Source organism: Ruegeria sp. YTSA072, assembly GCF_059610285.1.
Map to the genome: position 1 here is coordinate 1 of NZ_JBXWNI010000021.1, position 49,155 is coordinate 49,155.

The 49,155-nt window shown below is 54.2% G+C and carries 47 protein-coding genes, 1 tRNA gene and 2 pseudogenes; 22 read left to right on the forward strand and 28 right to left on the reverse strand.

Going from position 1 to position 49,155, the window contains the following annotated elements:
- The first annotated feature begins 425 nt into the window (after positions 1–425).
- The 4 genes from AC2FIB_RS21155 to AC2FIB_RS21170 all read left to right on the forward strand — a co-directional run bounded on the left by AC2FIB_RS21155 (position 426) and on the right by AC2FIB_RS21170 (position 4,343).
- Positions 426–1,181, forward strand: a complete 756-nt coding sequence (locus AC2FIB_RS21155) for a 5-oxoprolinase subunit B family protein (RefSeq protein WP_496737621.1) — start codon at positions 426–428, stop codon at positions 1,179–1,181.
- Positions 1,178–2,176: a 5-oxoprolinase subunit C family protein gene (locus tag AC2FIB_RS21160; protein ID WP_496737616.1), complete on the forward strand. Its 999-nt coding sequence runs from the start codon at positions 1,178–1,180 to the stop codon at positions 2,174–2,176. The genes AC2FIB_RS21155 and AC2FIB_RS21160 overlap by 4 nt, the downstream gene beginning before the upstream one ends.
- Positions 2,177–2,188: 12 nt before the next feature.
- A complete protein-coding gene (locus tag AC2FIB_RS21165; protein WP_496842687.1) occupies positions 2,189–2,950 on the forward strand; it encodes a LamB/YcsF family protein in 762 nt (253 codons plus the stop codon).
- A 145-nt stretch (positions 2,951–3,095) separates the two neighbouring features.
- On the forward strand, positions 3,096–4,343 hold the full coding sequence (locus AC2FIB_RS21170) for a hypothetical protein (RefSeq protein ID WP_496737613.1): 1,248 nt from the start codon (positions 3,096–3,098) through the stop codon (positions 4,341–4,343).
- Positions 4,344–4,402: 59 nt separating this feature from the next.
- Here AC2FIB_RS21170 and AC2FIB_RS21175 read toward each other — a convergent pair whose 3' ends face one another.
- A complete protein-coding gene (locus tag AC2FIB_RS21175; protein ID WP_496737611.1) occupies positions 4,403–5,788 on the reverse strand; it encodes a D-alanyl-D-alanine carboxypeptidase family protein in 1,386 nt (461 codons plus the stop codon).
- 281 nt (positions 5,789–6,069) lie between these two features.
- Entirely contained in the window at positions 6,070–6,771 is a 702-nt protein-coding gene (locus tag AC2FIB_RS21180; RefSeq protein ID WP_496737633.1) for an HAD family hydrolase, read from the reverse strand.
- A 91-nt stretch (positions 6,772–6,862) separates the two neighbouring features.
- Here AC2FIB_RS21180 and clpS point away from each other — a divergent pair, with 91 nt between their 5' ends.
- Genes clpS through hemF form a run of 4 tightly spaced genes read left to right on the forward strand, consistent with a single transcriptional unit; the run spans position 6,863 to position 9,930 of the window.
- Positions 6,863–7,204 (forward strand): ATP-dependent Clp protease adapter ClpS, encoded by a 342-nt coding sequence (gene clpS / locus AC2FIB_RS21185; RefSeq protein WP_058271961.1) that lies wholly within the window; start codon positions 6,863–6,865, stop codon positions 7,202–7,204.
- Between the two features lie 32 nt (positions 7,205–7,236).
- Positions 7,237–8,202 carry a class I SAM-dependent methyltransferase gene (locus AC2FIB_RS21190; protein ID WP_496737610.1) on the forward strand — a complete coding sequence of 322 codons (966 nt, stop codon included), beginning with the start codon at positions 7,237–7,239 and terminating at the stop codon, positions 8,200–8,202.
- A gap of 37 nt (positions 8,203–8,239) precedes the next feature.
- Positions 8,240–9,040, forward strand: coding sequence for an SDR family NAD(P)-dependent oxidoreductase (locus AC2FIB_RS21195; RefSeq protein ID WP_496725961.1), 801 nt, complete (start codon positions 8,240–8,242; stop codon positions 9,038–9,040).
- 5 nt (positions 9,041–9,045) lie between these two features.
- Positions 9,046–9,930, forward strand: coding sequence for an oxygen-dependent coproporphyrinogen oxidase (gene hemF / locus AC2FIB_RS21200; protein WP_496737609.1), 885 nt, complete (start codon positions 9,046–9,048; stop codon positions 9,928–9,930).
- A gap of 4 nt (positions 9,931–9,934) precedes the next feature.
- Here the strand turns inward: hemF and AC2FIB_RS21205 are convergent, their stop codons facing one another.
- Positions 9,935–10,345 (reverse strand): hypothetical protein, encoded by a 411-nt coding sequence (locus AC2FIB_RS21205; protein ID WP_058272063.1) that lies wholly within the window; start codon positions 10,343–10,345, stop codon positions 9,935–9,937.
- 299 nt (positions 10,346–10,644) lie between these two features.
- Here AC2FIB_RS21205 and AC2FIB_RS21210 point away from each other — a divergent pair, with 299 nt between their 5' ends.
- On the forward strand, positions 10,645–11,037 hold the full coding sequence (locus AC2FIB_RS21210) for a toxin-activating lysine-acyltransferase (protein WP_496737608.1): 393 nt from the start codon (positions 10,645–10,647) through the stop codon (positions 11,035–11,037).
- Between the two features lies 1 nt (position 11,038).
- Positions 11,039–11,920: a Hint domain-containing protein gene (locus AC2FIB_RS21215; protein WP_496842688.1), complete on the forward strand. Its 882-nt coding sequence runs from the start codon at positions 11,039–11,041 to the stop codon at positions 11,918–11,920.
- 20 nt (positions 11,921–11,940) lie between these two features.
- Here the strand turns inward: AC2FIB_RS21215 and modC are convergent, their stop codons facing one another.
- From modC to modA, 3 genes are read right to left on the reverse strand one after another with little or no spacing between them, the layout of a single operon-like run.
- Positions 11,941–13,038 (reverse strand): molybdenum ABC transporter ATP-binding protein, encoded by a 1,098-nt coding sequence (gene modC / locus AC2FIB_RS21220; protein WP_496737604.1) that lies wholly within the window; start codon positions 13,036–13,038, stop codon positions 11,941–11,943.
- Complete coding sequence (modB, locus tag AC2FIB_RS21225) at positions 13,035–13,727, reverse strand: molybdate ABC transporter permease subunit (RefSeq protein ID WP_058278495.1); 693 nt, start codon at positions 13,725–13,727, stop codon at positions 13,035–13,037. The genes modC and modB overlap by 4 nt, the downstream gene beginning before the upstream one ends.
- A 4-nt stretch (positions 13,728–13,731) precedes the next feature.
- Complete coding sequence (gene modA / locus AC2FIB_RS21230) at positions 13,732–14,505, reverse strand: molybdate ABC transporter substrate-binding protein (protein ID WP_496737631.1); 774 nt, start codon at positions 14,503–14,505, stop codon at positions 13,732–13,734.
- Between the two features lie 262 nt (positions 14,506–14,767).
- Here modA and AC2FIB_RS21235 point away from each other — a divergent pair.
- Positions 14,768–14,843, forward strand: a tRNA-Val gene (locus AC2FIB_RS21235).
- 134 nt (positions 14,844–14,977) lie between these two features.
- Here the strand turns inward: AC2FIB_RS21235 and AC2FIB_RS21240 are convergent.
- The 4 genes from AC2FIB_RS21240 to AC2FIB_RS21255 form a co-directional block, all read right to left on the reverse strand.
- The gene (locus tag AC2FIB_RS21240; protein ID WP_496737603.1) at positions 14,978–16,828 is read right to left on the reverse strand and encodes an amidohydrolase family protein; all 1,851 of its coding nucleotides are present in this window, start codon (positions 16,826–16,828) and stop codon (positions 14,978–14,980) included.
- 69 nt (positions 16,829–16,897) lie between these two features.
- Entirely contained in the window at positions 16,898–18,076 is a 1,179-nt protein-coding gene (locus tag AC2FIB_RS21245) for a carbohydrate porin (RefSeq protein ID WP_496737601.1), read from the reverse strand.
- Positions 18,073–18,837, reverse strand: coding sequence for a DUF3299 domain-containing protein (locus tag AC2FIB_RS21250; RefSeq protein ID WP_496705957.1), 765 nt, complete (start codon positions 18,835–18,837; stop codon positions 18,073–18,075). The genes AC2FIB_RS21245 and AC2FIB_RS21250 overlap by 4 nt, the downstream gene beginning before the upstream one ends.
- Positions 18,838–18,863: 26 nt before the next feature.
- Positions 18,864–20,261, reverse strand: coding sequence for an amidohydrolase family protein (locus tag AC2FIB_RS21255; RefSeq protein ID WP_496737599.1), 1,398 nt, complete (start codon positions 20,259–20,261; stop codon positions 18,864–18,866).
- 141 nt (positions 20,262–20,402) lie between these two features.
- Between AC2FIB_RS21255 and AC2FIB_RS21260 the strand changes: the two genes are divergently transcribed.
- Positions 20,403–21,407 (forward strand): helix-turn-helix domain-containing protein, encoded by a 1,005-nt coding sequence (locus AC2FIB_RS21260; RefSeq protein WP_496737597.1) that lies wholly within the window; start codon positions 20,403–20,405, stop codon positions 21,405–21,407.
- 389 nt (positions 21,408–21,796) lie between these two features.
- Here AC2FIB_RS21260 and AC2FIB_RS21265 read toward each other — a convergent pair whose 3' ends face one another.
- From AC2FIB_RS21265 to AC2FIB_RS21285, 5 genes and pseudogenes are all read right to left on the reverse strand, one after another.
- Complete coding sequence (locus AC2FIB_RS21265) at positions 21,797–23,236, reverse strand: CAP domain-containing protein (RefSeq protein ID WP_496737596.1); 1,440 nt, start codon at positions 23,234–23,236, stop codon at positions 21,797–21,799.
- Between the two features lie 545 nt (positions 23,237–23,781).
- Positions 23,782–23,928: a hypothetical protein gene (locus AC2FIB_RS21270; RefSeq protein ID WP_496737635.1), complete on the reverse strand. Its 147-nt coding sequence runs from the start codon at positions 23,926–23,928 to the stop codon at positions 23,782–23,784.
- Between the two features lie 114 nt (positions 23,929–24,042).
- A pseudogene (locus AC2FIB_RS21275) lies at positions 24,043–24,411 on the reverse strand (MOSC domain-containing protein); the annotation flags it as partial.
- Positions 24,412–25,024: 613 nt separating this feature from the next.
- Complete coding sequence (locus AC2FIB_RS21280; RefSeq protein ID WP_496737594.1) at positions 25,025–26,275, reverse strand: M24 family metallopeptidase; 1,251 nt, start codon at positions 26,273–26,275, stop codon at positions 25,025–25,027.
- Positions 26,272–27,057 carry a 2OG-Fe(II) oxygenase gene (locus tag AC2FIB_RS21285; protein ID WP_496737593.1) on the reverse strand — a complete coding sequence of 262 codons (786 nt, stop codon included), beginning with the start codon at positions 27,055–27,057 and terminating at the stop codon, positions 26,272–26,274. The genes AC2FIB_RS21280 and AC2FIB_RS21285 overlap by 4 nt, the downstream gene beginning before the upstream one ends.
- Before the next feature lie 101 nt (positions 27,058–27,158).
- On the opposite strand from AC2FIB_RS21285, the gene AC2FIB_RS21290 reads away from it, so the two are divergent.
- The gene (locus tag AC2FIB_RS21290) at positions 27,159–28,040 is read left to right on the forward strand and encodes a LysR substrate-binding domain-containing protein (protein WP_496737592.1); all 882 of its coding nucleotides are present in this window, start codon (positions 27,159–27,161) and stop codon (positions 28,038–28,040) included.
- Between the two features lie 277 nt (positions 28,041–28,317).
- Here the strand turns inward: AC2FIB_RS21290 and AC2FIB_RS21295 are convergent.
- Together AC2FIB_RS21295 and hutC are read right to left on the reverse strand one after the other, a co-directional pair.
- Positions 28,318–28,431, reverse strand: a pseudogene (locus tag AC2FIB_RS21295) (IS6 family transposase); the annotation flags it as partial.
- Between the two features lie 122 nt (positions 28,432–28,553).
- Positions 28,554–29,237, reverse strand: a complete 684-nt coding sequence (hutC, locus tag AC2FIB_RS21300) for a histidine utilization transcriptional repressor HutC (RefSeq protein WP_496737590.1) — start codon at positions 29,235–29,237, stop codon at positions 28,554–28,556.
- Positions 29,238–29,387: 150 nt separating this feature from the next.
- Here hutC and AC2FIB_RS21305 point away from each other — a divergent pair, with 150 nt between their 5' ends.
- Positions 29,388–29,936, forward strand: a complete 549-nt coding sequence (locus AC2FIB_RS21305) for a HutD/Ves family protein (protein ID WP_496737588.1) — start codon at positions 29,388–29,390, stop codon at positions 29,934–29,936.
- Between the two features lie 56 nt (positions 29,937–29,992).
- Here AC2FIB_RS21305 and AC2FIB_RS21310 read toward each other — a convergent pair whose 3' ends face one another.
- The gene (locus AC2FIB_RS21310; protein WP_496737586.1) at positions 29,993–31,006 is read right to left on the reverse strand and encodes an amidohydrolase family protein; all 1,014 of its coding nucleotides are present in this window, start codon (positions 31,004–31,006) and stop codon (positions 29,993–29,995) included.
- A gap of 99 nt (positions 31,007–31,105) precedes the next feature.
- Positions 31,106–31,882 carry a transporter substrate-binding domain-containing protein gene (locus tag AC2FIB_RS21315; RefSeq protein ID WP_496737584.1) on the reverse strand — a complete coding sequence of 259 codons (777 nt, stop codon included), beginning with the start codon at positions 31,880–31,882 and terminating at the stop codon, positions 31,106–31,108.
- 123 nt (positions 31,883–32,005) lie between these two features.
- Here AC2FIB_RS21315 and AC2FIB_RS21320 point away from each other — a divergent pair, with 123 nt between their 5' ends.
- A complete protein-coding gene (locus AC2FIB_RS21320; protein WP_496725760.1) occupies positions 32,006–32,749 on the forward strand; it encodes an amino acid ABC transporter ATP-binding protein in 744 nt (247 codons plus the stop codon).
- Between the two features lie 10 nt (positions 32,750–32,759).
- Complete coding sequence (locus AC2FIB_RS21325; RefSeq protein ID WP_496737582.1) at positions 32,760–33,524, forward strand: amino acid ABC transporter permease; 765 nt, start codon at positions 32,760–32,762, stop codon at positions 33,522–33,524.
- Here AC2FIB_RS21325 and AC2FIB_RS21330 read toward each other — a convergent pair whose 3' ends face one another.
- On the reverse strand, positions 33,525–34,250 hold the full coding sequence (locus tag AC2FIB_RS21330; protein WP_496737581.1) for a creatininase family protein: 726 nt from the start codon (positions 34,248–34,250) through the stop codon (positions 33,525–33,527).
- A gap of 41 nt (positions 34,251–34,291) precedes the next feature.
- Between AC2FIB_RS21330 and AC2FIB_RS21335 the strand changes: the two genes are divergently transcribed.
- Complete coding sequence (locus tag AC2FIB_RS21335) at positions 34,292–34,645, forward strand: carboxymuconolactone decarboxylase family protein (protein WP_496737580.1); 354 nt, start codon at positions 34,292–34,294, stop codon at positions 34,643–34,645.
- Between the two features lie 538 nt (positions 34,646–35,183).
- On the opposite strand, the gene mgrA is transcribed toward AC2FIB_RS21335, so the two are convergent.
- The 4 genes from mgrA to AC2FIB_RS21355 form a co-directional block, all read right to left on the reverse strand.
- Positions 35,184–36,251: an L-glyceraldehyde 3-phosphate reductase gene (gene mgrA, locus AC2FIB_RS21340; protein ID WP_083445396.1), complete on the reverse strand. Its 1,068-nt coding sequence runs from the start codon at positions 36,249–36,251 to the stop codon at positions 35,184–35,186.
- 125 nt (positions 36,252–36,376) lie between these two features.
- Positions 36,377–36,901: a cysteine dioxygenase family protein gene (locus tag AC2FIB_RS21345; RefSeq protein ID WP_246097323.1), complete on the reverse strand. Its 525-nt coding sequence runs from the start codon at positions 36,899–36,901 to the stop codon at positions 36,377–36,379.
- A 225-nt stretch (positions 36,902–37,126) separates the two neighbouring features.
- Complete coding sequence (locus AC2FIB_RS21350; RefSeq protein WP_496842689.1) at positions 37,127–37,396, reverse strand: HlyU family transcriptional regulator; 270 nt, start codon at positions 37,394–37,396, stop codon at positions 37,127–37,129.
- A gap of 327 nt (positions 37,397–37,723) precedes the next feature.
- Positions 37,724–38,521, reverse strand: coding sequence for a GNAT family N-acetyltransferase (locus AC2FIB_RS21355; protein WP_496842690.1), 798 nt, complete (start codon positions 38,519–38,521; stop codon positions 37,724–37,726).
- Positions 38,522–38,913: 392 nt separating this feature from the next.
- Between AC2FIB_RS21355 and AC2FIB_RS21360 the strand changes: the two genes are divergently transcribed.
- Complete coding sequence (locus AC2FIB_RS21360) at positions 38,914–40,383, forward strand: tetratricopeptide repeat protein (RefSeq protein WP_496737574.1); 1,470 nt, start codon at positions 38,914–38,916, stop codon at positions 40,381–40,383.
- Between the two features lie 476 nt (positions 40,384–40,859).
- On the forward strand, positions 40,860–42,377 hold the full coding sequence (locus tag AC2FIB_RS21365) for an adenylate/guanylate cyclase domain-containing protein (RefSeq protein WP_496737629.1): 1,518 nt from the start codon (positions 40,860–40,862) through the stop codon (positions 42,375–42,377).
- A gap of 556 nt (positions 42,378–42,933) precedes the next feature.
- On the opposite strand, the gene AC2FIB_RS21370 is transcribed toward AC2FIB_RS21365, so the two are convergent.
- The 4 genes from AC2FIB_RS21370 to AC2FIB_RS21385 form a co-directional block, all read right to left on the reverse strand.
- Complete coding sequence (locus AC2FIB_RS21370) at positions 42,934–43,746, reverse strand: hypothetical protein (protein ID WP_496737572.1); 813 nt, start codon at positions 43,744–43,746, stop codon at positions 42,934–42,936.
- A 221-nt stretch (positions 43,747–43,967) separates the two neighbouring features.
- The gene (locus AC2FIB_RS21375; protein ID WP_496737571.1) at positions 43,968–44,522 is read right to left on the reverse strand and encodes a TadE/TadG family type IV pilus assembly protein; all 555 of its coding nucleotides are present in this window, start codon (positions 44,520–44,522) and stop codon (positions 43,968–43,970) included.
- Positions 44,523–44,526: 4 nt separating this feature from the next.
- Entirely contained in the window at positions 44,527–45,060 is a 534-nt protein-coding gene (locus tag AC2FIB_RS21380) for a TadE/TadG family type IV pilus assembly protein (protein ID WP_496737569.1), read from the reverse strand.
- Entirely contained in the window at positions 45,057–46,715 is a 1,659-nt protein-coding gene (locus AC2FIB_RS21385) for a TadE/TadG family type IV pilus assembly protein (protein ID WP_496842691.1), read from the reverse strand. Before AC2FIB_RS21385 ends, AC2FIB_RS21380 begins: the two co-directional genes overlap by 4 nt.
- A gap of 367 nt (positions 46,716–47,082) precedes the next feature.
- Between AC2FIB_RS21385 and AC2FIB_RS21390 the strand changes: the two genes are divergently transcribed.
- The 3 genes from AC2FIB_RS21390 (at position 47,083) to AC2FIB_RS21400 (ending at position 49,081) form a co-directional block, all read left to right on the forward strand.
- Complete coding sequence (locus AC2FIB_RS21390) at positions 47,083–47,217, forward strand: hypothetical protein (RefSeq protein WP_255415467.1); 135 nt, start codon at positions 47,083–47,085, stop codon at positions 47,215–47,217.
- Between the two features lie 552 nt (positions 47,218–47,769).
- On the forward strand, positions 47,770–47,994 hold the full coding sequence (locus AC2FIB_RS21395) for a hypothetical protein (protein WP_496737566.1): 225 nt from the start codon (positions 47,770–47,772) through the stop codon (positions 47,992–47,994).
- The gene (locus AC2FIB_RS21400) at positions 47,978–49,081 is read left to right on the forward strand and encodes a hypothetical protein (protein WP_496737564.1); all 1,104 of its coding nucleotides are present in this window, start codon (positions 47,978–47,980) and stop codon (positions 49,079–49,081) included. Before AC2FIB_RS21395 ends, AC2FIB_RS21400 begins: the two co-directional genes overlap by 17 nt.
- The last annotated feature ends 74 nt before the right edge of the window (positions 49,082–49,155 follow it).

The window sequence follows — 49,155 nt, forward strand, 5'->3', positions numbered from 1 at the left end:
CGACCCGTCAGCGCCGCCTCAGCAGCGCCGGTGAAGGGGGTTCTAAGTATAACCGCATAAGTCCGCAAGCAGAAAATGACCTCCTGGGCGAATTTTTTCCATTTTTCTACTTATTTGTTTTTTATCAATAACTTAAGCTGTATCATACACCCCTTCGAACGGCGGTCTCATCAGTTGAAATACAAGTCGGACCTACACCTGCCTGCGCCTCCAGTAATCGTACCCCTATATATAGACAGGGCGCCCCATCACACCACAAGACTCAATCGAGTCGGAAGCGATTCAATGAGTCGGAACCGGCCTAAAAAACGGTGCTCGTACTCAATTCAGGTATGGAATCCGCGCGTGTCTACCCACGCCGGGCTTGCGCATTGGCCCCGGATGCTGTGTGGTCGCCTCTGTAAGATGCCTGGGTTAGCCGTGAAATGACCACCAATACAGCCGACATGTTTCCACGCATAAGTACCGTAGGCTACGACGGCCTTCTTGTTTCCTTTGCCGATGCCATGGCCGAACCCTCGAACCGGGCGGCGCTGGCCTTTAGGGGCGCAATCGACGCGGCATCCTGGGACGGTGTTGTCGAAACCTCTGCATCCCTTGCATCGGCCTATCTTAGGTTCGATCCCGACCAACTGCCCCGAGCCGAAATTCAGAATAAAGTGCGACACCTTCTTGCCCAGCAAAATTGGTTTGAGGCACCACTGCCTGCCGGTCGCAGGTTGTGGCGGGTCCCAACAGTTTATGGGGGCGAGCTTGCTCCGCAACTGGACGAGGCAGCGGCGGCGGCGGGATTGGATTCCATGGAAGCCGTTCGGCGGCTGAGCGACACAAAGGTACGTGTATTAACCATTGGCTTTGCACCGGGGCAGCCGTACCTTGGTCCGCTTGGTCCTGAGTTCAATATTCCACGCTTGAAGGAACTGACGCCTATGGTCCCAGAGGGGGCCTTGGTATTGGCAATTTCCCAATTCGTACTGTTCTCGGGCCCCACTCCGACCGGTTGGCGACACGTAGGTCAAACGGCATTTCATTGCTTTCGCCCTGACGCACCGCAGTGCTTTGCGTTAAAGCCAGGGGATGAAATGCAGTTCCTGTCCGTTTCGCGCGACGAACTGGAAAGCATCCGTGCCAACAACTCGGACGGCTCAGGCGGGGCCACCTGCGAGGAGATCGCGGGATGAGTCTGATTGTTCATCGCATTGGCCCTGCCTGCACCATACAAGACCAGGGCCGTATCGGGTATCTGGATCAAGGGCTGTCACGATCCGGCGCCGCCGACCAACTGGCCCTGCACGAGGGCGCAGCGTTGCTGAGTCAAAGCCCGGAGCTTGCGGCCTTGGAAATGGCTGGAATGGGTGGCGAGTTCGAGGCAACGCAATCTCTCGGCATCGCTCTGACAGGTGCTCCGATGCAAGCCAGCATTGATGGCGCACCTGTGGTCTGGAATGCGTCGCACCAGATGGACGCCGGGCAGCGGCTGGAGATTGGTGCTGCGACGCGCGGGACCTATGGCTACCTGCATGTCAGCGGTGGGATCGCGTCCGAAGCCTTTCTGGGATCACGCTCGGCGCATTTGACCGCCAAGATCGGAAGCACCATTCAGACCGGAGATACATTGCCAGTCGCCGACGGATCAGGCGTGACGGGCATGAAACTCAACCCGGATGATCGCTTCTCGGGTGGCGTTCTACGCGTGATCGCCAGCTTTCAGACCCCCCTGTTTGATCAGGAAACGTTGGACCGCTTTGTGCAAACCGAGTTTCGGCGTGGCAGTCGGGCCAACCGAATGGGGATGCAGTTGGATAGCGATGGCGAAGGTTTCGCGGCTCAGGGTCAGCTGAACATTCTGTCCGAGGTCATTACCCCCGGGGACATACAGATGACCGGAACAGGCAGCCCATTTATCCTGTTGCCTGAATGTCAGACCACCGGAGGTTATCCCCGTATCGCGACGGTTCTACCCTGTGACCTACCGCGCGCGTCACAAACCTCGGCGGACGGGCAGATCAAGTTCGAATTCTTGTCACTGGACGAGGCCACAGCCCTGCAAACCGCCCACAAAGCCGAACTTGCCCGCCTACCTGCGCAAGTCGAACCGCTGGTTCGCGATCCGCATGACATCCCGGACCTCTTGTCCTACCAATTGATCGGCGGAATGATCTCTGCCACCGACTAGGGAGTACCACCTATGCCAAGCGTCGATCTGAATGCCGATATGGGCGAAAGCTATGGCCCATGGAATATGGGCGATGATGAAAGTCTTCTGAAAATCATCACATCCGCCAATATCGCCTGCGGTTTTCACGCCGGTGACCCGGATGTGATGGCCAAGACGATGACCTTGTCCGCCGAAAACGGCGTTGGGATCGGCGCGCATCCCGGCTTCCCCGATCTCCAAGGATTTGGCCGCCGCAACATGAAAGTGCCCCATGCCAGCCTGCGCAATCTGGTTCGGTATCAACTGGGGGCGGCAATTGGAATGGCCAAGGCCGTTGGCACCGAAGTGCGGCACCTGAAACTGCACGGGGCGCTGGCCAACATGTGCTCGGTCGATATCGACATGGCCCGAGCCTGTTATCAGGGCGCGCTGGATGTCGATCCGGACATCATCATCATGGTTTTGGCCGTTACCAAACAAGAAGAAGCCGTGCGCGAACTGGGGTGCAAATGGGTCGGCGAGATCTTTGCGGACCGGGCCTATAACGACGACGGAACTCTTGTCGACCGCGGCCTGCCCGGCGCGGTTATTCATGACCCCGAAATTGCCGGGCCGCGCATCCTGAGCATGGTGCGCGAAGGTGCCATCATCACCGAAAGCGGCCAACGGCTTGAGACATCCATCGACACGATCTGCCTGCATGGCGACGGCCCAACCGCGGTACAAATCGCCCGTTCGGTTCGCACATCCCTGATCGACGGCGGGGTCGATGTGACAAAATTCATACGGTAGAAAGAAGGGCGCAATCCTGACGATCTATCCTCTGACTGTTGCCTGTATGGAATACAGACCCTAGCATGCCCGACAAGTGCATGTTCTGAATACCACAATTCCAAGCAACGCCATGCCAAACCGGTATAGGCAAGGAGGTTGGCCAATGTCTTTTGATCTGATGAATTACGAACCACGCGGCGACAAAAAGAACTCTGAGTTCTTCCACCAATATCTGCCGATGATCTACGAACGCCGCCAAAGCTCGGGCGTGGCGGATCAGGTCGGGGCGATGCAGGCGATCGTCATTCAGGTCGAACCGGACGCGATGTTCGACACGCTGATCGAGCTTTATGTCATGACACCCTACCGACATACGGCCAGCTATCTGGGTCAGACGCACAAATTTGCGGTCATGCACTCACACACCGATTATCCTGCGATTATCGTCATGGCGCCACTAAGCCCGACATTCGAAGACTTTATCCCGCGCATCAACCGTATGTACCCGCTGGCCCGCAACACCCCCCAGACCCGCTATGTCGGAGAGATTTATGGCGCCACGAACCTCAAGAACCTGACCAAAACACTTGAAGATCAGAACATCAGGTTTGAGTACATGGGAGACACCGAAAACCCGTTCTACACTTCGGACGGGTTCAGATTTACGTCGCCGTCTGATTTCACCTGTAACAGGGTTGGCTACTCATCCCTGGATTTCAACGACACCGACAGCCTCGGTTTGGGTGACCGGATATTGCTGAGCAATGACGAACAGGCGCGACTGGATCAGGCAGTGGCGTTCGGGGCAGACAGCAAAATCGCGCCTTTGATGCTGGGGGTCGACCACCTTGCAACACGCATTCTGGCCGGCGAGCGTGAGGACGCGATCCTCGAGTTTCTGACCATGGTGCCCTATTACTTTTGGGGCGCGTACAACATCTTTGAGATGAACTCGTCTACCAATGTGAACCGAAACGCGAATGTGGACGATGACAAGAAATCCCCCGCCAAGGTCTTCACCGCGAACAACACGCCCTCCTTCGTCAATTCCTTTGAACAGCTGCCGATGCCAACCGAGGATTTCGTTCGGAACTTTGGCCGTCGCCTGCACCACATGGCAATCGAGATCCAGGACGGCGACCACGGCGCGGGTGAAAAGAACGTCGATTTTGTGGTCAACACACTCAAGGATGAGGGGGTGCCGTTCCTGGCCCATGTGGTGGGCGAGTGTAAGGATGATCCGAACCTCAAACAGATCTTCTCAAAGCACTCGAAGTATACGCTGTTGATCACTGAATATATCGAACGCTGCCACCACTATGACGGGTTCTTTACCAAGGATAACGTTGCCGCACTGACCGCTGCGGCGGGTCAGGATGAACAATACGAACACGGCCACGTCTTCGACTGACAAAAAAAGGCTGCGAGTTTCATCGCAGCCCAGATCCATTCAGGAGAGTATGTCGGGCCTTATGACGGCCCGATCATGAAACAAGTCACATTCCGGGCCTGCAACCGGCGGCAGGCCAGATCGGCCTGTTCGCGGGTCATGCCCTGGAATGTCGCGTCGAAGCCGCGCGAGCTTTGGTTTATCTTGCGCAGCGTGCCTTCCAGAGTGGTCATTTCCGACAGGGCCGTTTTCAGCAAAATCTTTTCCGCCTCATATCGGGTGGTATAGCGGCCAACGTTCACGCCCCATAGCCGTCCGCCCGATGTTGACAGTCGGGTAACGATCTCTTGCTCGGGTTCGGGCTGCGCTGCTGGATCGGTCGAGGCCAGAACCAGGTCAGCCGGGCGCGCAGCGGGACGGGGTGCATCACCGTCACCAGAGGGCTGAATGTCGGCAGCTGCAATCGCCGCAGCGATCCCGTCTTTTATGCGCGTGCCATTTTTGGCAGCCGTCTCAGCCACGGCGCCAGCAACCTGAACTGCAGCACCCGGTCCGGGGCGCAGAACGGGGCGCAGACTGGATTTTGGCGCGATAGTCAGGGCCGCGACGGTTGCGCCCAATCCCGCGTTCCCGGCATAGGTGGGGCGGGCCGGCTTGCGGATCGGGGCACGCGAAGGGGCACGGCGGAAGCCCATATCCAACAACTCAGCGACTTTTGCATTCCGCGATGCGCCGGATTTGCCGCCAAAGACAGTCGCGATAATGCGTTCGTCCTTGCGTTTGGCCGATGCAACCAGGTTAAAGCCAGCGGCCCGCGTGTATCCGGTCTTGATACCGTCCGCACCTTTATAGGCCGCCAATAGGCGACGGTTCGTGTTTGGAACCGTCTTGATCCCGGCATGCGTGGATTGGCGCGAGAACAGGTTGTAATACTGCGGATAGTCATAAAGCAGGTGGCGACCCAACGTGGTCATATCCCGCGCGGTCGACAAGTGACCTGATTCCGTCAGGCCATGTGCGTTCTTGAACGTTGTGCGGCTCATACCCATGGCCTTGGCCGTGCGCGTCATGCGACGGGCGAATGCTGCTTCGGATCCACTGATCGCGATGCCAATCGCCGTGGCCGCATCATTGGCGGACTTCACGGCAGCTGCCCTGATCAGATATCGGAACGCAATGGTTTGCCCGGTGCGAAGGCCTAGTTTCGAGGGGGGTTCAGAAGAGGCCTTTTTTGTAATCCGAACGGGCGTGTCCAAGGTGATCTCACCATTCCGCACCGCTTCGAATGCAATATAGAGTGTCATCATCTTGGTCAGAGAGGCCGGATGCAGTCGGGTGTCAGCATTGCGCGAATGCAGAACCTCCCCTGTCCGGGCGTCGATGACCATCGCCGCATATGGTGCCGCAAATCCCTGCAACGGCGCGAAGGAGAGCAGCCACAAGAATGCTATAAGAAATAAGCCCATCCGGGCCGGAACTGTCCGCCGAACCTGCACGATCTTTGCCTCTGTCTACCTCAGGCCGCCGGGTTTTCCCGGTCAGCGTTAATTATTTTTTATTGCCTACAAGGCTAACACAGAGACCCAATGAAATAAACCGAAAGCGTGCAAATTCGCTGTTTTGTTAAGCGTCCAAACCGGCACTACATGTAGACGCGCGCAGCCCGCAACCTACCACATCCACGCAAATTGAACCCCTTAACGTAATTCCCACCTCGTTTTTTGAAAACTGAGACCAATTGGCAACATCAACTTAGGCGCTGAACCAGATCAGCAAGTTCGCCCAAATCCGGCATCTCGCGATAGCGCGGATTGTCCGCAGGGGTTTCTGCCTTTTCAATCTCCCAGACCAACCCATGGGGCACGTAGACGCCCCAACACCCGGCCTGAATTGGGGCAACGACATCGGACCGCATCGAATTGCCTACCATCATTGCAGATTCGGGCCCGTCACCATGCCGCGCAAAGATATCGCGGTAGGTTTGTGCTGACTTTTCGGACACGATTTCGACCTCGTCGAACAACTCTCCCAGACCGGACTGCGCCAGCTTTCTCTCTTGATCGATCAGGTCGCCCTTGGTGATCAGAATCACCTTATGCGTATCAGTCACCGCTTCGATGGCCTCGCGCGCGTGGGGCAAAAGCTCGATCGGGTGGGCCAGCATGTCCTGCCCCGCTTCGACCAACTGGCGGATAACCGAGGCTGGAACACGGTCGTCGGTCACTTCGATTGCGGTTTCGATCATCGACAGGGTGAAGCCTTTGATTCCGTAGCCGTAGTGCCGGACATTGCGTTTTTCCGCAGCAAGCAGCCGATCCAACAGGTGATCGCGATCAGCGTGATCGGCCAGCAATTCCGTGAAATGGGTCTGCGTCAGTTTAAAAAACCGCTCGTTGTGCCAAAGCGTGTCGTCGGCGTCGAACCCAATTGTGGTCAGCGCTTTTTCCATTTCGATTACGTCCTGCTGGCTCTTTTCTCTGGCCCCATGCACGTTATATAACCGATCAGACAAACCGAAGCCTGAATTGGACAAAGGCGCAATGACTGAACACAAATGGATGATGTCTGACCAACCGGACAACGACGATGATCCGTCGCTGTTGGTGCAGACGCGCCCAAAGACCAAGCGCCCGCCGTTGTACAAGGTACTGCTGCTGAACGACGACTACACCCCGATGGAATTCGTGGTGCATGTGCTGGAGCGTTTCTTTGGCATGACCCATGCCGAGGCGTTCGAAATCATGTTGATCGTCCACAAGAAAGGCGTCGCCGTGGTTGGCGTGTTCAGCCATGAGATCGCCGAAACCAAAGTGGGCCAGGTCATGGACTTTGCCCGCAGGCACCAGCACCCCCTGCAATGCACAATGGAACGGGAAGAGTAAGGCCGCCTTAGCCTTCTCTCTCATATTTGCCGATGTCCCCTCGTCTTGATCTTGCCCTGCAAAGCGGCCTTGAGCTGTCGCAACCACTCAGTGTGCTTGGACCGACATCCGACAGCGATCTGTCGGCCTTGCCGCGTGAAACGCAGGTGGTGCAGCCATTCAAACCGTTTCACGACCACTTTGCCGGCCAAGGCTTTGCCGCCGTGCCGGAAACCCACGACCCTTGTCAGGATGCCATCGTGATCCTGCCCCGCGCCAAGGCGCTGGCGCGCAGCATGGTGCATCAGGCCTGTCAGCGTGCTAGCGGACTGATTGTCATAGACGGTGCCAAAACCGGCGGTGTCGACAGCCTGCTGAAAGACATCCGCAAACGCGTCGACGTCGAGGGGCCCATCGCCAAGGCACATGGCAAGATATTCTGGTTCCAATCCGCGCCCGAGGCTTTTGCCGACTGGGCCGCCCCGGACAACCAGACAGTCGATGGCTTTCAGACCGCGCCCGGCGTGTTCTCTGCTGATGGGATAGATCCTGCCTCGGCCCTGCTGCTGAATGCATTGCCCGAAAAGCTAGGCGCAAGGATCGCTGATTTGGGCGCTGGCTGGGGGTATCTGTCGGCCGGTGTGCTAAAGGCCGCCAATCCGCGCGCGTTACATCTTGTCGAGGCAGACCAGATCGCCCTTACCTGCGCACGCGTCAATTTGGCCAAGACCTGCGCGCAGTTCCACTGGGCCGACGCCGTCACGTGGAACGCGCCGGAACCGTTGGACACGGTGATCATGAACCCTCCGTTCCACACATCGCGCGCCGCCGACCCTGAGCTGGGTCAGGGCTTTATCAAATCCGCAGCTCGAAACCTGACCCGGAGCGGCAATCTGTGGATGGTCGCAAATCGCCACCTGCCCTACGAGGTCACGCTGGCCGAGAATTTCGTACAGGTTCAACAGGTGTCCGGCGACAATCGGTTCAAGGTGTTTCACGCCTCTCGCCCTCGACGGTGATCCCGGTTAACCTCTGCCGCAAATCAGGAGTCAACGCATGTCCTTTTCCATAGCCGGCAAGACCGCCATTGTCACAGGCAGCGCCAATGGCGTCGGGCTGGCCATCGGCCGCCACTTTGCGGATGCCGGGGCCAATGTCATGTTTGCCGACATGGACGAAAAACGGCTGTCCGACGAACTTGGCGAACAGGCCGATGACAGCAACATCCGTTTTTTCGCCGGCGACCTGCGGGAAAAGCTGACCATCGCGAACCTGCTGTCTGCCACGCTTGATGCGTTTGATCAGGTGGACATTCTGATTAATGGCGCGCGGCAGGTAATCCCGTCTGATCCGCTGGATGCGGACGACGATTCCGTGCGCATGCTGCTCAATCAGAACCTGATGCCTGCGCTGCGCCTAAGCCAGTCGGTCGCCAAACGCATGATAAAACAGGCAGGCGACACTGACGAAGGCCCCGCCGGGTCGATCATCAACCTGTCGTCAATCGCCGCTCGGCGCACCCACCCCGATCTGATGGCCTATTCTGTATCCACCGCCGCGCTGGATCAGATGACACGTTCGCTGGCCGTTGCCCTGGCCCCGAAACGGATCCGCGTTAATTCCATCGCCCTGGGGTCGGTCATGAGCGCCTCGCTCCAGTCCACGCTCAAGGAAAACCGGGATTTTCGCAACGATATCGAGAAACATACGCCCCTGGCCCGGATCGCGGCCCCGAATGAACTGACCGAGACGGCACAGTTCCTGGCCTCGGACGCGGCCGGTTTCATCACCGGACAAATTCTGACAATTGATGGCGGTCGCACCTTGCTGGACCCCGTCGCAGCCCCGGCCCATTAATCCTTATGTTAGATATAGAAAAATCAACCGCCGCTGCGTGGTTTCGTCAATTGCGCGATGACATCGTCGCCGCGTTTGAGGCACTTGAAGACACCCACAGCTCTGGCCCTTTTGCAGACGAAGCACCAGGCCGGTTCGAGGTCAAGGAAACCAAACGCCAATCCGAGGACGGCAGCGATGCGGGCGGCGGGTTGATGTCCGTGATGCGTGGCGGGCGGGTCTTTGAAAAGGTCGGTGTCAATGTCTCGACCGTATACGGCACTTTGGGTGCGCGGGCGCAACAGGCCATGGCAGCGCGCAAGGGAATTCCGGGCATGACCGAAGATCCGCGTTTCTGGGCGTCGGGCATCTCTCTGGTCGCGCATATGCAAAACCCGCATGTACCGGCCGTACATATGAACACCCGCATGTTCTGGACCCCACACGCATGGTGGTTCGGCGGCGGTTCAGACTTGAATCCCTGCATCGAATACGATGAGGACACAGCGCATTTTCACGCCACCCAAAAAGCGCATCTGGATCCGCATAGCCCCAGCCATTACCCCCGCCTGAAAGACTGGGCGGATGAGTATTTCTATATCCCTCACCGCAAGCGCGCCCGCGGCGTGGGTGGGATATTCATGGATGACTATTGCACCGGAGACTGGGCCGCCGATTTCGCGTTGACCCAGGATATCGGTCGCGCGTTCCTGCCAGCTTTCCTGCCGTTGGTGGAAAAGCGCCGAGTCCAGGGGTTTGATGAGACAGCCAAAGACACGCAACTGGTGCATCGGGGCCTTTATGCCGAATACAACCTCGTCTACGACCGGGGCACAAAATTCGGGCTGGAAACCGGCCATGACCCGGATGCGGTGCTGATGAGCCTTCCGCCAATGGCAAAATGGACCTGATAGATTAGCGGAACCCAAAATCCAGGAAGTTGTCAAAGCAATAGCCCTGCGCGGACCCCGCCGACATGTTCTCACCCACACGTTTTACGGTAATCGAATATCCCGGCGTGGTATCGACCCCATCGGGTGGGGTAAGTGAAAACTGCACCGTGCGCACGCCCTTTTCGTAGGCGCGGACAATGTAGATACGCTGAGTTGCTTTGGTTCTCAGGCTGCGAATAGCAAAGTCGCCTATCCCGCACCAATACGCGACCGGGGCGGAAGACCCGCTGACGGCGACCTCATATACACCGTTGTTCATAGGCGTGACTGTGGTTTTGAAACCTGGGTAAGCGCCGATTCCGATCCCAATTCCCTGTGCAAATAAAGGCGACACCGCAAATGTTGCCAGCGCCGCTATTTTCAAAACTCGCATAATGGCAATTCCTGTTTCGAAACACTTATTCAAGATCATACCGGACACGTGGTCCGAGTAAAGCGGCACCATTTTCGGGAATTTGGCCGACCGGACCCCGACACAAGAATACAGGCAAAACAGTATCATTTCGGGTCATAAGCAATTAGCATCAAGGCTTATATTGGCTGGGGTTTGTTTTGAGCAAAGCGTTTCCAAATGACTGGTTTGATATCCCGTCCGAAAAATACGCGGATTTCGGCGCCATGTTCTAAGTTGCATCGCTGACCAATACACACAGGCCGCGCACCCTCGGGCAGGTGCTCTATGCTTTCGAAACGCCTTTTCGGCTGAACCAGTACCACATTTTCCGGCAGAACGGCTTCCCACGCGGGTTTGTGACCTTCGCCGGCCTCAGCCCCGAAGCCGAGCGTCGGTACGCCATTCAGGAAAAACCGCTGAAAGATACGGACTTTGCCAGCGGCACGTCCTTCTGGATCGTCGACCTTGTGGCCCCGTTTGGACAGACCAACCAGATCGTCGAAATACTGAAAAAAGAAATCCCCCACCCTCGGGTCCGAACCAATCGGATGGACAGCGACCTGACCCGAAATCGCATCGTAGAGTGGACCCGCGACGACGCGGGGGACGTACACATGAAGCTTCACCGGAAGAAAGAATTTCGCGAGGTCCTGAAAATGGAGGGGTCTTGAAATGGTATCGATCGTAGGGACAACAACTGGCTTTGTAACCGGAGACCCTCCAAATGTGGCAACCGGAGATTTGGGTCTGGACGGCTTTCCGCTGTCGCAAAACTGGACCATATCTCAACAACCGGTGCTGGGTGTCGCATCCATTGATCCCAATACCGGCGAGTGGACCTATACGGTCAACCAAAGCGATTTTGACGATATCCCGTTTGGAGATATCGTCACCGATACCTTCACCGTGCAAGTCACCGGGCTTGAAATTGACTGTTCCCTCAATATCGCTCCCTACAACCTGACCCAGGTTATCACCATCACTCTTGAAGGCGTGTGCTTTACAGCAGGCACCTTGATCCAGGCCGAAAGTGGCAGTCGAGTGATAGAAACCCTGAACGTTGGCGACAAGGTGATGACCGTAGATCGCGGGCTGCAACCGATCCGGTGGGTGGAAAGCAGCGCCTTATCGCCGGACCGATTACGTGACAATCCGGCCATGCGCCCGGTTCGGATCAAAGCTGGCAGCCTTGGCGCAGGACGGCCCGAACGCGATCTGCTGGTATCACAGCAACACCGCATTCTGGTCAGCGGATCAAAGGTCGAGCTTTTGTTCGGCGCGCCCGAAGCGCTGGTTGCGGCCAAGCACCTTTGTTCCTGGCCAGGTATCGCGATTGACACCTCGGATGACCCGGTCGAATATTTTCACATCCTGCTGGATAACCACGAAATACTGACAGCCGAGGGCGCACTGGCTGAAAGCCTCTATCTCGGGGAAGAATCCCTGTACACTCTGTCCTCGGACGCATTGCAGGAGCTCGCCGCCATTTTCCCGGACACAGCTATGCCGAATGGGCTAGGATTCGGCCAGGCAGCCCGCCTGATCCTGCGATAATTCGAAGCCCGCGCGCTTGCTTAGACCCCGCGCAGGTGCCCGCCCACGTCCTGCGGTGCCAGCGCGACCGTTTTGATAACTGCAAAACAGGGTTTGCCCGGTTCCAATCCCAACGCTTCGACGGAACGGCGAGTAACCCGGGCCAAAACAGAACCCGCGGGTGTTCTTACGGACACAATTGCACCCGGCCCCTCGCCCGCCCGGATCGTGTCGACCGTACCTTCCAGAACATTTAAGGCCGAAAGACCCTCGGGGCGTTTGCTGGACAGAATAACCTCTTGCGCGGGAATGCGGATTCGCAGTTCTTCCGCAATTTGCAGGGGTATCCGGGGCAGAAACAAAGACGACCCGCCTGCGTCCAACTCGGTCAGCCCGTCCGAATGATGTTTGACGACCCGAACCTGCAACACTGCACCGACAGCCCGCACACCAGCCGGTGCGACCGACGGATCGGCCAGTACATCGGAGGCCGGGCCATGCCGCACGACCTTGCCCTCTTGCAACGCGACAACCGATGTCGCCAAACGCGCAACTTCCGCGGCCGAGTGTGTGACATACAAAATCGGCACCGAAACCTCGTCCCGCAGCCGTTCAAAATAAGGCAATATCTCAGCCTTTCGCGCGTCGTCCAATGCGGCCAGAGGCTCATCCGCAAGGATCAACCGTGGACTGGCCAGAAGAGCGCGGCCAATGGCAACGCGCTGCTTTTCCCCACCGGACAACCCCGAGGGGCGCCTGTTCAATAGGTGCCCAATCCCCAGCATTTCGATCACTTTGTCTGGGTTTTCGCGACGCGCACCCTTGGGCGCGAACCATTTTCCGTAGAACAGGTTCTGGCGCACAGTGAGATGTGGGAAAAGACGACCTTCCTGAAAAATATAGCCCAGCCGCCTTTTGTGCGGCGGCAACCAGAGGCCTTGCGCGGTGTCAAAAAGCTCCCACTCGTCTACAGCAACCCGACCGGCCATGGGTTTCACCAAACCGGCGACGGCATTTACGATGGTTGTCTTTCCAGACCCGGACCGCCCAAACAGAACCGTCACGCCGGGTGGCGCATCAAAACTCAGATCCAGCTTGAGGTCGGGCAAATCGTGCTGCAAACGAACGGACAGGCTCATGATCCGGCCACCCGCGCTGCAACGCGTCGCCCAATGAACTCGGACAACAGCAGCGCGCTCATAGCAACCACGATCGAGATGACCACTAAACGGGTGGCCGCGGCTTCGCCGCCCGGAACTTGCAGGAAGGCATAGACTGCTGACGGCAGGGTTTGCGTCTGACCGGGGATGTTCGACACAAAGGTAATCGTTGCCCCGAACTCTCCCATCGCTTTGGCAAAAGCCAGTATTGCCCCGGCTATAACGCCGGGAAGGATCATCGGAAGGGTCACCGTGGCAAACACAAACAGGCGTGATGCACCCAGTGTGGCTCCGGCCTGTTCCAGTTTGGGGTCCACAGCTTCGATCGACAGGCGTATGGCCCGCACCATCAGCGGAAATGCCATTATACCCGCGGCAAGGGCGGCGCCAGTCCAACGAAACGCCACGACAATTCCAATCTCTGCCAGTAACTTGCCCAGCGGCCCCTGAATTCCAAAAGTCAAAAGAAGCAGATAGCCGGTCACCACCGGCGGCAGGATCAACGGCAGATGCACCAGACCATTCAAGACCTGCCGACCCGGAAACCGCCAACGTGCCAGCGCGTAGGCAACGAATATGCCCAACGGCAATGTCACCAGTGTTGCCCAAAACGACACACGTAGCGACAACTTCAGCGCCTCAAGCTCTGCAGGTCCCAACCACCCCATGCCGCTATCCGTTCGGCAGGGTGAAACCCTGCTTTTCAAACACAGCCCGCGCCGCCTGAGATTGCAGGTGGTTCAGAAACTCCCGCGCGGATTCAGCACCGGCAGCCGTCAGAGCCGCCGGGTATATGATGGGCGGATGCAGGACGGGCGAAAACTCTGCGATGACACGAACCCGCCCCTCGACCTGCGCATCGGATCGGTAGACGATCCCCATTGGGGCCGCACCCGTGGCAACCAGTGCAAGGGCTGCGCGCACGTTATCCGTCTGAGCGATCTGACCCTGAATGCCCTGCCACAGCCCCAGGCTTTCCAACGCCGCCTTTCCGTAGATCCCTGCCGGCACGGCATCAACCAGCGCCATGGCCAGATATCCACCGTCCAGCGCCGAGGTCAGATCGACCCCGGACCGCATTTCGCCAATGTCAACCCCTTCGCCCCCAGCGACCAGAACCAGGCCATTGCTCAGCAAATCTATACGAGTTGTGGGGTCAATCAGGCCCTGATCTTGCAGCACATTCATCCAATCCACGTTGGCGGAAATGAACAGGTCTGCCGGGGCACCCAACTGAATCTGGCGCGCCAGAACGGACGAGGCCGCGTAAGATACAGTTATGCCCTGCCCAGTTTCCTGCTCAAATTCAGATGCCACCTCATCAAGCGCAGTCTTGAGGCTGGCCGCAGCAAACACCAAAGTCCCCTCGGCCCCCGCGCGAAGCGGGGCCAGCGTCAAAGCGCCCAGAACCAGGGCCGCTATCAGAACTCGGCGCGCGTGGGACAGGATCGGTTTTCTCCCGCCTGGAAAGTTGCAGTTCCTTTGGGGATATCTGAGGCGGCAGGTGACACGCAAGCGCCTTTGCAATCACCCACGACGTAGAACGCAAAACGACAGGCCCCTCACAATCGAAACGACCCCGCAACACAAGGCACGGCGAATTTCCCGCCCGATTGAATTGTCAGTGGTCAACAAATCGGATTCTGGGAAAGAAATTCTACCAGACCCTCTTGCACCCGGGCGCAGGCTTAGCTAAATGCACCGTCACGGGTGATTAGCTCAGTTGGTAGAGCGCTTCGTTTACACCGAAGATGTCGGGAGTTCGAGTCTCTCATCACCCACCAATTCATCTCCGCAATGTATCAAGGGCTTATGCAACTATAGCCTATTGTTGTGCCGCCCGTGGAACTGTGTCCGCTGCGCATCATCTCTGCATTCTGGTAGGTAGTTTGCTCTGTGTTTCTCTATTAGCTCGAGTTTATTGCCCCCCAGCTTTAGACAACATAGCCTTCGCATAATCACGTTTTGCTGTTGCGCTGTCCTCGAAGCGAGCATGCACGACGCAATAGAATAGAGTACTGTCATCTAGACCGTTGCGAGGTGTAAACCAATCAAAGGGGTCGGTGGGCTCTATCGATGCAATCTGATTGGTTGGTGTAGCAACAGGTGCGACATTGGCTTCACTATTTGTGATATCATCGAGCAGCGTTGGACGGGCCGTGCCGGTATCCGGTGTGAGAATACCCATGATCTGCTCGCGACCAGCCGGAACGAAACGCCCGCTCTCCTCGACTGGAAACCGGACCGGCTGTCCGGCATAAACATCTCGCTGCACTTCACTGTTCTTAACAACAAGGGATCCGTTAACGAGCACATACGGAATGCCATCTGAGGGAAGACCTTGCTGACCGAGAGTATAGTTCGCCTTTTCGGTCACAGTCTCCGGATCAAAAATCGTGATGTCCGCGACCATGCCTTCTTGCATTCGCCCACGCACCTGCATCGCTCGCAAACCTGTGTCACCCAATCGCTTCGCATGGATGTAACTTAGCTGAGTGAGTGTGAGCATAAGCGGCACATTCGCTTCGCGCGCCAGTCTCAAGACAAGCGCGTGGCTGCCTGCTGACCGAGGATGCCCAGCATAGTCTTCGTAGGGGGCATCCCAACTCATCAAATTGCCCTCGATGTCTAGCCCGGCCATACCGTCGCCCGAGATGCCATAGCCTGCGATGGTGATCCAATCATTCAGCCATTGCTCCCTTGGCGGGCTAAAAACAATTGCCGTCCGTCCCGGTTCATTCTCAGCGAAGCTCAAAAACTCGTCTTTTGTCACGAAGCGATCGAGCTGGGGGTCAAAGATGGTGTCTTCGTATTTGTACCCCATCGAACCTTCCCAGTTTTCAGGGGCGATGATCGAGGCTCCGTAGTTTCCCGATCCGGCAGTCCAAGGATAATAGCTGGACCAGACGTTGTAGCCTTGGTCGCGGGCCATCTGGAGCTTTTCCTGATTTTCCCACCAGCCATAGTCATTGTCATGGTGTATGTGGAGCGGAGCGCTAAGCACCATCGCATTTACTAAGATTTCATTTACACCCGTCTGTGTTTCTGTCGGTGTAGAAGCACTGGGATGAAATCGGTGATGGACGGAAGTCAGTCTACCGTAACGTGCCGCAGCCCGCTGCGCTTCGAACATCTCATAGGTGGTAATACCTTCGCGGGCGTAGCCGATGGTCGATCCCACACCGAGTGCTCCAAGACGTAGTCCCTCATCCAACTGGGCAGTGATTTCGTTCGTCTGCTCGCGGTTGCTTGGAACAGAAGACCACCCCTCGACGCCATCTTCCACGGATTGTGCCCGCAGTGCGAAGAAGTTCCGGAAGTCTATATCCCCACCTTCAAGCACGAGGCCGTCATGAACCCGCATCCGTGCGAATTCTTGCCCAACGACCGTGCCATAGTTTGCCTGTGTTGCGCCTTCGCGCGCACTATACCATTCGTCGATGTTCGCTGCCCCAACCTCAAAATCCATTTGAGTCGTAACGCCATCACGAAGGTTTACCTTGATACCCCAAGGGTCCAGCCCGTGCTGCTCGAGATCGATAAACCCGGGGGCAACAACGTGCCCTGTTGCGTCGATGGACTCGCTACCATTAATTTCTTGGTCAGTAATTGCAGTGATCCAGCCGTTGCTTATTCCCACGTTAGCGATCTGATCGAACCCGGTTTCCGGGTCCATTACCCGACCGTTGAGAATGACAACGTCGTAAGTCTGCGCGAAACACAAAGTCGAACACACAGACAACGTGCATGCCAGAAACAAGATACGCATGGATAGACCCTCTCTTTTGTCGACAAAACTAAATGTTTTGTTGTTTTTGGCGTCTGCTTTCGACTCACATTAGAAAACGATCCGCGTTCTTAGGCCGAACAGCGTAATGCTGTCCTGAGTGGGGTCCTGCAGCGGGTCAGAAATGAACTGCAGTGACGGCGTGATCTGCAGTCCGGGTGAGATTGAAAAACGGTAGAATGCTTCGAGCGTGAACTGGTCACCGTCTATGCCCCTTGCCTCGGCCCAGTTCAGGCCCAGCCCGGCCAAATCGGTGTTGCGACCGTAGTAGCCAAGACCTGCAGAAACGGACCGATCATAAAGCGCCGCTGTCCCTTTTGAGGCCCCTGCCCTGAAGAATGGCATCCATTTATTGCCAACAAACCAAGCCGCTGAAAACGCAGCCCCATAATCTTCAGGGCGGCTGCCATCGTCGGCTGCATCCGCATGCCAAAGGGTCAGGTGGATATTGTCGAAGTAAATGCGATCAAAGCCGGAGGTGTAACCAAGCTCGAGTGACTTGAAGAGATTGCCATCGCTAAACACATCAAAGTTTGGATCAGACGGGTCGGCGTTTGCGTCTGAGACGCTCGCAACAGCGTAGAAGTTTTCGCTCAGCTTTACCCCACCGGCAATGCCAAGACCTTGGTTGGGCGTGTTAATTGTCGGATTGGTATTAAAAGACAGGTTTTGGAAACCACTGTAAGGGCTGACCAACCCATAGATATCCACAAAGTCTGTTACATCAATCTGCCCGACTTGCAGCGTCCACGCGCCGTTCTCGGCCCTTTGGGTCCAGAACAGGTTGGTCAGCAGTAAACCATTATCGTTGAAGGCCGTCCCTGTGATCGAAAGGGCTCCACCATCTAGCCCAAGGAATTGCGGGGCAACATTGGTATAACTGTGCCGGTCTTCGATCTTGAATGTCAGAGACCCCCGTTCAGTCGCCTGCCAACTGCCATAGAACCGCGCAATTCCACTGGAAGCTTCGCCCTCCCCCAGATTCGCGTTCGTGGTTTGGCCCAACGCCAAATAGTCCACGTTGAACCGAAACCCTCCCTCAGCCAGTCGATCTTTCCACTGAAACCAACCCGGAGCGATATTGCGTGGAAAATCGGAACGGTATTGCGGATCGGTTAGCCCATCTCCGGGCTTTAGATCAGCTTCAACCGAAGATGGCCCGGATAGTCCCTGAGCCGACGCTGCGCCAGCAAAGACAATACTCAGTGCGACAACGAGAAATCTTATCATTCAGACGCCTTTGCCCCGCCGGTCTTGCGATGGCCCGCCGCTCGGATGCGATCAGCAGCACGTTGCTTCCATTCCAGCCCGTGTGCTTCAGTTTCCAGAGTTTCGACACGTTCCGTCTCTAACTGGAAAGTCGCTTTCATAGGCACGAGGCCGTCCACAACCATCATATTCTGAACAGAAGGATCGATAGTCAGCGTGCCCGTCAGCCGAACGGGTTCGTGGTAATAGCTGGGCGCCCAGTCGCCATTCAGCCGCACACGTATCATCTGGTTGGGCGGAGGTGGCGGCATGTGACTGCACATCCCTCGTTCTGGCACCAAATATGCCACAGACTGACCGTCCGGATCACCCGGAGCAGGAATGGCAAAGCCCGCGAGTGTGATTGTTTGACCGTCGAATTTTGGATTTCCGTTTGTTCCTGCCTTTCTTCGCCGTTCTTTCACAATCTCTCTTTGATCGAGCAACCAATCGACATCAACGTCAACTCCCGCCAAGGCATCCTCGGTTTCGGTCAGAAGCTCCTGCCATTTCAGTCTTTCTTCCGCGCTGCCAGCGTCTTGCTGCAGTCTGCCACGCATCCGCACAACGAAAAGGACGTCGTCGAACTGTTCGGGGCTTAGGTCCCGATAGGGATCTTCATATACCTGCACAGATGGGTCTGGAAGATCGACCCAGTCCAGCGCTGTTCCTGGCGTTGCCATGGCGGAATGACCGTAACAGACCAAACCCGCGAGCAAGATGGAGCGAAACCAAAAGAACATGAATACTCTCCGGTCGAGTTTTGGAGTCAATTCAGTGTATTTTTGTATATCACACCGTCCTTCATTATCAGCCGGATCGTTTCAGGGCTTTCCGGTCTCGGATCGGCACCAAACCACTGATCACCAGTTCCCACAACTGAGAAGTCTTCTAGTGGGTTACCGTCGATCAGCAGGATGTCCGCATAGGCTCCTTCCTCAATCACACCCAGATTGCCCTCGGGATAGGGGTTCATGAATGGTCCGGACAAAGCGGCGATTTCACCGCCAGTAGATGTCATTGCGACCAACGAGGCGTGAGAGCCAAAGAACTCATTATTGAGATGTTTTTCATAGGCAATTTGAATATTGCAGGCGGCTACAGAACCTACGCAATCCGTGTGAAACCCTCTTTTAGCTGGGCACTCATTCATGTTTTTTATGTAGTCGCCAAAAGCCTGCGTAGCTGACTGTGCCTTTCGTAAGCTGGCTGGGACATCTCGAATGGCAGGAATATCGAAGAGATTTGGATCAAATGCGGTGAGATTGGTCGTGATGTAGGCTCCTTTCTCTTCCATCAGCGCTGATATTTCACAATCAAACATGAACCCGTGTTCAATTGATCGCACACCAGCATTCAGTGCCGCCATGATCGTTTCCTTGCGGTAGGAATGGGCCATGACGTAGCTTTCGTATTCGTTGGCAACCTGCACGGCCGCTTCTAACTCTGCCGTCGATCCTGCCAATAACTGCCACGGGTCAAACACTGAAACTACACCGCCTGATTGCATGTACTTCAGTTGTGTTGCTCCCATCCGGAAGTTGTTACGAGCAAACTTGTACATGTCAGAGACGCTGTCGACTTCTTGGGCCATATTCAGACGGCTGAAGTTCGAAGACTGGCCAACAGGCGCCGTAAAGTTGGCGAAATCAGCATGGCCACCACGCGTACTTAGAAAAGCAGCCGCAGGGTAGAAACGCGGCCCGGCAATGGTCCCGGTGTCGATTGCGCGGCGAAGACCTCCATTAGCACCACCTGCATCTCTTACGGTGGTAAAGCCTTGCATTAAGTACATCTCAGCCATTTGAGTGCCGTGAATCGCGAGGTCTTCCCAAGTGCTGTTGGCTTCCATTGCGGGCAACGTGGGTCCTGGCAGCATCAGGTGTGCGTGATTTTCGATGAAGCCGGGGGTCAGTGTCCTCCCTTCTCCGTCAATGACCGTAGCGTCGGGGGCAACGATTGCGTCGGTTGATACGGCCTTAATCAGATTGCCCTCGACCAATACGCTGGCATTCTCGATACGCTGTTCATTCACGCCATCGAAGATGTGCACGTTGGTAAACAACGTTTGGGGTTCTTCTTGATCCTGAGCCTGCGCGGACGCTGAAAAAGAAAGACCTGCAGCGACAATTACCGTCGAGCAAAGCGACATTCGTAGACCGGACATAAGTACTCCCTTCATATTCACGTTTTACAAACAGTAACCCGGAAAATCTTAGTTCAGTTGCCACTTTTGCAATAATATGTTTGAATGTGACCGTAAAAATGGCCACTGAGAAAAAAATTAATCATAAAATGGGTGACGAGCTTGCCTTTCAACCCCACCTCGCAAGAAACTAGCGAAGGCTTTGTTCGCCTCGCTTTGGCCGCCCCGTTTCTGCAGTATCTCATCGACCGAGAGATCGACCCGCAACCTGCCTTGGATCATGTCGGCTTGAAGGCCGAACTGTTGTCTGACCCCTTCGTCTACGTCCACTCAGAATTGGTCTACGGCTTGGTGAATGCCTTCTCAGAATTGTCAGGGGATCGATACCTTGGACTGAACGTAGGAGAAACGTTTGACCTGCAAGGTTGGCCTCCGTTTGCTCAGGCCCTGCAATCCTCAATCACGCTGTTCGAGTTTTTTGCCCATTTCGTCGGGCTTGTCCCGCAGGAGTCCAATTCTGTGCGTCATAGCCTTGTCATTGAGGCAGACAAAGCGACATATCGCATTGGGAGGCAACAGGAGCCAACCATTCCGCCTATTCAGGTTACCGGTTTTGGAGCCGCGATCTATGTGCGCCTGTTGCAGGTCGTAGTTGGAAACTCCTGGGATTCATCCCGTGTGCGATGGGAGAGCAGATACATCAATGGCCTACCACTCGACTACAAAGGGATTGACGTCGGTCTTGGACGCGATCCCGGAATGCAAATTTGTTTTCCTGTGGAGTGGTTGTTTTTAAACCATGCCTCAGAGGCCTCCACCACTCCCTTAGCCTCAACTCGGCAAAACGAAGAAGTAACCGTAGTGGCTGCGTTGAGATCTGTCTTGCGCGATAAGTTGGATGAAACAGATTTGGGGCCGGAGGTGGTAGCTGGATTGCTGGGTATACAGCCGGAGCGGTTTCTGAGAGCCCTTCAGCAACAAAGGACAACGCTGCCCCGGGAAATAAAACGGCTTCGTGTCGATGTCGCAAAAGAACACCTTAGAGAGGACAAGATGACAATTGCGGAGATCGGTCTCTTGCTTGGTTATTCCGATAAGAGCCACTTCACTCGGTTTTTTCGAGGCCAGACAGGCATGGCACCGACAAAATTCCGCCTTGGATCGTGACTACGGTGCGGGTTCTCGGAATGGCTGCCCACAGTTTTCCAATGCGTGTCCAAACAGGGCAGACAAAAATTTGGAACGCATTTTTGGAGTCCGTATTTAAGGATTGAAAGGGGGAAATTGCCCCCTCAGCCCCAGTGACATAACATGCAGCGCTGTGCCATCGCTGCAGCAATTCTTTGATTTTGTGCGGTCGGCCACATACTAGATCGCAGCAAGCTGCCATATTCTAAAGAACCGTCACGCAGATTTTGCTACTTTCAAACCACCGACAATAATTTCGGCTTTCGCTCCCCCTTGAATCTATCAATAGGCTCATTTGAACATCTAAATCGCTTTGACAGGCGTGCGATGGTTTTCAAGCTGTTTAGCGTTATTCGCTCTGCATGCTGCTACACGACCGTAAGTGAGTCATCTTCATCCCTGGTGACGTTAAACACCACATCCTCAAAGTCATAGTCGCCCCCGCCCGTCAAGTCCTCGAAACCGATGGTCATTGACTGGCCACCCGATACGACACCCGAAAGCGTGTGTTGTTGATCGTCACTATTCAAAGCCGCCTTTTCGGCGTGAAACGTGGTGACGCCGGCAGAATTCCCATTCACCGTCAAAACAAAATCAAATTCGTCGTCCACGTCTGCCATGCCACCGTTGCTGGCAACAAAATTCAAATCATCGCTGTCTGAAAGGGAATTAGCCCAATCTGCACCATCCTGAACGATGAAGAACCCAAGGCGGTTTCCGTCCGCCAAATTACTTAGCTCTACCGCGCCATTCGCTTCATTGGTGTTTTCAAACAGCAGGCGCACATTCGCGATTTCGCCGTTACTTAGAATATCATAAACGCCAAGGACATTGTTGAAGTCAGCGGTTCCGAGGTCGACCATCTGTATCCGGAAATCCGTCGCGCCATCGCCTTCGAGAAAGGACTTGTTCACGATGCCGTTGATCACGCTGCTATCAACGCGGACCCCGGGCGCAAGGTCAGGCAGAAATTTAGCATAGCTGACCACGGTGTTTCCATCCTTGGTGACGGCAAAAAAGTCGCCGCCCGACTGCCCGCCGTCCAGCGAAATCGTCAGATCCGTCCTACCGTCACCATCAACATCGAATTCAACGTTCGAATTTTCAGTCAAGCGAATGTTGGACCGACTAAGCTCGACACCTTCGATGACGAGGGACTTGCCCACTCCAAACCCGCTGATAACACTTTGATCCAATTCTTCCGGCGTCACTCTGAGGGTGTCCGCGTCGCCAAAAGACAGATTCTCTTGCGAGGATGTCGAAACCGGATCTGCCGGTTCGCCCGGATCGGGAACGACAGGTACCGGATCGGCTGGCGTATCAGAACCACCGGCATCCGAACCGGCGCCGGTGTCCAACTGGACACTCGCCGTAGTACGGGCAAAATTCTGGGTCACAATGACGGCAGGAACACCGCCGAGTGAACCAATTTCTATTCCGATGCCGATGTATGCCAAGTTCGGATTCAGGATGTTGGCGCGGTGATTGGAGCTGTTCATAAGTGCATTGTGCAAATCGACAACATCGTCCGAAAATCCCGGCTCTCGGCTTTGTCTTTGCCAGGCAATGTTCTCTGCAGTGGACCAGGACCCGGACAGCACAAAACCCGCATCGCGCATGCGCTGGGTGGCCGAGCTGCCACCCTCACCCGTATGCGAGAAGTTGCCGGATTCCAGCATCCACTGGCTGTGCTCTTCGGCCGAAGCGTTTAAACGGAATTCCAGCTGCACAGGATCAAGGCCGCGCGATGCACGTTCTGCGTTGATCAAATTTAGCATTTCACGCTCAAGCGTGCTGGCCTGCGACATCACCCATCCCCTGATTCAGCGCAATCGTCGAAGCAAACTTGTTCAAATTTTCCCAAGCTGCAGTCGAAAAAACGCGTGCATGTATTTAACGGCAGAGTTTCGCTCGACAGTGCAGTAGAGACGGCAATTTTTTGCGTACTACGCATCTGCGGAAGCAAAAAATTCCCCTGCAGTCTTAGCTGACATTCATTTGCGGTAGGTCTGCTTGAGGGCGAAAAGCTGATCTTGGGTAATTGAGGTCGATCGAGAAAACTCTCAATATCATCACGGCCACCGTAAGTTCTGCGCATGCGTTTCAGGTACATTCATGCAGACCTGGATTAGTCTCGGTCCGGCCCAAACCGGTCACTCGACAGAGGATCGAAATGCAGCGTTTGCAGCCCGCATTCCAAGCCCTTGATGCGGGAGCATATTGGTGTCTTAGGTTATGACGGGGATGAAGACAAACTTGCCATTCAGCTCACTAGCGTCAATGGTCACTTCCTTTCTCTCAACAGTTCTCGTGAGAGGCGTTGCGCAGACGTTTCACCTGCCTCCTTACGCATCTAGGCCCCCAACCTCGGGCTGGTGTCTTCATCCACAATCCCTTCGGCCATTCGCGCAAAGGCCGCGCGCCAGCCCGGGGCCAGATCCGCATTATTGGCGAGGGATTCGGCATCTTGTGAGCTCACACGACGCGTCAACCGAGCCATAGTAACTCGCTTGACAGTCCAGTTACCATGCCCCCGCTCGACAAGCTCAGTAAAATCCCCTGGCGCAACGCGCCCCGGCTCCAACACTCTGTAGTACCAGCCTGTTCTACCCGATTTCTGAAACAGATAAGGCGTCTTTTCGTTGCCCGTATGCTGACCAAGCTTCCAGCAAGGCTGACGACCCTGGCTGATCTGAACCGTAGCGGTGCCAAGCCTCAGAATATCACCGATGCAAAGGTTCTACTCGGTCAATCCTTGGGTCGAGATGTATTCCCCACAGGCAGCAGGGATTATATTTGGGGCAATATGCCCCTTTGCCTGCCAAGCGCTGTAGTGATCTGAGGCATAGTGATGAATTGCCTTTTCAGTGCCACCATGCACCGTCAAATCCACCTGTTCATTTCCAGACAGCCCGTTGAAAGAAATATCCACCGAACCGCTGACCCGGTCTTTTTGAATGTCCGATGGCAGTTTCCTTCCCACCGATCTTTGGCTGTACCGAGGAACAGGCCATCTACAGGCGCGCTCAGATTAGGATGCGGCATCTGCCACCTCCTTATGTTCGACACAAATTTTGTTGCTTGCGCCTTTTGGCAGCGAAACTGAGAGGAGCTTGCAAAACCCGTTTACCTCTCGCGGGTCAAGCTGCTTTGCTGTCTGACCTGCAAATCAGCCCTGATTTTCCAAAGAGGAAGTCTGATCAAACGAAACTGTCTGCGGGAGTCTGAGATGGAGAGTTTGGGTCAGTTTATGACGCAAAAGTCAAATTCGACTGATGTCCAACATCGAGAGTGCCTTCCCCTGTCGAACGTTCACCTAGCTACTTGTCCAACTGTGACGGTTGGGGCAGGTTCGCGTGACGTTCAACAGATACTGTGGGACGTCACAAACCTTTGACTCAATCCACAGCCCAAACCCCAAGAAATGAGTGGATCAAGTCATTCAATTCTGACTCAAAACAAAATGCGGAACTTCGCCGAAGCGGCGGCAAAGGCTTCAATCGAACCCATGTTACAAAATGCTGCGATCCGTGAGAATTTCGGCTTTCGCCTCGGATTTGAGGACTACTGTCTCCAACCCGAGAGATCGCAGGGCTTCATTCAAACGGGAAGCTATCTAATCGCTCGTATCCCTTGTCAGTCACCAGAACTTGGGTTTCAAGCTTTACGCTCTCGGAGCCTTCTTCCGCCATCAAGCTTTCGACGCAGACAACCATGCCGGACTCGAACCGCCCTGACATCGCGCCGGGCCCCCAATCTACGTGCAAGGGCACCACCGGCCATTCATCAGCCATGCCGACACCGTGCACCGCGAGTGAATAACGGTAGGGCACGTGCGCATCGGGGATGCGCCAACTCATCTCATTAAATTCGGTGAAGCTCGTGCCGGGCCGCACAAGGTTAAGATTATCATAAATCTGATCCAATGCGGTATCATACAGGCGGCGCTGCGTACCCGTCATCTTTGTATATCCGCAGGTCCAGGACCGGGACAGGTCGGCGCAATAGCCGTAAGGCCCGATCATATCAGTATCGAACGAAATCAATTCACCGGCCTGACAGACCTTGTTTGAACATTCCTGATACCACGGGTTTGTCCGGGGTCCACACGTCAGCAACTTGGTTTCCAGCCAGTCTCCGCCTGAACGGGCGTTTTCAAAATGCAGGTGTGCCCAAAGCTCACGCTCGGTCACGCCGGGGTGGGAGTGGTCGTAAATGCGCGCCATACCGGCCTCGCACACACGGATTGTCCAGCGCATAAGTTCGATTTCATCGGCTGATTTGATCGATCGGGCGATTTCGGTGATTTGCGTGCCCTCTATATAAGACAGCCCGCGCGCTTCCAGCGCATGGACACCGCTTCCAGCCAGAGTGTCGCAGGCAATACGCGTGTTGCCGCCACCATATTCTCGGATCAAGTCAGTGATTTCATCGGCCCAGTCTTGAATGGTGGTCCCCACCTTGTCACCCGAGGCCATGAACATCCAAGTTTTGGCGATACGAATTTCGTCAATTCCGGGTAAGCCCTCGCTTTGATGCAGGCAGCCCTTGAATTCGAACATTATCGCCGGACCACCCGCAAGGATCAGGGCATAGCGCATGGGATTATGTAGCGTCCAGACCTGCATGTTTGAACAATCAAACGCGTAGCGAATATTGCATGGATCATAAAGCAAAAGTGCCGCGCAATCCGATTGGTTCAGATGGTCGCGTAGACGTTGCAGCCGATATTTCCGTGCGCGGTTTAAAACCGTATCGGGTACGGGGCTTATTAGGGGTTTGTCTGCGCCCTCAGCATTCAGATAGGTCAGTTTGCGGTCATCTTTGAATGCCGCACTTACATTCATGATGCACGTCCATAGAACCCGATACGCTCCTGCTCCGAGAATTGCACGCCTGAGCGCTCGTAGTAGGAAAATACAGCGATGATGCGGTCCTGATCACCTCTGACAGGTGTTACACGATGAGCTGTGTTCTTGCCTTTGAAGATGTTGAGAGTACCGGGTTCCAGCGTTATGAGCGTTGGTGTGCGTCGTCCTTCCAACAGATCTGCCACACCTTCGAAGTTTGGATTTATGTCGCTGCGCAGATCCTGATCGTATTCGAACTCACCGCCCTCGTCGGGGGCCTGCAACATCAGCGTCGTCGTAAACTCTGAGCGGTCGAAATGCCAGTTAAGCGCCTGACCATCTGAGTAGCCCATAACATTCACCCGGGCGAGCGGGTCCTGCATCGTGAACAATTCGGTCTTGTCCATGACAGCGGCTAGGAATTGAGCGAAGGGCCGCCATTCATATAGGCGGATCACTGCGGCACGGCCCAACTGATCGGCGCAGATAGTCCGGTTCGAAGTTTCAAATTCTGTCAACGCTGGATGATCGGCCTCCAGACCAACGATATCCTTCTTGAAGTAGATATTGTGACGCCGTGCGTGAGTGAACGCTTCGTTATCAAGAACCGACTTCAATTCTTCAACCGCGCCCGGCAACGCCTCGGGCCGGAAAAAGCCCTGCAAATTAAACAAACCATCTTTGGCCAGGCTGGCCTTGCAGCTCTCGATCAAATTCTCCCAGCCAAGGCTATAAGGCTTGTGCAGGGGATAGCGCTCCAGATCGATCAGGTCTTTCATGTCAGCCCCTCCATGGTGATGCGCAGAGGTTAAATGTGTGGAGCGCTTTCAATCAATAGTGTTTCTAATTATGGTCCATAAGCAAAACTTTCGGATGACTCATGGACAAAAGCGCTCCACTCAACGCCCTTCGTGCTTTCGAAGCCGCAGCCCGCACCGGATCGTTCACCAACGCAGCGCGTGAGCTGGGGGTCAGTTCGGCCGCGGTCAGTCAACAGGTTAAACTGCTTGAGGACTTTTGGCAGGAGATGTTGTTCATCCGGCAAGGCAATCGAATTTCATTAACCGAAGCCGGGCAAACCGCCTATCCGCAACTCGCCCATGCCATGAGTGAATTGGGCGCGTTGTCGGCCAAGATGCTGCGCAAGCGGCAACGGAAGAAACGATTGACACTAAGCTCACCTCAATCAGTGGCTGAAACCTGGCTCGCGCCGAGAATCGCTGCGCTCGCAGATGATGACGGACATGTGCCGCTCAGTATCCGTGTGGACGAAGACCCCATAGATCTGGTGCTAAGCAAAGTAGATTTGCGGATATTCTATGGTCACGATCTCTATGGTGAATACCAAGTTGAAGAGCTTTTTGCGGATAGATTGATAGCCGTCGCCAGCCCGGGTTTTGCCGCGCGTCATGGCAACGAGTTGGGAGCCGTAGAGGATAATTCCTTCATTCACACCGACTGGGGACGAGGGTTCGCATCTTCTCCGGACTGGGAAACCGCATTGCTGGGCCACAGGGGGGTCGACCGCTCTTCAGGTCTGCTGGTTCAGTCCAGCAGTGCCGCTCTTAATTTTGCCAAGCACGGTTTGGGTGTTGCTTTGGTGCCAAACATGATGGCCGCCGATGAACTTTCCGCAGGTAGGATCATAACAATGGAATTTGAACCGTTAGAGCTCACACACAGCTATATGCTGGCTTACCCAAAGAGACTCAGGTCAAACCCTGAGATCCGACTAATTCTTGAAACATTACGGAATGTGTAAGATTACTGACCCGGTCAGCCTTGAAAAAGAGTATTGCTCCAAAGTTTGCTGGAGCTGTTGAACATTCTCAAAGCAGATTTTAACGCATTTGTGTAAAAGTCCGTTACGTCCGCATTGCTGTTGTCGCGGAGCGGCACCCCGAATGGCTGGTTTCGCAACCCTTGGGTGATTGGCGGCATCATAGCGAACCGCGAAAATCTCTGAATTTGGGTGTTATGTGAAGCGATCTCTGGTTGAGTAGTGACCATTCAGTGGGACTATTGCCAGTGGCTCTCTAGCGGACAGAGCTAATCTCCTCCAAGTCACGATATGACACGCCGTATCGGACATAGAAGAACACAGCAAAGAGGATCACACCCTTGGGGAACTGCGCGCCTTTGAAAAATATCATAGACTAATCTTCAACTAAATAATGCCGTTCGCCACACAGGCGCTAACGCCATGAAGGTCAATGGTCTAAAGTTTGCAACAGATCCCTTTCCGAGGCTGCCAACCTACTCAATGCGAATGCCATCACAGCTTGGTCGTCATTTTGTAACCGGAAGGAAAATAGAGTTTGGCATGAGTCACGTTGTTCTCCTTCAGCCAAGTGGTTCTTTCGACGGTGAATAAGGCCGTTCCTTCGTTTTCCCCCAGGAACTCCGCAACCTCCAGATTGGCGTTGGTCGCTGAAAACGTCAGTTCAACCTCGGTAAACGGAACCTCACGGACAAGCCACTCGTTTGGCCCAATTTCTTCGAACGACTGATCGCGTGCCTGAGGAATGGTCGCAAGATTGATCCAGCGCTCTTCGAACTGAAAGGCTTTGTTTGAGGCAAAGTGCATACATCTGAGATGCAGAACCTCACCCCCTTTTGGGATCTTGACCTGAGCACGCAACCAGCCGGGGGCGGCGATGACCTCGCGCTCTACAAGCGAATATCGATAGGTGGCCCCTAGGTTGGTGATTTCTTCCCGAATAAGCGGAATTGTGATCCGGGCCTGGCGCGTCGGGGCTGTTTTAACCCGTGTTCCTGCCTTGCGCTTACGCTCAAGAACACCATCATCAACCAGTTCGCGCATTGCTCGATTTACCGTGGCCCGCGCACAGCCAAATTCCTTGGCAAGCTGAATCTCACCGGGCACTGCCGCGCCGGGAGGCCAGGTGTTGTCGCGGATGCGGCCAAGGATGTTTGATTTTATATCCTGATAGCTCACCCGCACGACAAATGGCCTATAATATGTCTAAATTTATTGCATAATGTTTGTACTCGTATGCGGCGAGGGATTGCAACCGTCGGCGCGCCTAATTCGAACATCAGCAAGCATACGCAGCCTTCCTATGACCAACCCGAAATGCAAGCAGCAATGAAACATGTCCGAACCAGAACCCTGGAGCCGGTCCTGTGGCAAAACGGCATGGGGACCACGCGAGAAATTGCACGGGCAAGTGGCGAGCAGGGCGTCATCTGGCGAGTGAGCCTTGCTGATGTGGAAGCTGACGGGCCATTTTCCACATTTCCGGACATGTCTCGTATCCTGACCGTTGTCGAGGGAGATGGCCTTGATCTGGTTGGCCCTGCGACACCGTTGAACGCGCAGTTTTCCGATCCACTCAGGTTCTCAGGCGATCTTGAATTGTGGTGTCGGCTGACAGCGGGCCCCGTGCGCAATTTTAATGTAATCTATGATCCTGTTCAGTGCGCTGCATCCGTGGATTGTCTGACCGGTGAGGGCACTCATAAGCTCCAAGCGGGTCCGAACGAAATTTTGTGTCTGTTTTCAGTGTACAAGGGCCTCTCTATCGACGGACACAGGGTTGAGCCCACTGAGGCAGCGGTCCTCAAGGATGGCAATTTCACAGCCATCGGTTTTGAAGACAGCATTACATTATTGGCGCGCCTCAAGAACCGATAGCGGGCAAGAGAACCTCAATCGACTATGGGAGGTAACTCAGCCGTCACGCGTTGAAATTAGCCCGAGGTGCATTTTTGCGCGCGAAGTTCCGACAGGTGGCTCAGCAATGCGTTTGCTGTTTTCCACGTCACCTGCTCCTTTTCTTCAGCGGTTAGTGCTGCCGGAACAACCGCATGCGTATAAGGATCGTCCGTGAAGATCGGATAATCCGATCCCAGCATAATTCTGTCTGCGCCCAAAAGCTTAACAGCTGCCTCCAACGCACGTGGCCCTAGCGAAGCGCAATCGTACCAGAGCCGACGCAGACGCTGGGTCGGGAACGGATCATCCGGGTTGCGATGCCGCGCAATGCTTTCTAACCGCTCAAAAATAAAGGGGAGCGTGCCGCCCAAATTGACTATCTGAAAGGAAACAGCCGGGTAAGAATCCAACAGGTCTGACATGATCATGGTCAAGGCGACCTGAGAAGCGCTGGATTGCAGTTCCACTGCGGACAGTCGATATTGCATCAGGTCCGCGGGGCGCGGCGGCGGGTTTTGCCCGACTTTCAGACCAGGGTGCAGCATGATGTGACAGCCGTATTCATTTGCCGCTGCCAATAGCGGTCGCAATGAGTCAGCTTCGGCCAGAGAGTTGAAATAGTTCGACGGCAAAATAATTCCCGGCAAACCCAGATCGCGACGAACACGGCGAAGCTCTGCACAGGCAATATCAAGATCATCCAGCGGCACTCCGGCCAGCCCGATCAGGGCACCATCGCTATCAATTCCCAACTGGGCAAGGTGGTCGTTAAAGGCTGAGATGACCGGTGCAATTTCCGTGGCGGGCAACAGATCGGCGCCAAGTGCTCCGGGGAAGGTCAGCAAGCGGTGCGTCAGTCCCTGCTTTCGCATTTCGGCCAGACACACTTGCGGGTCATGATAGGCATCGGTGAACGGAAATTCCCCATTCATCGCTGACATCACAGTGACACCATCTGTGCGTGTTCTAAGGCGAGGATGCGACTTTCGGGCACGCAAAGTCTCGACCAGCCCACCACCGTAGTAATGGGAATGCATGTCAATGCGCATATCGGTCTCTCCTGACATCTCGATTACTGACGTAGCGCACAGAAAAGGCCCACCGATTGATTATCGCAGCGGGCCTTTTACAGTGTCAAAGTCAGAACGTTACAGGCCCCATTTTGCGGCGGTCGCTGCAAAGAATCCCTGCGACTGACGCAGTTCGATCCAACTGTTCACATAGTTGATCCATACCTGATCGCTTTGGGGCATCAGCATCGCGATCGGTGTCGGCGCACGCGCCTCAGTTACTTCAATCTGACGCAGGTTTGGGAATTTTTCGAGCAAGGTCGAACCTTCGATATTCGATGTGATGAAAACATCAGCGCGCCCTGCCAGAACCTCCTGGAAACCGCGTGCCGGTGCCTCAACAACCTTGATATCAGCGTCAGGGAACCACTCGCGGACGCTTTTCTCGAATGTCGTCCCCAAGGTGGTCGCAACCTTGACTTCCCCGTTGTTGATCGAGTCCCAATCCGAGAAGTTTTCAGCCTGTTCTTCAGTCGTAAAGGGATAGATTTCAACTGAGATATAGCTATTCGAATACCCGGCAGCTTTCAGGCGGGGCGGGCTGATAGAGGCCGAACCTGTAATGTGATAGTTCCCGGCAACGACACCGTTTACCAGGGTCTTCCAATCCGTTGCCACGAATTCAAGCTCCACGCCCAGATCTTCGGCGAGTTGGGTCATGACGTCGATATCATATCCCTTGTAGGAATTGGTTGCCGGATCCCGGACGGACATCGGGTTCCAGTCGCCGGTTGTCCCGACTTTCAGCACCCCATTGTTCAGTATGTCATTCAGAGCCGATTGGGCATTGGCCGCCCCTGTGAGCATTCCAAGTACAAGACCCGCGGCCAGGCCCATTGATTTCAGCAGCTTCATCGCTTCCTCCCCTTTTGTTCGCGCGTTCGCAACCAGATTTATGTCTGTATTTATCACATTTTGTATAGTTTTAATTTGAAGGCAAAGCTAGTCTTACGCTAACAATCTCAAAGGGGCAGGTCTATGTCAGATGCATCGCCGGTCATCACAATCCGCGACTTGAATAAGTGGTACGGAGACTATCACGCGCTCAGAGACATCAATCTGGATGTCTCGCTTGGAGAAAGAATTGTTGTATGCGGGCCTTCGGGATCCGGCAAATCAACGCTCATACGATGTGTGAATTCTCTGGAGGAGCATGATTCCGGTTCGATCACGGTCGACGGGATCAAAATGACGGACAAAAAGGCCGCCGAGGAAATCCGATCCGAGGTTGGCATGGTGTTTCAGCAGTTCAACTTGTTCCCCCACCTGACAATTCTCCAAAATCTGACGCTAGGACCAATCAAGGCACGTGGCCTGTCGAAATCGGACGCGGAAGAACGCGCCATGACATATCTCGAACGAGTCCGGATTCCTGATCAGGCGCACAAGCGGCCAACCGAACTTTCCGGTGGTCAGCAACAACGGGTCGCCATAGCGCGCTCACTTTGCATGGAGCCCAAGATCATGCTTTTTGACGAGCCCACCTCGGCGCTAGACCCCGAAATGATTTCGGAAGTGCTCGACGTGATCGTGGATCTTGCCCAAGAGGGAATGACGATGATCTGCGTTACCCACGAGATGGGATTCGCGCGCAAGGCAGCGGACCGGATGATCTTTATGGATCAGGGCGAAGTGATTGAAACAGGTACACCCGAAGATTTCTTTGAGGCACCTAAATCAGAACGTTGCAAGCTTTTCCTCAGCCAGATCCTTCAGCACTAAGGGGTATCACATGAAACGTACAACGCTTGTCGCTCTTTGTGCGCTTGTCATTCTCGCCGGTTGTAGTTCTTCGGGCAACTGGGGATGGTACGTCGTCAACCCCTCTACAGAAACGGGTCAGAACAACATCCGATTTCTTTTGTCGGGCTTCTGGTCGACGATCAGCCTGTCGTTGATTGCCGCCGTTCTATCAATGGCCATCGGGCTTCTGGTTGCCCTGCCGGGCATGTCGTCAAACCGATGGCTGCGGTTACCAAGCAGGGTCTACATTGAATTCATCCGGGCCATACCGCTCCTGCCGATGTTGTTCTGGGTGTTTTACGGATTCCCGGTTGTTCTGAAATCTATCGGTATCAGTATCAGCATCGACGCTTTTTGGGGCGCGATCATCACGCTGGCCATTTCGGATAGTGCCTTCACCGCCGAGATCTACCGCTCGGGCATCCAGTCGATTGACAAGGGCCAGACCGAAGCGGCAAAGACTGTTGGCCTGAATTACCGCCAGACGATGCTGTATGTAATCCTGCCGCAGGCGATCAAGCGGATTCTACCACCGTTGGCGAACCAGTTCATCTATATCGTAAAGATGTCCGCCTTTGCCTCGGTGATCGGGATGCAGGAGTTGACGCGCCGTGCCAACGAGTTGGTCGTAACGGAATACCGTCCGCTTGAGATCTATACGCTTTTGATCTTTGAATATCTTGTTCTCGTCCTGATCATCAGCTTCTTCGTACGCTGGCTGGAACGAAAAATGAGATCGGACGAAAGCCGTTGATCAATGAACAAAGCTGGCAAAATCCGCAGCGACGGCCTGCGCCGCAGCATTGACAAGTTCACGCCCGTGTTCGGGTCGGGCCAGTTCAGAATAGGACCCGACGCGTCCATCGGCAAAGTTGCGCCGATGTTCATCGGGCGGCCCATGGCGATCACCCGCGTGGGCCGCGATGTACTCGGCAGAAAGCTTGCGCGGCGGACTCGTGTCTCCCGCCTGAACAACCCGATGGGTGGCCTGTGTGATCGCGACCTCGGATGGGGTGGCGTGCATACCCTCCCAGTCGCCGTAGTAGCCACGTCGGAGTTTGTTGACCCGGTCAAAGTCCCACCAGCTCCGAATTCGGATTGTCGCACCTACGTCGTGTGCCGCCTTCCGCAAGGGCTCAAGGTTGGCACCGTGGCCGTTCAAAACATAGATCATCGAGAATTCATGATGGGCCAGCCCTTGCATAACCTCTCTCGCCAGATCGCAGTAGAGACCGGCGCTCAGCGAGACGGTGCCCGGAAAGCTCATGTTGAACGGCGCAGGGGCGTAAGCCAGTTCGGGTGCCACGACCGCGCCGGCGATATCGGCCGCAGCCCAGGCGATCTCGCGCGCGCAAATGGCATCCGTACCGATCAGACCGATGGGCCCGTGCTGTTCGACAGACCCGGTCGGCAGAATAACTCCCTTTTGGGTCTTGAGGTATGTCTCGACCTCGGTCCAGGTCATCTCTTCCAATCGCATATTGCCAGCTAACAGAACCAGTCAAGAAAAGGAAAGACACGATGTCCTGGAGCGGATTTCTCACTGAAACAATGGGACGTATCGGCGTTTTGCAGAAACAGGCGCCGGGTATGTTCGAGGGGTTCAACTCGATGTCCAAAGCCGCCAAACGCAATGGCGCGCTGGATGAAAAGACCAAGGAGCTGATAGCCCTGGGTATCGCGATCTCGACGCGTTGCGACAGTTGTATCGGGTTTCACACCAAATCGCTTGTCCGGCTCGGCACCACCCGCGAGGAGTTTTGCGAAGCCTTGGAGATGATCGGCTATATGGGCGGCGGCCCTTCGATCGCCTTTGGCGCAAAAGCGCTGGAAGCGTTTGACGAGTTCACTGGCACCGGTGCTCACCCCTATTAGACAGGGCCGTGTCCTCGGCTATGCCGGCGGGCCGCACCATCCCAATCGAATAGCATTGCCTCGCCCCTATCCGCGTTCGCCACTTGGCAGATCAGCATGAACAGGTGCCTTCGGCGTCTGATCTGCAAATCAGCCCTGATTTTTCCAAAAAGAAGTCAGGATCATTGAAATCGGTCTAGGTGCTGGATGAAGGACGTGAGGCGAAAATGGCAAGGTTCTGTCGCTGGTGGCAGAACTATGTGTCGCCTGACACAGGAAACCAGTGGCGGACCGAGGAGCAACTCAATATTTTTTGTAAATATCTGTTAAATAGCTATAAAAATATCCACTTTAAGAAGCATACCACTAAATATACCACACTAAGTATAAGAACTGGCGTTTCAAAGCCTCAAGTTCGAGTATGACGGAACGACCGGTAAAACGTATATTACAGACACTCGCGCAAAGTGCCGCGAACGTCTGCATCGAGCCCAAAGCAGAAACGCCATGCGATTAAGCAGAAGAACCTGCTAGCACCAAAAATCAGTGGTCAACAATCTTACTCAATTTCCGAGGATCGCGCCCAGAGATTGATTTCCTCTTCCGAGCTTACCTCGTCAATCTTAGCGAGTTCCGCTTCGGTAAATTCCAAATTCTGGACCGCACCTACGCAATCCACGATCTGCTCAGGTCGCGAAGCGCCAATAAGGGCTGTCGTAATCCGGTCACCTCTCAGCACCCAAGCAAGCGCCATCTGAGCTAATGATTGACCGCGTGACGCCGCTATGTCGTTTAGAGCCCTGACACTCGTCAATGAACGTTCGTTGATCATGCCGTCCAATAGAGACTTGCCTTGGGTCGCACGACTGTCTTCGGGAATGCCGTTCAGATACTTCGATGTCAAAATACCCTGGGCAAGTGGCGTGAACGCAATCGATCCCACGTTCAATTCGTCAAGCGTATCCAACAGCCCGTCCCGCTCAACCCATCGGTTGAGTAGGTTATACGACGGCTGATGAATCAGGCACGGCGTGCCAAGGTCTTTCAAGATGGCCAGCGCTTCGCGCGTTCGTTGCGAGTTGTAGCTTGAAATTCCGACGTAAAGTGCGCGCCCAGAGCGCACTATATAGTCTAAGGCCCCCATAGTTTCTTCCAGAGGGGTATCTGGATCGTAACGGTGGGAATAAAAGATATCTGCGTATTCTAACCCCATCCGCTTGAGCGACTGATCACAAGAGGCCACAAGATACTTTCGTGATCCCCACTCCCCATAGGGGCCCGGCCACATATCATACCCTGCCTTGGTAGATATGATGAGTTCGTCCCGATAGCCTGCGAAATCAGTTTTTAAAATTTCACCGAATGCTTCTTCCGCCGATCCCGGTGGTGGGCCATAGTTATTTGCTAAATCAAAGTGCGTTATACCCAAGTCAAAAGCAGTGCGGCAGAGATCGCGCTTTGTCTGGTGCGGGGTATCCCCACCAAAGTTGTGCCATAGCCCAAGGCTTATCGCGGGTAGCTTTATGCCAGACTGCCCACAACGGCGATAGACCATTTGCTCGTAGCGGTCCGGATTAGGAAGAAATGGGCGTGGCCGAGGCTTCGGGGGGCGTTGTAATTTGCTCATCTGTCCATAATCCGAGATCATCACCCCGTGTCAATTCAACGAGATAGTAATCGGCTATCAGCGAAGCCTGACGTATAGACGGAACATGCCTAAGGCATTGCCAACGTAGATTGTCAAACTGCAAACTAGTCCTCGAATAACGCGCGAACCTTCGACATGTCATAGGCATGTTCCGTCAGGTTTTCAGGATCCCATTCGCTTCGCTCAGCTTCAAAAAAATCCCCGCCGTATACGTGGATTGCTCCGGTCAACTTGGGGATAGGGTTTGTAACCGAGTGAATGAGGTCCTTACCAAGCGGAGCATATTCACCCGTCGACAATGCTCGAGCCCCCGCCGCTTCAATGCGTCCGTTAGGGTCATCTGCTACGCGCCGCCAAAAAATGTTATCTTCTCGGCCACCATAAATACCGATCACGGCCCACATTTCGTGATTGTGGGGCATTATGGTCATTCCTGGCTTCCATACGACGTTGACGATTGTCAGATCACCTGACTTGTAAATGGGAAAGATACCGCTTTCGGTCGGCTCTCCCAAGGCTTGCGTCACGCCCGCGGGATCGCGCATCGCCCGGTCCACCACCTCAGCCACCGATTTGTGAGACGCGTCCTGATCTACTGCGGTCCGGCAGTCCGCTACAAACTGTTCCATGTTCCACATATCTTCAGCCCTCAATTGCATACGATAAATGCAACAGGGTAGCACATGCTGTAAAATAGACGAAATTGGGACCCAGATTGCAGCTGCATGTATCGGGCATCTAAGACTTCCAATGACTGCTTGGCTTGCTTAGCGTTCTTTCGCCAGATCGGGGCGGATGTCTAATTTGCGGAACCATCCGTCGATTGCATCGCATAAATTAGGCTGTCTGTTTGCTTAATCGAAAATGCGGTTGCCCTGCTCGTCGATCACCTGTTTCGCCTTTGCGATGCTGAAGCTTTCGCCCTGATCCCGGGTCTCAAAAACATCCGCCCGGATCACTGTATGGGTCTTGCGATTTCCGCCGATGGTCTTTTCGATACGGGCTAGAAGGCGGTACTTGCCACCTTCGGGCATCAGGTCCGGAAAGATTTCGAACCCTCTGTAAGAGACTGGCTCCGGCTCCAACTTTTCACCACCACCGAAGAGTTTAGAGAAGAGGGACATTGGGCGGCTCCTTTCAGCGTTGCTATGACGGGAAACTAGCGCCGCTTAGGACAGGCGTGAAGCATGTCGTGCTATCACAACATTTGCCTTCGATCCGTTGGCACGCTCCTTGCGTTGCCTAGTACGTCCAGATCCGCGGTAGAAGTCCATTCCCCACACCACGCTCCCTTGTAAGACTGTCCAGACCGCCATTCTGACACGCCGCCGACGACGACCGCTTTTAGCCCAAATGAAACTAGAGTTTACCCCGTTTTACCTTTTTTAAGGAACTAACTCAGGCTCTTGGTAGCACTGATTACACAATGCGACCACAGACAGCCGGATGGGTCACTTGGTTAACCGATCTTCTGAATATACGAGAGGGTCTATGATCGCGACTATGTCGCTTCCACTGTCCTCCAAGCCAAGTCTTTCGCAAAGCCGTGCAGAGGGAATGTTGCCCGGAGCGATGCCTGTCTTGAACCCTGTGGCCCCAAGCTTTTCATGCGAGTGAATTAGAGCTATCGCCCCCAAGACTTTTGCAATGCCCTCGCCCATGCGTTCAGGTTTGGTCGAGAGTTGCCCCCATTGTGCGCGACTATGCAGCCGACTGCTGGAGGGATGACACAGAACTGAGCCCGCAGTTGCGATTGGGGCACCTGATTTATCAACGACGACCATAGCAAATCCGGGCCTAGACAATCCGCGCATCACTGGACCTATTGGCGGTAAAACACCGTGGCTCAACGCGACTTCCGCGAAAGCTTCAAGCCATTCTGGCGGAGAGCTGCGATCAATCACTCGTATGGATAAATCTTCGGGCAACGCCTGAGTTGCAACCACTTGCCGAGCGGCTTCGACACAGTTCAGACCGCCAAGATAGCAAGCAATCGTGTCGGTCTTTAAACCCTCGCTTTCAATTCGTTCGCGCGCCGACGCAACCTCCTCACGCGGTATGCTTTCTATCGCCGTGATGCCAAGAATTCGGGCCATTGCGACGGCATCATCCAACGCCCCGCTATATTCGTTGGCAATCTGTATACCACGCCCATGGCTACAAAACCGAGGGTCATCACCCAACAGCTGCATAAGATGCTCGCCCATGGTTGACATGCGTCGTTGTGCTTCACTTCCGAATACTTCCATGAGATTTCCCTCGAAGTACCACATGACAGTTGGGAGATGATCGTTTGATAGGGGTCGTGTCGTCAAGCGGACGTCACGCGCAAGACTGCGACACATAGAGGATTTTGGGAAAGGGCGAGTGGCAGCCATGTCCGCATTGCAGTCGTTCGCGGCAACTTGATTCAAAGTTTGCTTTGCGGACTAAGCTGCCCTTAGCTGCGCTGCGGCACGTTTGCTTTGCTTGAACGACTGCTCAGCGGATAACGCGGACACGCCGCGTAAGAAAATATTCGATCGAACAGAGCGCATCGCCGCTTAGATGACAGTTCGGACATATCGCACAATTTTGTGTATGATGCCGCCGAGCCATACGCTCAAACAATTTCGGACAATATCTAATTTGGAGACGATAGATGCAGCATTTGCATACCAAAGCCCGCAATACTTTTGTCGCCTGTATTAGCTCGTTTTTTGTTTTCGCGCCCGCAGTCTCAGCGGAGGCTAATTTCCAGACGACATGCAACCCAAAAGCGGACCAGGCTTTCAACGAAGGTCTGAATCTCATTCACAACATGATGTACATTCAAGCCGAAGAAGCGTTCGACAAAGCAGCGTCTGCGGATCCAACTTGTGCCATTGCACAGTGGGGCATCGCGATGTCGAACTTTCACCCTCTTTGGCCGGGCACTCCCAGTGAAGCCGAAACAGAGAGAGGGTCTGCTGCAGCGGAAAGACTCGCGTCAATGTCCTCCGAAAGCGCCGTTGAACAAGCATTGATCGACGCCGCTGTTGCTTTCTACGCCTCAAGCCAGGAAGGCTACCGCGCTCAGCTTAAATCGTGGGCGGAGAAACAGGTGGCAGCTGCGGACCAACATGCAGACGACTTGGACGCCGCGGCGTTTGCGGCGCTGGCGCGCCTTGCAACGGCGCCGCGAGGGGCAGACGGAACCAAAGTAAAGTCGCAGGTGGGTGATACGCTCGACGCGCTTCATCAAAAGGCACCAGAACATCCTGGCGTCATTCACTACGCGATCCACGCCTATGACAATCCGCCACTCAAGGAGCGAGGCAGGCCGTACGCCGAGATTTACGATAAAACGGCTCCAAGCGCTCCACATGCGCTGCATATGCCCGCTCATATCTTTACACGAACAGGAGAATGGGAAAAATCAATTGATCTGAACAGCCGGTCCGCTGAAGCAGCTCTTGAGCAATCAAAAGACGTGGTACAAAGCCATTATGCGCATGCGATCGACTACATGGTTTACGGCCACCTACAACTTGGGAATACAGACGAAGCTGCAGGGCTGGTCGACGAAATGCTCGCAATTCAAAATCATCAGACCAGTTTCGGAAGCGCTTATGCGTTAGCGGCTGCACCCGTTCGGCTGCCTCTTGAGCAGGGTCAATGGGACGTCGCGGCGGCACTGTCGCCTGAGATGCATCCGGTCATTCCATGGGAAAAATTTCCGCAAACTGTAGCCATGCGGTGGTTCGCGATCGGTATCGGCGCGGCCCGTAGCGGTGATGTTGATACAGCGCAAAGCGCGCTTGCCGAGCTCAAGTCTTTGCACGCTGTGATGGAGGAGCGTGGGCAGGGCTATTGGGCGCAGTTGACCGAAGCACAGATCATGTCGGTGGAAGCCTGGCTTGAACTGGCGGGTGGGGCCTCTGAGGCCGCAGTTGCTAAGCAGGCAGCCGCGGCTGATCTCGAGGATAAGATTGGCAAAAGCCCGGTCACACCCGGCCACGTCCTTCCGGCACGAGAACTTCTCGGGGACATGCTGATGGAGCTTGGAAAACCCAATGAAGCTGCGGTCGCTTATCAGGCGACGCTGGATCTTTCTCCAAACAGAGCAAGAAGCCTCGCCGCACTTCAATAAGTGGCAACAACACACTTGGTCGGTGCTTTGTAGTTTTTGCAGCAGCATCGACCGATTTGGGCAAAAGCAGCCGCATAGCGACCATGGCCCGAACGACTGCCATGCGGACTAAACCGCCATTTATTTCAGCTACCAAAACTTTGTGAGGTAACGGAGTTGTTGATCTTTCTTAGCCATTGCGTCTTGTGACCCACCTAGCCACACTAAAATCGAAATAAAATCCAGCGAACTCCTAAGTCGATGGCTAATGAAAAAAAATTTGAACGGCGTCTAGCGGCAATTCTGGTAGCCGACGTCGTAGGGTTCAGTGCTCTGGTCGGCAGGGATGAGGAGCGAGCGATCCGCGCGTTCAAGTCCCATATGTCGGTTCTTGAACTTCTCATAGCATTGCATTCCGGGCGCATCTTCAAATCTACGGGGGTGGATTCCTGGTGGAGTTTTCGTCGGTGGTCAACGCTGTGTCATGCGCCGATGCGATGCAAAGGAAAATGTACGAACGCAACGCGCAGGAAAAAGTTGGCAATCCTTTCGAGTTTCGAATGGGCGTTCATTGCGGAGATGTTATTGCTAATGGCCATGATATCCTGGGCGACGGTGTCAACATCGCCGCCCGTCTTGAATCTGTATCCGCTCCTGGTGGAATCGCCGTCTCTGCCCGCGTTCGGGACGACGTTGCCGGAAAGTTAGATATAGCCTTTGATAGCAAAGGTCTTGTCGAGCTGAAGAACATAGCTGATCCGGTTCATGTATATTGCACTAGTCCGCAGATTTCGACGCCGCTGGTTGCCGAAATTAGTCTGCCTGACAAACCTTCGATCGCGGTCCTTCCGTTCGACAACATGTCTAATGAAGACGACGACGAGTATTTTGCCGACGGGGTAACAGAAGACATCACCGTTGCCCTGTCCCACGTGCCATGGGTTTTTGTCATAGCGCGCAATTCGTCCTATTCCTACAAAGGGCTGTCTGTTGACGTGCGCCGGATTGGGAGGGAGCTAGGTGTTCGCTACATACTAGAGGGCAGCATCCGCCGTAGCAGCAAGCGCCTTAGGATTTCAGCCGAACTTATCGATGCAGAGACAGGTGTTCATATTTGGGCAAAGCGCTTCGACGGCGTAACAGAAGACGTATTCGATTTGCAGGATGAGGTTTCCGCTGAGGTCGTCAGCTCAATTGCGCCAGAAATCCAGAGCGCAGAAATCAAGCGTGTCTTGCGGAAACAGTCAAAAAACATGAACGCCTACGACATGTATCTAAGGGGCCAGCATGCCCTTCACCTCGGACGCATAGAGGATGCGACCGAATGGTTCGAGGCGAGCCTGACTGAAGCGCCGGAATTTGCCAAGGCACGCGCCAAGCTGGCGTGGATTGCAACGGTTTGGCACTATTTCGGCAAGAGTCCTTCGGGCGATGATAGGATCAAGAGCCTTGAACTTGCCCGCGGCGCACTTGAACAGGACACAGATGACCCCGAAGTATTGGCCTATTCTGGCTATACAATCGGCTTTCTCGACCGGAAACCGACTTATGGCCTTGATCTGGTCGAGCAGGCCATCGACAAAAGCCCGAGTTTTGCCTGGGCTTGGGCATCAAGCAGCCTGCTTTACTCCTATATAGCAGCGGCCGATCAGGCCTTGATACGCGCGCGCGTTGCACTGCGCATCAGCCCGCGCGACCCATTCGCCTTTCGAACCTACATTGCAGTGTCCCTAGCCAATATCGTCAAAGAGGACTACGAAGCTCTTCTAAGAAGCGGGGACAAGGGCATAAGTCTAAATCCACGCGCCATAAATTTCCATTATCACCGAGCCATAGCGCTTGCTCAGTTGGGCCAGATGAACGAGGCGGAAAACGCCCGCAACCGTGTTCTGGAGATAGACCCAGGATTTCGCATTTCTGAGTACATTTCTTATTGCAGAGATGAAATCGGTGTCAGTGATGGGCTGAACGTTCCGCTTGAAGACGGATTGCGAATGGCCGGGTTCCCCGAATGAGAATGCTTGTGCCTTCTGCGCTTAGATCGCCTTCAGTTATTTGGGCCGAGTAAATGTGTTTATTGTCGCTTAAACAACCGGGTCTCTTTGACCCGCTTTTCTTTTGATACCTCTACAAAGCGAGCAAACCCATTCCGCAGTACCATCAATCGCGAGTCCAGAACTCATTAGGTCGTGATGAGAAACGATCCGTTGCTCCCGGCAGAAAGGACAAGTTGCGACCGCATGGAAATCTGGAACGTGAGTGACTTTAGGTGGCACAGGATTACAAACCATCGGATTCTCCTTACGCGACACCAATGTCGGCTTCGATCAAAAACCAATGCCTCCTCTTGGCATTTTCCCGGGCCGCGGAGGTGCTAATCCTAACACAAATCGATGGGCTGTGCGATTGTCATTGGGAGTTCGGCTCTGGGCTCAAGGCGGCCATTCGGCTGAATTCAGTGAACGGCTTCTTTGCGGACAAAGCTGCCGTTTGAATTCGCTCTGGGAATGTCGGCTTGTGTCGCTCAGCTTGGAGCAGTCGCATACTCCAAGGACGCAATTAAGACACGGCTTATTTGGTCAACCGCCCCGCTGCGAACACGCCCGGGTCTATCGCCATGAGATGCACGTCATTAGTTGGTGCCATCTCCAATTTTCTGCACAAACCTTCAGAAGGCGCGTTACCTTCACGGATCCCTGTGAAAAAAGCCCCAAGACCATGGAGATCACGCATAGCAAGCATTGAATTTGCGCCCATGATCAGGGCAATCCCCTCGCCCCGCCGCGATTCATCTGTCGCTAGCATACCCCACCAAGCCTGATCGGCATTCCGGTGATCAGGATGAAACTGCGCAACGGCTGCTGTTGCCGCGACGACTTTCCCATTGCGGTCACGTGCCAACAAACACACGCTCGGGCGTCTCAGCCCGCGGATGAACGCGCCCATCGGAAGCAGGACTCCGCATGCCTGTGTGAGCGTATCCAATTTGGCCAGGGCATCACCTGGTGTTTGCGCATCCACATGCAAGAGTTCGAGATCTTCGGGTAACTTGCGCGACGCCAAAACCATGGCCGCGGCTTCAAGCGATGCTGCGCCCCCTTGCCAGTCAACGAACTGATCAGTTTTCAGACCGTGCTGTTCAAGCCCTTCACGCCTACGATCGGCAGCTTCGACAGGAGTTCCTTCGGCCATGCAAACGCCCTGTAGTCGAGTCATCGCAATTTGCTTCACCAAATCGATGTCGTTCTCCGCGCTAAGGCCCACCGCGCGGCCATGGCAGGAATAAGTCGGGTCATTCTTGACCAATGTCCAAATACGGTCCGCCCTGCGTTGCAGGTCCTGCTGTTCTGGCTGGCCAAAAAATTCATTCGAAAAATCTGTCATAACTTATTCGTAGCATCAGCAAGCTTGATGGGAAAAAAATCTAGCAACGCGCTTTGGCGACCAAATAACAGCGGACAATCGTGTGCAGTGCAGCATTCAGCAGTTTGGGCTCTTTAGTTGATTCCGCTGCGCCTTGATATAACGGCCGCTGTTGATCTGAGGGAGTAACGCTTGGGCCTTGGCGGCACCTACGGGGACCCTTCGTTGCCGAGCTCAGGCACTTAGACGTTCCCTTTGATATTGTTTGCAAAGCGCGGACGGGTAAAAATAAAGTTTTTCAGTTCTATGTTGCCCAAGCCTACCCTAAAGAGCGGGACAAACGTGTTGGACGTCTCGACCAGGATGAGCGTGTTCTGATCCGACATCGGAGGCAGGGCATCTTTATATTGGCCAATATTTGCGTCGGTCAGCTTTTCAGTAAATCCACCGCGAATTGCAGACCAATTCACCGAGTGGCTGTCGGCGGCCACATCGTAAAGAACTAACGAAATTCGGATTTTCAGATCAGATTGATTGGCCACCATCAAACTGAACATTTCTTCCATCACGTCAATGTAGGCGCTGTTGATTTCCCGGGTTTCGCGAGAAATCAGGTCACCAATCGTATGCGCCGCTTTGATGTTCGAAGCACTTTGCCTGTAGGCTTCGAAATACGTATATCCCGCCATGATCGCCCAAAAGAGCATAGGGGCAACGAGGACTGCCTCGACGGCAATCGAGCCATCTTCCCGTGCTCGGAAACTTTTCGGGCAGTGAGATAGAAGTCGCTTAATCATGGTACTAACCAGGCTCCTGTACGAAGACAGTTGTAGCGGTCAGGGCGTACTGGCCTTCTTCGTTGACCAATGCCTTGCTCATTGCGGATGTTGAAAAAACGGGGTTGATCTTGGCGCAGGCCCGAAGAACCATCAACTCGTTCTCAAGGCCGTTGTGGAAGGTCCGCACGGGGCGAGCCACTTCGGAGAGGTCAGTGCAGTCAGGGACAGTTGGTACTTTCATAGCCTCAAAAGGATCCTGCCGGATCATTTCCAAGCGCACGCTGGTTTCGCAATTTTTGATAAAACTGGCACGGCTACAAATGAGCGCCTTGATGTCGTCGTGTTGTGGGTTGATGCCGGTGTTTAGCCGGATGTCGCGCACTGTCAAGTCGACGGCACGCTCTAACTGCGCGTGTTTCAAGGTTACTATGCCAAGCTCCAGCCCCGCAAGAACCAAGAAAAAGATGGCTGGGAAGACGATTACAAACTCGACGGTCGCATTTCCGTCTTCATGGCGGCGGAGCTTAGCTAGAGCGGAAATCAACCTACGGATCATTGTGTCAACCTCAACATACGGACGGAAGACGCGATCGAGGTAAAGGCATCTGTGAGGTCAGGGGCCGATGCATCATAATAATGACTGGCGGAGCTTGCGCAACCTTGCAGTACCTTTTGGCCGTTCGTCGGGGCGTCGACGCTGACACTGAATACAATCACCCCCTCATCCTTGGCGGCCTTGCATACGTGTTTGGTGCGCGCATCCTTGGCTACTGCATTTTTCTTGCTGAACGCGCTGCTTTCCCACTGCCCATAGGCACTTGGCGACTGGGTGAAAATATTGTTTTCGATGTATTCCAAGGACACAAGGTTCAGCAGCTCAACGTAGGACAACTGTACCGACTTGCCGGGCTCGTCTTCTTTAACGCATGAAGTTTTGCTGCCATTGGTTGTGCAACGTGAGTCCCCGTTGCCGTAAGGGTGATCCTGCCAGCTGTTATCATGAGGCCACCAATACATAGGGGTGCCATTTGATTGGAAGACTGAGAAACGATCGGCTTCCTCATTGTACCACAAATCCGACAAGGTAGTACGCATCGAGGGGTTGAGCATGTGCTGATCGGTATTGTCCCCGTCGGACACCAGGATCAGAACTTTTAGAACGTTACTATTGTAATCCATTGGGCGGTATTTGAATGCTTCCGGGACGATACCATCACCATCTGCGGATACAGGAGTGGCCAGACCATTGATGACTGGGCGTGTGCTCGGATCCAGTAAAATAAGGCCCCAATTTGCACCGTTGTCCAGGCCAGAATCTTCGTCTGCCACTGGGTTGCTTAGCTTGGTCAAGCCATCGACATAGTCATGAAGCACTGTTTCATTGTTTTGGAATGGCAGGATCGCCGATCCGTCGCGGATTGGGCAGACAGGATGCTGAATCGGCTCTTTTGTCTCGGTGTAAGGGTCAAAATGAGCCGTTTGTTCCAGCACTCTGGTCAGAGAAAGATCAGGCTTGCTGAATTCGTTGTCGATAAAGTTGACGCAGTGCGAGTAGTCATGAAAACGGTCGAGATTGTAGTACTTCAGCAACTCTTTGCCGGCGTTAACCTGGCTGGAATATGGAATCAGGGAGAATGAAATCTCGTTGCTCCAAGCCCCGTTTTTCGTTCCAATCTGTGTGATGATGCTTTTCGTAGCTTTTTGCAGTGCAGGCAGGTCAATAGAGGTCGAGACGTCCAACACAATTGAGATTTCGGCCAAACCGACGCTTTCCTCGGCAGTGCTTGCGGCAGGGGCGTTCAGTGTTTCGACGCCGGAAAGGTGCATGAATTGGGTCGGAATCTCGGACATGGCTGTCGCCGATACCTCACGATAACCAGTGTCGTTGACTACATTGATATTGGTCAGATTTTCCAGAAGGCCCGCCTTTTCCAGGTACGAACGAACGACAGATTCTGGTTCCGCCTTTTGATCAAGATCCGCCGCAGCCAAAACAGACCGATCCAGCGTGTACTGCAAATTTGCACGTTCGCTCTCGTAGCGCATGAAATCGATACCAATTCCCACAAAGGCGACAATAGCCACAAACATAAAGAGGGCGAATATAGTAAGCGCGCCATCCTCGTCGCTGGCAAGACGTCGAGCACCTTTCCACACACCGAATGCAGGAGAAACGCTAGAGCTCGTTGATTTTACAAAATTCGTAGGCATTTATAACCTCCTTTAGCGGCGGAAAGCTGCCATAAGTTCATTTCTATTAGGGAAAAGCTCGCAATTGCAGGTATTGCAATTACGGAAACATTTACTAGGGCATTGACTCAGAATCCCTCTAAGAATTTGGAATTATGTTTATTTCTTAACTGAGAGCACCTCTATAAAATCTGTGATTTGAATATGTCAAAAACGTGGCGGCCTGCTGGTCATTTGGAGGGATTATCTTTTATGGAAAAGAACGATTCATTCATGTCTGGTTAATATAGAGGCTTCAAAAATGGGGCTGCCTTCTTGAAAACGGCCATTCATCCCATCTGGCAGAGCACCCTGCAGCGCTGCGGTCAGCACCAAGGGCAACGCGCAGATGGTAGACTATGCAAACAAACATAGAAACACGCCTGCCTCCAAGCTGGTGATGGCATCCAGCAAGGCGCAAGAACAAGGGCCTCAGGACGCGATGAAGGCCGCGATTCGAGCCGCATTTGTGGCCAACCCATGAAAAAGCCGACCTTCGCTGCGCTATGTCGAATGAGCAGGTCGGGCTCGCAGCGGACGTTCGGTAGTTTCAGCCCGATGTCTGCTTTGCGGACATTTCTGCCGTTTGCTGCGGCGCAGAGCTATGGAACCAATTGAATGATTGCTCAGCAGGCGGAGTGGACGAACAGAACTATCTTTCGCTGTCTCGTCTGATAGCGCGGACCCTCATTGTCTATCTCAGGGCAAAAGCCTTCATCTACCACGGGATCGATATATAGCTTTCGGCAGACGCTCTATTTAGAAAAAAGGCCATTAGAAGAAAATACAACAATATTGGGGCAGCAAATATAGCCCTTCTTATCGTAGGTTTTAGGGAGCTATTCTTGTCCGGGCCAAATGTTTCGGCCTCGGCGTCTTTTAAAGGCGGGAATAGCCCCCTTTTGCTTTGCTTAACCATAGTTAACTCGTAAAAATAAACTATTTGCTATTTTTCAGACCTCACATTAACCGAGTGTTAACACACCTATTATTTCCGATTTAGCGGTTTTTTTTGACCGCTGCTGGAAACAGAAACTTGAAAACTACTGCTTTTGTTATCAGTTTTATTTCCCCAAGTGATTCTTTTGGAAATAAAGGCCAAGTTGTTAATATTCCATTAAAGATAACAACTCCTGAAAGTCGAATAGCTGCCTCATTCTGGCCGTGTTTGAACAACGTTTTTAAGGATGGCATTCGTTCGCCACCGCTGACCAGTATTTCTCTAAACGAAAAGGATTTCTACCGTGTTGAACTTCCTTAAAGTGAGCGTCTCCGCAATCGTACTGTCTACATTTGTGGTCGCGCCAGTCGTGACCGTTCTCGCTACCGATTACGCATACGCAAAAAATGGTAACGGCAAAGGTGGAGGTAACGGCGGCGGAAAAGGGGATAATGGAGGTGGCAACGGTGGCGGAAAGGGCGGCGACAACGGTGAAAAAGGTGCCAAAAGGGGATGGGGTTCCGACAAAACGCTGAACGGGGTAAATACGAAGTCTGCCAGCAAAAGTCGTAAGTCAAAGAGCGGCAGTCGTTTGGGTCGGGCTGTGAAGGAAGACTTTCAGGCCTTGGGCCGTAACCTGAAGCAAAACGGTGTCAAAGGTCTATTCAAAGGGAACAAGGCACGGACCACCACAACACGAACAAGTAAAGCGAGTGTCGCGCAATCCCCGAGACCACCAAGCAGAAAAGCAAAACTCCTTGATGATGGCACGCTTGCCCCGCGTAACCTCGGCAAACTGAATGGTGCCATTAACTCCAGTGTAAATGCAAAACTCGCGCATATCGCGAACGGACAGTATGCGAAAGGTACAGGGCCGGTGAGCCTGGCCGCTGGCCTTGCCGCAGCCGACGCAAATTTCAATCATGTCATGGGTGAAGATTACGACTTGAGCCCTGAAGAAGTGAAGGAAATTGCTGCGGCGTATGATTATTTGGACACGGCTCCAATGACGCTGGAGGAAGCTGAACAGGTTCTTGCCGATGAGGCGTCCACTCCCGGTACGATTGCGCCTGAAGATTTGGAAACCGCACAAGCGGTGAAAGATGCGCACGACGTAACAACAGATGAGGACGGAAATCCGATAGCGCAACCGACGGACGATCAGTTGGCGGCTGCGGAGGCGGTGCATGAAGCGGAGGCCAGTTTGTTGGGACATTACAAAGGCGATTTTTCTGAGGACAAAATCGTCGCGGAGGAACAGCAAGACCGCGTCCTCGGCGCGGTCCGTGCCTCCAATCCCGATGAAGAATCGGTAAGATCCACACTTGGCATTTCGGATGACGGAAGCGTTTATGCCGACGGCCAGGAGGACGATGATGTTGATGGAGAACCGGAGGAAGTAGATTGAGCAGCCTCATCTGACTGGTCCAAGTTGATTGTTAGTGCATCATCGGCCTCTGATCCATCGGGATGATGGTTTCA

What these genes read in the sequence shown, in the direction of transcription:
- AC2FIB_RS21160 (WP_496737616.1), top strand. Translation starts at nt 1,178, where the DNA reads ATGAGTCTGATTGTTCATCGCATTGGCCCTGCCTGCACCATACAAGAC.
- AC2FIB_RS21390 (WP_255415467.1), top strand. Translation starts at nt 47,083, where the DNA reads ATGGTAGACTATGCAAACAAACATAGAAACACGCCTGCCTCCAAGCTG.
- modB (WP_058278495.1), bottom strand. Translation starts at nt 13,727, where the DNA reads ATGGGGTGGTTGGGACCTGCAGAGCTTGAGGCGCTGAAGTTGTCGCTA.
- AC2FIB_RS21190 (WP_496737610.1), top strand. Translation starts at nt 7,237, where the DNA reads ATGTCCCCTCGTCTTGATCTTGCCCTGCAAAGCGGCCTTGAGCTGTCG.
- clpS (WP_058271961.1), top strand. Translation starts at nt 6,863, where the DNA reads ATGACTGAACACAAATGGATGATGTCTGACCAACCGGACAACGACGAT.
- AC2FIB_RS21240 (WP_496737603.1), bottom strand. Translation starts at nt 16,828, where the DNA reads ATGCGTATCTTGTTTCTGGCATGCACGTTGTCTGTGTGTTCGACTTTG.
- AC2FIB_RS21170 (WP_496737613.1), top strand. Translation starts at nt 3,096, where the DNA reads ATGTCTTTTGATCTGATGAATTACGAACCACGCGGCGACAAAAAGAAC.
- AC2FIB_RS21280 (WP_496737594.1), bottom strand. Translation starts at nt 26,275, where the DNA reads ATGAATGTAAGTGCGGCATTCAAAGATGACCGCAAACTGACCTATCTG.
- modC (WP_496737604.1), bottom strand. Translation starts at nt 13,038, where the DNA reads ATGAGCCTGTCCGTTCGTTTGCAGCACGATTTGCCCGACCTCAAGCTG.
- AC2FIB_RS21320 (WP_496725760.1), top strand. Translation starts at nt 32,006, where the DNA reads ATGTCAGATGCATCGCCGGTCATCACAATCCGCGACTTGAATAAGTGG.
- AC2FIB_RS21335 (WP_496737580.1), top strand. Translation starts at nt 34,292, where the DNA reads ATGTCCTGGAGCGGATTTCTCACTGAAACAATGGGACGTATCGGCGTT.
- AC2FIB_RS21375 (WP_496737571.1), bottom strand. Translation starts at nt 44,522, where the DNA reads ATGATTAAGCGACTTCTATCTCACTGCCCGAAAAGTTTCCGAGCACGG.
- AC2FIB_RS21350 (WP_496842689.1), bottom strand. Translation starts at nt 37,396, where the DNA reads ATGTCCCTCTTCTCTAAACTCTTCGGTGGTGGTGAAAAGTTGGAGCCG.
- AC2FIB_RS21285 (WP_496737593.1), bottom strand. Translation starts at nt 27,057, where the DNA reads ATGAAAGACCTGATCGATCTGGAGCGCTATCCCCTGCACAAGCCTTAT.
- AC2FIB_RS21325 (WP_496737582.1), top strand. Translation starts at nt 32,760, where the DNA reads ATGAAACGTACAACGCTTGTCGCTCTTTGTGCGCTTGTCATTCTCGCC.
- AC2FIB_RS21380 (WP_496737569.1), bottom strand. Translation starts at nt 45,060, where the DNA reads ATGATCCGTAGGTTGATTTCCGCTCTAGCTAAGCTCCGCCGCCATGAA.
- AC2FIB_RS21330 (WP_496737581.1), bottom strand. Translation starts at nt 34,250, where the DNA reads ATGCGATTGGAAGAGATGACCTGGACCGAGGTCGAGACATACCTCAAG.
- AC2FIB_RS21265 (WP_496737596.1), bottom strand. Translation starts at nt 23,236, where the DNA reads ATGTCGCAGGCCAGCACGCTTGAGCGTGAAATGCTAAATTTGATCAAC.
- AC2FIB_RS21355 (WP_496842690.1), bottom strand. Translation starts at nt 38,521, where the DNA reads ATGGAAGTATTCGGAAGTGAAGCACAACGACGCATGTCAACCATGGGC.
- AC2FIB_RS21255 (WP_496737599.1), bottom strand. Translation starts at nt 20,261, where the DNA reads ATGTCCGGTCTACGAATGTCGCTTTGCTCGACGGTAATTGTCGCTGCA.
- AC2FIB_RS21305 (WP_496737588.1), top strand. Translation starts at nt 29,388, where the DNA reads ATGAAACATGTCCGAACCAGAACCCTGGAGCCGGTCCTGTGGCAAAAC.
- AC2FIB_RS21250 (WP_496705957.1), bottom strand. Translation starts at nt 18,837, where the DNA reads ATGTTCTTTTGGTTTCGCTCCATCTTGCTCGCGGGTTTGGTCTGTTAC.
- hemF (WP_496737609.1), top strand. Translation starts at nt 9,046, where the DNA reads ATGTTAGATATAGAAAAATCAACCGCCGCTGCGTGGTTTCGTCAATTG.
- AC2FIB_RS21365 (WP_496737629.1), top strand. Translation starts at nt 40,860, where the DNA reads ATGCAAAGGAAAATGTACGAACGCAACGCGCAGGAAAAAGTTGGCAAT.
- AC2FIB_RS21155 (WP_496737621.1), top strand. Translation starts at nt 426, where the DNA reads ATGACCACCAATACAGCCGACATGTTTCCACGCATAAGTACCGTAGGC.
- AC2FIB_RS21175 (WP_496737611.1), bottom strand. Translation starts at nt 5,788, where the DNA reads ATGGGCTTATTTCTTATAGCATTCTTGTGGCTGCTCTCCTTCGCGCCG.
- AC2FIB_RS21205 (WP_058272063.1), bottom strand. Translation starts at nt 10,345, where the DNA reads ATGCGAGTTTTGAAAATAGCGGCGCTGGCAACATTTGCGGTGTCGCCT.
- mgrA (WP_083445396.1), bottom strand. Translation starts at nt 36,251, where the DNA reads ATGAGCAAATTACAACGCCCCCCGAAGCCTCGGCCACGCCCATTTCTT.
- AC2FIB_RS21180 (WP_496737633.1), bottom strand. Translation starts at nt 6,771, where the DNA reads ATGGAAAAAGCGCTGACCACAATTGGGTTCGACGCCGACGACACGCTT.
- AC2FIB_RS21310 (WP_496737586.1), bottom strand. Translation starts at nt 31,006, where the DNA reads ATGCGCATTGACATGCATTCCCATTACTACGGTGGTGGGCTGGTCGAG.
- AC2FIB_RS21385 (WP_496842691.1), bottom strand. Translation starts at nt 46,715, where the DNA reads ATGCCTACGAATTTTGTAAAATCAACGAGCTCTAGCGTTTCTCCTGCA.
- AC2FIB_RS21345 (WP_246097323.1), bottom strand. Translation starts at nt 36,901, where the DNA reads ATGGAACAGTTTGTAGCGGACTGCCGGACCGCAGTAGATCAGGACGCG.
- AC2FIB_RS21215 (WP_496842688.1), top strand. Translation starts at nt 11,039, where the DNA reads ATGGTATCGATCGTAGGGACAACAACTGGCTTTGTAACCGGAGACCCT.
- AC2FIB_RS21245 (WP_496737601.1), bottom strand. Translation starts at nt 18,076, where the DNA reads ATGATAAGATTTCTCGTTGTCGCACTGAGTATTGTCTTTGCTGGCGCA.
- AC2FIB_RS21290 (WP_496737592.1), top strand. Translation starts at nt 27,159, where the DNA reads ATGGACAAAAGCGCTCCACTCAACGCCCTTCGTGCTTTCGAAGCCGCA.
- AC2FIB_RS21370 (WP_496737572.1), bottom strand. Translation starts at nt 43,746, where the DNA reads ATGACAGATTTTTCGAATGAATTTTTTGGCCAGCCAGAACAGCAGGAC.
- AC2FIB_RS21360 (WP_496737574.1), top strand. Translation starts at nt 38,914, where the DNA reads ATGCAGCATTTGCATACCAAAGCCCGCAATACTTTTGTCGCCTGTATT.
- AC2FIB_RS21195 (WP_496725961.1), top strand. Translation starts at nt 8,240, where the DNA reads ATGTCCTTTTCCATAGCCGGCAAGACCGCCATTGTCACAGGCAGCGCC.
- AC2FIB_RS21315 (WP_496737584.1), bottom strand. Translation starts at nt 31,882, where the DNA reads ATGAAGCTGCTGAAATCAATGGGCCTGGCCGCGGGTCTTGTACTTGGA.
- AC2FIB_RS21165 (WP_496842687.1), top strand. Translation starts at nt 2,189, where the DNA reads ATGCCAAGCGTCGATCTGAATGCCGATATGGGCGAAAGCTATGGCCCA.
- AC2FIB_RS21270 (WP_496737635.1), bottom strand. Translation starts at nt 23,928, where the DNA reads ATGGCTCGGTTGACGCGTCGTGTGAGCTCACAAGATGCCGAATCCCTC.